The organism is Streptomyces sp. NPDC037421 (genome assembly GCF_055602105.1).
Genome location: NZ_JBVJWV010000016.1, coordinates 56,058 through 111,469, shown reverse-complemented (window position 1 = coordinate 111,469; position 55,412 = coordinate 56,058). Strand labels below are relative to the sequence as shown.

Annotated in this window: 57 protein-coding genes and 1 pseudogene (2 of these 58 cut by a window edge); 41 read left to right on the top strand and 17 right to left on the bottom strand. The window is 72.7% G+C overall.

All coding sequences use genetic code 11. From position 1 onward, the window contains the following. Positions 1–141 carry the 5' portion of a ScbR family autoregulator-binding transcription factor gene (locus ACZ7IF_RS23140; RefSeq protein ID WP_470974257.1) on the bottom strand. The gene continues 468 nt to the left of window position 1, outside the view, so 141 of the gene's 609 nt are visible here — the first part of the coding sequence; its start codon is at positions 139–141; its stop codon lies off the left edge, out of view. A 121-nt stretch (positions 142–262) separates the two neighbouring features. Here ACZ7IF_RS23140 and ACZ7IF_RS23135 point away from each other — a divergent pair, with 121 nt between their 5' ends. The 5 genes from ACZ7IF_RS23135 to ACZ7IF_RS23115 all read left to right on the top strand — a co-directional run bounded on the left by ACZ7IF_RS23135 (position 263) and on the right by ACZ7IF_RS23115 (position 5,055). Then, a complete protein-coding gene (locus tag ACZ7IF_RS23135; RefSeq protein WP_470974254.1) occupies positions 263–1,204 on the top strand; it encodes a ScbA/BarX family gamma-butyrolactone biosynthesis protein in 942 nt (313 codons plus the stop codon). 116 nt (positions 1,205–1,320) lie between these two features. Next, positions 1,321–2,532, top strand: coding sequence for a serine hydrolase domain-containing protein (locus tag ACZ7IF_RS23130; RefSeq protein WP_470974252.1), 1,212 nt, complete (start codon positions 1,321–1,323; stop codon positions 2,530–2,532). Between the two features lie 78 nt (positions 2,533–2,610). Next, entirely contained in the window at positions 2,611–3,129 is a 519-nt protein-coding gene (locus ACZ7IF_RS23125; RefSeq protein ID WP_470974250.1) for a GNAT family N-acetyltransferase, read from the top strand. Positions 3,130–3,211: 82 nt separating this feature from the next. After that, the gene (locus tag ACZ7IF_RS23120) at positions 3,212–3,733 is read left to right on the top strand and encodes a SigE family RNA polymerase sigma factor (protein WP_470974247.1); all 522 of its coding nucleotides are present in this window, start codon (positions 3,212–3,214) and stop codon (positions 3,731–3,733) included. A gap of 77 nt (positions 3,734–3,810) precedes the next feature. Beyond that, positions 3,811–5,055, top strand: a complete 1,245-nt coding sequence (locus ACZ7IF_RS23115; RefSeq protein WP_470974245.1) for a hypothetical protein — start codon at positions 3,811–3,813, stop codon at positions 5,053–5,055. Positions 5,056–5,080: 25 nt separating this feature from the next. Here ACZ7IF_RS23115 and ACZ7IF_RS23110 read toward each other — a convergent pair whose 3' ends face one another. Next, positions 5,081–6,793, bottom strand: coding sequence for a bifunctional 3'-5' exonuclease/DNA polymerase (locus tag ACZ7IF_RS23110; protein WP_470974242.1), 1,713 nt, complete (start codon positions 6,791–6,793; stop codon positions 5,081–5,083). 107 nt (positions 6,794–6,900) lie between these two features. Between ACZ7IF_RS23110 and ACZ7IF_RS23105 the strand changes: the two genes are divergently transcribed. Further along, entirely contained in the window at positions 6,901–8,076 is a 1,176-nt protein-coding gene (locus tag ACZ7IF_RS23105; protein ID WP_470974240.1) for a DUF2786 domain-containing protein, read from the top strand. Here the strand turns inward: ACZ7IF_RS23105 and tatA are convergent. Beyond that, positions 8,073–8,237: a Sec-independent protein translocase subunit TatA gene (gene tatA / locus ACZ7IF_RS23100; protein WP_470974237.1), complete on the bottom strand. Its 165-nt coding sequence runs from the start codon at positions 8,235–8,237 to the stop codon at positions 8,073–8,075. The genes ACZ7IF_RS23105 and tatA overlap by 4 nt on opposite strands. Positions 8,238–8,358: 121 nt before the next feature. Here tatA and ACZ7IF_RS23095 point away from each other — a divergent pair, with 121 nt between their 5' ends. Beyond that, positions 8,359–10,404, top strand: a complete 2,046-nt coding sequence (locus ACZ7IF_RS23095) for an FUSC family protein (RefSeq protein WP_470974235.1) — start codon at positions 8,359–8,361, stop codon at positions 10,402–10,404. Between the two features lie 194 nt (positions 10,405–10,598). After that, the gene (locus ACZ7IF_RS23090; protein ID WP_007264886.1) at positions 10,599–10,844 is read left to right on the top strand and encodes a DUF397 domain-containing protein; all 246 of its coding nucleotides are present in this window, start codon (positions 10,599–10,601) and stop codon (positions 10,842–10,844) included. 108 nt (positions 10,845–10,952) lie between these two features. Here ACZ7IF_RS23090 and ACZ7IF_RS23085 read toward each other — a convergent pair whose 3' ends face one another. Next, complete coding sequence (locus ACZ7IF_RS23085; RefSeq protein WP_470974232.1) at positions 10,953–11,438, bottom strand: ATP-binding protein; 486 nt, start codon at positions 11,436–11,438, stop codon at positions 10,953–10,955. Positions 11,439–11,799: 361 nt separating this feature from the next. Here ACZ7IF_RS23085 and ACZ7IF_RS23080 point away from each other — a divergent pair, with 361 nt between their 5' ends. The 5 genes and pseudogenes from ACZ7IF_RS23080 to ACZ7IF_RS23060 form a co-directional block, all read left to right on the top strand. Next, complete coding sequence (locus ACZ7IF_RS23080) at positions 11,800–12,678, top strand: helix-turn-helix domain-containing protein (protein WP_470974231.1); 879 nt, start codon at positions 11,800–11,802, stop codon at positions 12,676–12,678. A gap of 92 nt (positions 12,679–12,770) precedes the next feature. Continuing rightward, a complete protein-coding gene (locus ACZ7IF_RS23075) occupies positions 12,771–14,228 on the top strand; it encodes an aldehyde dehydrogenase family protein (protein ID WP_470974230.1) in 1,458 nt (485 codons plus the stop codon). 94 nt (positions 14,229–14,322) lie between these two features. After that, the gene (locus tag ACZ7IF_RS23070) at positions 14,323–14,835 is read left to right on the top strand and encodes a DinB family protein (protein ID WP_470974229.1); all 513 of its coding nucleotides are present in this window, start codon (positions 14,323–14,325) and stop codon (positions 14,833–14,835) included. Between the two features lie 87 nt (positions 14,836–14,922). Further along, positions 14,923–15,681 carry a MerR family transcriptional regulator gene (locus ACZ7IF_RS23065; RefSeq protein ID WP_470974226.1) on the top strand — a complete coding sequence of 253 codons (759 nt, stop codon included), beginning with the start codon at positions 14,923–14,925 and terminating at the stop codon, positions 15,679–15,681. A 143-nt stretch (positions 15,682–15,824) separates the two neighbouring features. After that, positions 15,825–16,508: pseudogene (locus ACZ7IF_RS23060) on the top strand (DedA family protein); the annotation flags it as partial. Positions 16,509–16,633: 125 nt separating this feature from the next. Here the strand turns inward: ACZ7IF_RS23060 and ACZ7IF_RS23055 are convergent. Both ACZ7IF_RS23055 and ACZ7IF_RS23050 read right to left on the bottom strand, forming a co-directional pair. Next, complete coding sequence (locus tag ACZ7IF_RS23055) at positions 16,634–18,268, bottom strand: threonine/serine exporter family protein (protein ID WP_470974224.1); 1,635 nt, start codon at positions 18,266–18,268, stop codon at positions 16,634–16,636. 147 nt (positions 18,269–18,415) lie between these two features. Further along, positions 18,416–18,910: an inorganic diphosphatase gene (locus tag ACZ7IF_RS23050; protein WP_361600844.1), complete on the bottom strand. Its 495-nt coding sequence runs from the start codon at positions 18,908–18,910 to the stop codon at positions 18,416–18,418. 183 nt (positions 18,911–19,093) lie between these two features. On the opposite strand from ACZ7IF_RS23050, the gene dacB reads away from it, so the two are divergent. From dacB to ACZ7IF_RS23015, 7 genes are all read left to right on the top strand, one after another. Next, positions 19,094–20,515, top strand: coding sequence for a D-alanyl-D-alanine carboxypeptidase/D-alanyl-D-alanine endopeptidase (gene dacB, locus ACZ7IF_RS23045; RefSeq protein WP_470974221.1), 1,422 nt, complete (start codon positions 19,094–19,096; stop codon positions 20,513–20,515). Between the two features lie 56 nt (positions 20,516–20,571). Further along, on the top strand, positions 20,572–21,717 hold the full coding sequence (locus ACZ7IF_RS23040) for a zinc-dependent metalloprotease (RefSeq protein WP_470974217.1): 1,146 nt from the start codon (positions 20,572–20,574) through the stop codon (positions 21,715–21,717). Positions 21,718–21,914: 197 nt separating this feature from the next. Next, entirely contained in the window at positions 21,915–22,943 is a 1,029-nt protein-coding gene (gene tilS, locus ACZ7IF_RS23035; protein ID WP_470974214.1) for a tRNA lysidine(34) synthetase TilS, read from the top strand. Between the two features lie 65 nt (positions 22,944–23,008). Continuing rightward, positions 23,009–23,569, top strand: coding sequence for a hypoxanthine phosphoribosyltransferase (gene hpt, locus ACZ7IF_RS23030; RefSeq protein ID WP_007264874.1), 561 nt, complete (start codon positions 23,009–23,011; stop codon positions 23,567–23,569). A 207-nt stretch (positions 23,570–23,776) separates the two neighbouring features. Then, positions 23,777–25,810 carry an ATP-dependent zinc metalloprotease FtsH gene (ftsH, locus tag ACZ7IF_RS23025; RefSeq protein WP_470974211.1) on the top strand — a complete coding sequence of 678 codons (2,034 nt, stop codon included), beginning with the start codon at positions 23,777–23,779 and terminating at the stop codon, positions 25,808–25,810. Positions 25,811–25,905: 95 nt separating this feature from the next. After that, positions 25,906–26,514: a GTP cyclohydrolase I FolE gene (gene folE / locus ACZ7IF_RS23020; RefSeq protein ID WP_470974209.1), complete on the top strand. Its 609-nt coding sequence runs from the start codon at positions 25,906–25,908 to the stop codon at positions 26,512–26,514. A 4-nt stretch (positions 26,515–26,518) separates the two neighbouring features. Continuing rightward, positions 26,519–26,905 (top strand): hypothetical protein, encoded by a 387-nt coding sequence (locus ACZ7IF_RS23015; protein ID WP_470974206.1) that lies wholly within the window; start codon positions 26,519–26,521, stop codon positions 26,903–26,905. Positions 26,906–26,917: 12 nt separating this feature from the next. On the opposite strand, the gene ACZ7IF_RS23010 is transcribed toward ACZ7IF_RS23015, so the two are convergent. From ACZ7IF_RS23010 to ACZ7IF_RS22985, 6 genes are all read right to left on the bottom strand, one after another. Then, the gene (locus ACZ7IF_RS23010; protein WP_470974204.1) at positions 26,918–27,403 is read right to left on the bottom strand and encodes a DUF3180 domain-containing protein; all 486 of its coding nucleotides are present in this window, start codon (positions 27,401–27,403) and stop codon (positions 26,918–26,920) included. Between the two features lie 45 nt (positions 27,404–27,448). Beyond that, positions 27,449–28,057 (bottom strand): 2-amino-4-hydroxy-6-hydroxymethyldihydropteridine diphosphokinase, encoded by a 609-nt coding sequence (gene folK, locus ACZ7IF_RS23005; protein WP_470974201.1) that lies wholly within the window; start codon positions 28,055–28,057, stop codon positions 27,449–27,451. Further along, positions 28,054–28,413 carry a dihydroneopterin aldolase gene (gene folB, locus ACZ7IF_RS23000; protein ID WP_030010912.1) on the bottom strand — a complete coding sequence of 120 codons (360 nt, stop codon included), beginning with the start codon at positions 28,411–28,413 and terminating at the stop codon, positions 28,054–28,056. Before folB ends, folK begins: the two co-directional genes overlap by 4 nt. A 131-nt stretch (positions 28,414–28,544) precedes the next feature. Beyond that, on the bottom strand, positions 28,545–28,988 hold the full coding sequence (locus tag ACZ7IF_RS22995; RefSeq protein WP_470974198.1) for a nuclear transport factor 2 family protein: 444 nt from the start codon (positions 28,986–28,988) through the stop codon (positions 28,545–28,547). 43 nt (positions 28,989–29,031) lie between these two features. Beyond that, positions 29,032–29,904, bottom strand: coding sequence for a dihydropteroate synthase (gene folP, locus ACZ7IF_RS22990; protein ID WP_470974195.1), 873 nt, complete (start codon positions 29,902–29,904; stop codon positions 29,032–29,034). 383 nt (positions 29,905–30,287) lie between these two features. Then, positions 30,288–32,141, bottom strand: a complete 1,854-nt coding sequence (locus ACZ7IF_RS22985; protein ID WP_470974190.1) for a phosphatidylglycerol lysyltransferase domain-containing protein — start codon at positions 32,139–32,141, stop codon at positions 30,288–30,290. 152 nt (positions 32,142–32,293) lie between these two features. On the opposite strand from ACZ7IF_RS22985, the gene ACZ7IF_RS22980 reads away from it, so the two are divergent. Beyond that, a complete protein-coding gene (locus tag ACZ7IF_RS22980; protein ID WP_470974187.1) occupies positions 32,294–33,403 on the top strand; it encodes an alpha/beta hydrolase in 1,110 nt (369 codons plus the stop codon). A 71-nt stretch (positions 33,404–33,474) separates the two neighbouring features. Here the strand turns inward: ACZ7IF_RS22980 and ACZ7IF_RS22975 are convergent, their stop codons facing one another. After that, a complete protein-coding gene (locus ACZ7IF_RS22975) occupies positions 33,475–34,431 on the bottom strand; it encodes an ABC transporter ATP-binding protein (RefSeq protein ID WP_470974184.1) in 957 nt (318 codons plus the stop codon). 161 nt (positions 34,432–34,592) lie between these two features. Between ACZ7IF_RS22975 and ACZ7IF_RS22970 the strand changes: the two genes are divergently transcribed. The 5 genes from ACZ7IF_RS22970 to ACZ7IF_RS22950 all read left to right on the top strand — a co-directional run bounded on the left by ACZ7IF_RS22970 (position 34,593) and on the right by ACZ7IF_RS22950 (position 38,453). Then, positions 34,593–35,339 carry an ABC transporter permease gene (locus ACZ7IF_RS22970; RefSeq protein ID WP_470974378.1) on the top strand — a complete coding sequence of 249 codons (747 nt, stop codon included), beginning with the start codon at positions 34,593–34,595 and terminating at the stop codon, positions 35,337–35,339. Positions 35,340–35,343: 4 nt separating this feature from the next. Beyond that, entirely contained in the window at positions 35,344–36,009 is a 666-nt protein-coding gene (locus tag ACZ7IF_RS22965) for an ABC transporter permease (RefSeq protein ID WP_470974181.1), read from the top strand. Positions 36,010–36,056: 47 nt separating this feature from the next. Then, on the top strand, positions 36,057–37,040 hold the full coding sequence (locus ACZ7IF_RS22960) for an ABC transporter substrate-binding protein (protein WP_470974177.1): 984 nt from the start codon (positions 36,057–36,059) through the stop codon (positions 37,038–37,040). Between the two features lie 95 nt (positions 37,041–37,135). Beyond that, the gene (locus tag ACZ7IF_RS22955; RefSeq protein WP_470974174.1) at positions 37,136–38,131 is read left to right on the top strand and encodes a hypothetical protein; all 996 of its coding nucleotides are present in this window, start codon (positions 37,136–37,138) and stop codon (positions 38,129–38,131) included. 10 nt (positions 38,132–38,141) lie between these two features. After that, entirely contained in the window at positions 38,142–38,453 is a 312-nt protein-coding gene (locus tag ACZ7IF_RS22950) for a CPCC family cysteine-rich protein (RefSeq protein WP_470974171.1), read from the top strand. 44 nt (positions 38,454–38,497) lie between these two features. On the opposite strand, the gene ACZ7IF_RS22945 is transcribed toward ACZ7IF_RS22950, so the two are convergent. The 4 genes from ACZ7IF_RS22945 to ACZ7IF_RS22930 form a co-directional block, all read right to left on the bottom strand. Beyond that, positions 38,498–38,833, bottom strand: a complete 336-nt coding sequence (locus tag ACZ7IF_RS22945) for a hypothetical protein (RefSeq protein ID WP_470974167.1) — start codon at positions 38,831–38,833, stop codon at positions 38,498–38,500. A gap of 92 nt (positions 38,834–38,925) precedes the next feature. Continuing rightward, entirely contained in the window at positions 38,926–39,141 is a 216-nt protein-coding gene (locus ACZ7IF_RS22940) for a hypothetical protein (RefSeq protein ID WP_470974164.1), read from the bottom strand. A gap of 37 nt (positions 39,142–39,178) precedes the next feature. Next, positions 39,179–40,054: an arylamine N-acetyltransferase family protein gene (locus ACZ7IF_RS22935; protein ID WP_470974161.1), complete on the bottom strand. Its 876-nt coding sequence runs from the start codon at positions 40,052–40,054 to the stop codon at positions 39,179–39,181. An 84-nt stretch (positions 40,055–40,138) separates the two neighbouring features. Further along, positions 40,139–41,281 carry an NADH-quinone oxidoreductase subunit D gene (locus tag ACZ7IF_RS22930; protein ID WP_470974158.1) on the bottom strand — a complete coding sequence of 381 codons (1,143 nt, stop codon included), beginning with the start codon at positions 41,279–41,281 and terminating at the stop codon, positions 40,139–40,141. 31 nt (positions 41,282–41,312) lie between these two features. Between ACZ7IF_RS22930 and ACZ7IF_RS22925 the strand changes: the two genes are divergently transcribed. From ACZ7IF_RS22925 to eccCa, 15 genes are all read left to right on the top strand, one after another. Continuing rightward, positions 41,313–41,804, top strand: coding sequence for a PH domain-containing protein (locus ACZ7IF_RS22925; protein WP_470974155.1), 492 nt, complete (start codon positions 41,313–41,315; stop codon positions 41,802–41,804). After that, positions 41,801–43,174, top strand: coding sequence for a PH domain-containing protein (locus tag ACZ7IF_RS22920; protein WP_470974152.1), 1,374 nt, complete (start codon positions 41,801–41,803; stop codon positions 43,172–43,174). The genes ACZ7IF_RS22925 and ACZ7IF_RS22920 overlap by 4 nt, the downstream gene beginning before the upstream one ends. 1 nt (position 43,175) lies before the next feature. Then, a complete protein-coding gene (locus ACZ7IF_RS22915; RefSeq protein ID WP_470974150.1) occupies positions 43,176–43,985 on the top strand; it encodes a hypothetical protein in 810 nt (269 codons plus the stop codon). A gap of 80 nt (positions 43,986–44,065) precedes the next feature. Further along, on the top strand, positions 44,066–44,398 hold the full coding sequence (locus tag ACZ7IF_RS22910) for a hypothetical protein (RefSeq protein ID WP_470974147.1): 333 nt from the start codon (positions 44,066–44,068) through the stop codon (positions 44,396–44,398). A 20-nt stretch (positions 44,399–44,418) separates the two neighbouring features. After that, a complete protein-coding gene (locus tag ACZ7IF_RS22905) occupies positions 44,419–44,727 on the top strand; it encodes a pore-forming ESAT-6 family protein (protein ID WP_470974145.1) in 309 nt (102 codons plus the stop codon). 48 nt (positions 44,728–44,775) lie between these two features. After that, complete coding sequence (locus ACZ7IF_RS22900; protein ID WP_470974142.1) at positions 44,776–45,156, top strand: DUF6507 family protein; 381 nt, start codon at positions 44,776–44,778, stop codon at positions 45,154–45,156. After that, the gene (locus ACZ7IF_RS22895; RefSeq protein ID WP_470974139.1) at positions 45,153–47,456 is read left to right on the top strand and encodes a hypothetical protein; all 2,304 of its coding nucleotides are present in this window, start codon (positions 45,153–45,155) and stop codon (positions 47,454–47,456) included. The genes ACZ7IF_RS22900 and ACZ7IF_RS22895 overlap by 4 nt, the downstream gene beginning before the upstream one ends. An 8-nt stretch (positions 47,457–47,464) precedes the next feature. After that, positions 47,465–47,959 (top strand): hypothetical protein, encoded by a 495-nt coding sequence (locus ACZ7IF_RS22890; RefSeq protein WP_470974137.1) that lies wholly within the window; start codon positions 47,465–47,467, stop codon positions 47,957–47,959. A gap of 57 nt (positions 47,960–48,016) precedes the next feature. Beyond that, positions 48,017–48,955 (top strand): hypothetical protein, encoded by a 939-nt coding sequence (locus ACZ7IF_RS22885; protein WP_470974134.1) that lies wholly within the window; start codon positions 48,017–48,019, stop codon positions 48,953–48,955. 2 nt (positions 48,956–48,957) lie between these two features. After that, the gene (locus tag ACZ7IF_RS22880) at positions 48,958–49,695 is read left to right on the top strand and encodes a hypothetical protein (RefSeq protein WP_470974131.1); all 738 of its coding nucleotides are present in this window, start codon (positions 48,958–48,960) and stop codon (positions 49,693–49,695) included. Beyond that, positions 49,692–50,270 carry a hypothetical protein gene (locus ACZ7IF_RS22875; RefSeq protein ID WP_470974128.1) on the top strand — a complete coding sequence of 193 codons (579 nt, stop codon included), beginning with the start codon at positions 49,692–49,694 and terminating at the stop codon, positions 50,268–50,270. Before ACZ7IF_RS22880 ends, ACZ7IF_RS22875 begins: the two co-directional genes overlap by 4 nt. A 49-nt stretch (positions 50,271–50,319) precedes the next feature. Then, on the top strand, positions 50,320–50,502 hold the full coding sequence (locus tag ACZ7IF_RS22870) for a hypothetical protein (RefSeq protein ID WP_267036736.1): 183 nt from the start codon (positions 50,320–50,322) through the stop codon (positions 50,500–50,502). A 22-nt stretch (positions 50,503–50,524) separates the two neighbouring features. Further along, positions 50,525–51,865, top strand: a complete 1,341-nt coding sequence (eccD, locus tag ACZ7IF_RS22865; RefSeq protein WP_470974375.1) for a type VII secretion integral membrane protein EccD — start codon at positions 50,525–50,527, stop codon at positions 51,863–51,865. Positions 51,866–51,881: 16 nt separating this feature from the next. Beyond that, positions 51,882–53,027 (top strand): hypothetical protein, encoded by a 1,146-nt coding sequence (locus ACZ7IF_RS22860; RefSeq protein ID WP_470974125.1) that lies wholly within the window; start codon positions 51,882–51,884, stop codon positions 53,025–53,027. Then, on the top strand, positions 53,024–55,412 hold the 5' portion of the coding sequence (eccCa, locus tag ACZ7IF_RS22855) for a type VII secretion protein EccCa (protein WP_470974122.1). 1,622 nt of this gene lie beyond the right edge of the window; 2,389 of the gene's 4,011 nt are visible here — the first part of the coding sequence; it begins with the start codon at positions 53,024–53,026; its stop codon lies beyond the right edge, outside the window. The genes ACZ7IF_RS22860 and eccCa overlap by 4 nt, the downstream gene beginning before the upstream one ends.

Here is a 55,412-nt window from a genome sequence, read left to right as displayed (position 1 = left end):
GCCGCCCTGGGTGACCCCGGCCCGGCCCATGATCATGCTGATGCTCGCGCCGTGGAACCCGAGCTCGTCGAACGTCTCGGCGGCGGCGCGCAGGATCGCCTCCCGCGTCCTCAGCGCACGGTCCTGCTTCAACCCCGCCATTTTTGGATCACACCACCGGCCACTCGACAAACAAAACGAACATTCTCTATTTTACAGAGGGGCCGCCGTCGACCGTCAGCGCGGGGGCCGCACACGCACGCAAGTGCACGCAAGGGGGAACATGCTCGTCACCGCCCATGGGCCGATATCTGCCGGATTGCCCGGCCTGACCACCACGGTGCCCAGGGAATACGTCCACCGCGCCGCCCTTTCCGAGGTCTTCCTCACCGGCTGGCAGCGCACCGGCGCCCACGACTTCACCATCACCGCCCAGTGGCCGCGCAGCCACAGCTTCTACACCGCCACGGCGGGGCTGCACGATCCGCTGATGCTCTGCGAGACCGTGCGCCAGACCTTTCCGCTGCTGCTGCACACCGCGTACGGAACCCCGCTCGGCCACCAGCTGAGCTGGTCGCGGTTCAGCTACGCCCTCAACCCGCACGCGCTCCACGTCGGCTGGACACCCGCCGAGCTGGAACTGAGGGTCAGGTGCACGGAGTTCAGCCTCCGCCGGGGCATCCCCGCCGCGGTCTCCCTCGACATCGCCGTCTTCCGCGAAGGCACGCAGATCGCCGTCGCCGACACCCGGTTCGGCTGCATCGCGCCCGCCGTCTACCGGCGCGTGCGCGCGGAACGCGCTGACGTCAGGCGGGTGTTCGCCGCCGTACCCGGTCCGATCGCGCCCCTCGCCCCGGCGCTGGTGGGCCGCGACAACGTGCGCGACGTCGTGCTCGGCCGGGAGGACGGCCCGGGCCGCTGGCCCCTGCGGGTGGACACCGCCCACCCCGTCCTCTTCGACCACCCCGTCGACCACGTCCCCGGCATGGTCCTGCTGGAGGCCGCCCGCCAGGCCGCCCACGCCGTGCGTCCTTCGGCGGGACCGGTGCTGCCCACGTCGATGGACGTCACCTTCCACCGCTACGTCGAGTTCGACTCGCCCTGCCGGATCGAGGCCCAGCCCGGTTCCTCCCCCGGACCGGCCCCCGCGACCCTGCGGGTCGACGCCGTCCAGGACGGGGAGGCCGCCTTCACGGCCGAGGTCACCGTCGCCCCGGCCCCCTGACCGGGGTCGCCCCGACCACCTGATCAGGCCGCCTGATCCTCCCTGCCCGCCCCCGGTCGCCCGTGCCCCGGGGGCGGGGCTAGCGTGGAGGGACGTACGGCAGCGGGAGGCCGGGCATGACGAGGCGGTGGCGCAGTGCGGCGGTGGGGGCGGCCGCGATCGGGCTGGTGGTGGTTCCCGTAGGCGTCGGGGCCGGGTACGTCTGGGAGGCCGCGGCGCCCGCGGCCGGGGTCGTCACCGCTCCCGTGGCCGACGAGTTCCCGCAGCTCACGCCCGCCGTGGCGGCCCGGCTGGACGAGGCCGTCGAGAAGGTGCTGAAGGAGGCCGGGGTGCCGGGCGTGGTCGTCGCGCTCTCCGCCCCCGGCAAGGGCGAGTACGTACGGGCCTTCGGGACCGCCGACAGGGCGACCGGGGCGCCGATGCGCACCGACGTGAACCAGCGCATCGGCAGCGTGACGAAGACCTTCACCGTCACCGCCCTGCTCCAGCTGGTCGACGCGGGCAAGGCCGGACTGGACGACCCCGTCGGGAAGTACGTCGCGGGCGTGCCGAACGGCGACCGGATCACCCTGCGCGAACTGGCCGGGATGCGCAGCGGGCTCTACAACTACTCCGAGGACGAAGGGTTCTTCAAGGCGCTCACGGCCGATCCCCGGCGCCCCTTCACCCCGCAGGAGCTGCTGTCGTACTCCTTCAGGCACCCGGTGCTGTTCGAGCCGGGCGCGAAGTTCGACTACTGCAACACCAACCTGATCCTGCTGGGGCTGGTGGTGGAGAAGCTGAGCGGGACACCCCTGAACCGGTACATCGACGAGCGGGTGGCCGGGCTCGCCGGGCTGCACCACACCCTCTTCCCGACCGGCGCGGAGTTCCCGGAGCCGCACGCGCAGGGCTACACCGACCAGACCGCCTCCGGGAAGACCGAGGACGCTGCCGACTGGAACCCCTCCTGGGGCTGGGCGGCCGGTGCGATGATCTCGGACCTCCCCGACCTGCGGAGCTGGGCGAAGACCCTGGCCACCGGCACCCTGCTGACCCCAGCCACCCAGGCGCAGCGGCTGAAGGTGGTGGAGGCGCTGCCGGGCGCCGGCTACGGCCTGGGCGTCTTCGACGTACAGGGGTGGATCGGGCACAACGGATCGCTGCCGGGCTACCAGGACCTGGTGGTCTACCTCCCCGAGTCGCAGGCGACGCTGGTGGTCATGCTGAACACGGACATCGCCCACGAGGGCAGCGAGCCCAGCACGCTGTTCGGCGAGGCGATCACGAAGACCGTCACTCCCCGGCACGTCTTCACGCTGCCCGCCCAGCCCGTCACCGGACACTGACGCGCGTTCTTCCAGCCCCCGTTCCGCCGCGCACGCGCACAATGGACCGCATCGCGCGAGTGGATCAAGGAGAAACGCATGTTCGGTCAGGCGGAAACCCAGGGCGGCGACGGCACGGGCGGCACGGTCACGGACGAGGGCTCCGGCGTCGTGCTCCGCGTGGCGGGGGAGGCGGACCTGGACACGGCCGCGGAACTCTTCCGCGGCTACCTCGACTTCTACGAGGTGACCGTCCAGGACGCGGACGCCCCAAGGCGGTTCCTCGCGGAGCGGATCGCCAAGGGGGAGTCGCTGGTGCTGCTCGCCGATGCGCCCGGCGTCCCCGGCACGGTCGGGTTCGCGCAGGTCTACCAGGCCTTCTCCTCCCTCACGCTGCGCACGGCGTGGATCCTCAACGACCTGTACGTGGCCCCGGCCGGCCGCCGTACCGGCGCGGGCCGGGCGCTGCTGCGCGAGGTGCTGCGCCGGGCGCGGGAGGCCGGGGTGGCGGGGGTCCAGCTGGAGACCGCGTACGACAATCACGTCGCGCAGGGGCTGTACGAGTCCGAGGGCTTCGTGCGCGAGGAGTTCCACGTGTACTTCCACGACCTCGGCTGAGCCGGAGGGGCCGGGAACGCGGGTGAAACATTTCCCGGGGGCCGTCGCGTCGATGGGGTGAGACGGACGCGAGGGGGAGTGCATGCGGCAGGGTCGCAGAGACGGGTTCCGCGAGTTCGCGGCGGGCCGGTCGGGTCATCTGTACCGGTCGGCCTGTCTGCTGGCCAGCGGGGACACCCACCTCGCCGAGGACCTCGTACAGGAGACCCTGGGGCGGATGTACCTGCTCTGGGGCCGGATCTCGCGCATCGAGAATCCGGCCGCGTACGCGCAGACGGTGCTGGTCCGGGTCTTCCTGACGCACCAGCGCCGCCGCTCGGCGGGGGAGCGCCCGTTCGGGGAGTTCCCCGGGTCCGACGGCGCGCAGCCGGCGGCCGGCGGTGCCGATCCGGCGCTTCGGCTGACGCTGCTGGAGGCGCTGGGGCGGCTGGCGCCCAAGGACCGGGCGGTGCTGGTGCTGCGGTACTGGGAGGACCGCAGCGTCGAGGAGACCGCCGAGGCGATGAAGGTCACCTCGGCGGCCGTACGGACCCGCACCTCCCGGGCGCTGTCCCGGCTGCGGGGGCAGCTGGGCGGCAGCCTCGCCGAGTTCGCGGGCCACTGAGGCCCGGCGCAGTCCTCCCCTCCGCCCTGTCCCTCTCTCCGCCAACCAAGTGGAAGGTCTGGTTCCGCATGCCCCCCATGCCCCTTGAAGACGAGCTCGGCGAAGCCCTCCGGAGCGCGGGTGCCGCCTTCACGCCGGACCCCCAGGCCCTGGTGGAAGCGGGCGAGCGGCGCGGACGCCGGCTGGTGGCCCGCCGCCGGGCCGCCGTGGCCGGGGGCTCCGTGCTGGCCCTGGCCCTGGTCGGGACGGCCGGAGCCTGGACCGGCGGCCTGATCGGGGGTGACGGCAGGGGCGAGGCCGCCTCGGCGCCCGCCCTGCCCAGCCGGGGGCCGGCCAGGCCGCAGGCGGGCGACCTGCCGGACCGGGCCGGCACCGGGGCGGTCACCGCGCAGCAGATGACCGACATCCTGAAGTCGTTCGTGCCGTCCGGCCAGTTCACCCCCGCCGAGAGCCGCGGCACCGATGACCAGGGCCCCATGGCGACGGGACTCGTCGACGACGGCAAGGGGCAGGGGCGCGTGGGCATCCTGCTCACCCGGATCGACCCGGCCGGCGGGATGGCCAAGGAGATGACCACCTGCCCCGACCGCAAGAACGTGGCCTTCGACTCCTGCAAGGAGGAGGTGCTCCCCGACGGCTCCCGGCTGCTGCTGATCCAGAGCTACGACTACGACGACTCCCGCAGGTCGGTGAAGGAGTGGCGGGCCACCCTCGCCACCCCGCAGGGCTACCTCCTCGACGCCTCGGAGTACAACGCGCCCCAGGGCAAGAAGGTCCGCGCCACCCGCGCCGAACCCCCGCTGACCATGGACCGCATGAAGGCCCTGGTGCTGTCGGACAAGTGGCACCCGGCCCTGCGGGACCTGCCGCCCGCACCGTCGGAGAGCGGCTCCCGCAAGGGTCCCGAGGAGGACGCCGAGAGCTTCCTGGCGGCCCTGCTGCGCGGGTACGAGATCCCGGTCGCCGACAAGGGCGGCGACGGGGGCTACGGCTACGTGGTCCTCGACGACGGCAAGGGGCGCTCCCTGGTCGAACTCCGCGTCCGGCGGCTCACGGACAGCGGCGACTTCCCCGCGGACGCCACCGCCCAGCCCGGCGGTGTCCACGCGAAGGTCACCCAGGGCCCCGCCGGCGAGAACGCCCCGGGCGTGGTCCGCTGGTCGGTGGACACCCAGCGGCCCAACGGGGAACGGATCACGGTCTCCGCGTACAACGCCCCCAAGCAGACGGGTCCGGCGAGCCGTACGGCGCCCGCGCTGACCCTGGAGCAGCTGAAGGAGGTCGCGCTGAACCGGCACTGGAAGGACGTGTACGGGCGCTGACGCGGCCGCTGGGGGCGGGCGCGGGTCACTTGGCGTCGGCGTAGCACTCCACCACCGCCGTGGTGAACGGGAAGCGCACCGGGGTGTCCCCGAAGGTGATCCGGCCCGCCCGGTCGCCCGCGGCGCGGATCGCCTCGACGACGGCCTCCGCCTCCTCGGCGGGACAGTGCACGATCACCTCGTCGTGCTGGAAGAACACCAGCTCCGCGCGCATCCCGGCGGTGGCCTGCCGCAGCGCCGCCAGCATCAGCAGGGCCCAGTCGGCGGCGCTGCCCTGTACGACGAAGTTGCGGGTGAACCGGCCGCGGGCGCGGGTGTCGGCGGAGGCGTGGCCCGGGGTCCACCCCGTGTCCTCGGAGCCGGCGCGCTCCTGCTCCTGGGGGATGCCCGCCTCGTCGGCCTCGGCGGCGCCGACGGGCGGCGGGCAGGTGCGGCCCAGCCAGGTCCGTACGAGCCGCCCCTCCTCACCCGCGCGGGCCGCGTCGTCCACGTACGCGACGGCGCGGGGGAAGCGGCGGCGCAGCGCGGCCAGGTTCTTCAGGCCGTCCCCGGAGGTCTGCCCGTAGACCGCGCCGAGCACGGCGATCTTGGCCTTGTCCCGGTCGCCGGAGAAGCCCTGGCGGGAGACGGCCGTGTAGAGGTCCTCGGGACGCCCGGCCACCTCCATGAAGGCCGGGTCGCGGGAGATCGCGGCGAGGACGCGGGGCTCCATCTGGTCGGCGTCGGCCACGACGAGCCGCCATCCCGGGTCGGCGACGACCGCCCGGCGGATCACCTTGGGGATCTGCAGGGCCCCGCCGCCGTTGGTGACCCAGCGGCCGGTGAGGGTGCCGCCGGGGATGAACTCGGGGCGGAACCGGCCCTCGCGGACCCAGTCCGCGAGCCAGGACCAGCCGTGGGCGGTGTAGATCCGGTACAGCTTCTTGTATTCGAGGAGCGGCGCGACGGCGGGGTGGTCGATCTCCTGGATCGCCCAGCGGCGGGTGGACCCGAGCCGGACACCGGCCTGCGCGAAGGCCTTGATGACGTCGGCGGGCAGGTCGGGGCGCACCCGGCGGCCGAAGGCGGCGGAGATCCGGTCGGTGAGCTCGGCGAGGCGGCGGGGCTCGCCGCCGCCGGCGTACCGCTCGCCGAGCAGCTCGGTCAGCAGGGCGCGGTGCACGTCGGCCCGCCAGGGCAGGCCCGCGTGGTGCATCTCGGCGGCGACGAGGAACGCGGCCGACTCGGAGGCGGTGAGCAGGCGCAGCCGGTCGGGGTGCGCGGTGGCGGCGATCCGGCGGGCCTGCTCGGCGTGGACGGCGAGCAGCGCGTCGAGGGGGAGCGGCGCGGTGGCCCCGGGGTCGACGTCGAAGAGGGAGTCCTGCGCGGCCGCCCGCGCGGGCTCGGCGGCGCGCTGCGGGGGGTCCGGGGGGACGGGCGCGTTGTTGAGCCGCGCCCAGGCCGCCGCGGCCGAGCGGGGTTCGCCGGAGCGGCCCTCGTGGGCGAGGAGCAGCAGCTCGGCGTCCTCGATGTCGTAGCACCGCTCGACGCGGGTGCCGGCGGCGAGGATGCGGGGGTAGACGGCGGCGGTGGACCGCCAGATCCAGCGGGTGCCGGGGGGAGCGGAGCGGATCGCTTCCGCGGGGGTGGCGGTGGTGACGGGGGCGGGGCGGGCCCCGGCCGGGTGCAGGGGGGTGGCGTGCCACTGGCCGCCGGCGGTTTCGGCGAGGGCCCAGGGGGTGGTGGGGTGGTCGCTCACGGGTGCGAGTCTCCCACCGGGGTCTGACAGTCCCCGGCCCCTGCCCCCGCCGGGCGTGTGCGGGACCCCCCTGGCCGGGGCGCGGACGAGTGCGCAAAGCTGAGGGGGTGAGTACGTGTGCCGAGATCGTCGACCGGGCCTTCGCGGCCGCCCTCTACGCCCAGGACGACGCCGGGCTCGACATCGGCGCGTCCGTGCTCGCCGCCGACGCCGCGGCGTGGGGCGGGGTCGGGCGGGAGCTGCTCGCGCGCGGGGAGGCGTACGTACGGCAGGCGTGGGAGCGGGGGTGGCAGCCCGCCGACGTGCTGCGGCTGGTGCGGCGGGACCTGGACGCCGTGCACCTCGCCGTCGCCGGTGACGTGATCGCCGCCGAGGCCCGCCGGTACGCCCGGCTCCCCGAGCGGTGGGGCGCGGCGGAGGTGTGGTGGGCGGCGGACGAGGAGTACGCCGACCGGCTCGCGCGCCGCGAGCGGGCGGACCGGTTCACCCTGGCCACCGCCGTCCTGGAACTGTTCCGGCTGCTGGTCCGGCTGCCGTCCATCGAGCCCGTGGGGCCGGTTCCGGGGGACCCGGCCGGTGACGCCCTGGCGCACGCGCACATCGAGCCGCGCATGCTCGGCCGGATCCGGGCGCTGCTGGCGAAGGCCGAGGCGACGACCTACCCCGAGGAGGCGGAGGCGCTCAGCGCGAAGGCGCAGGAGCTGATGGCCCGGCACACCGTGGACGAGGCGCTGCTCGCGGTGCGCGGCGGCGGTCCGGCGCAGGTGCCCGGGGCCTGCCGCATCGGGGTCGAGCCCCCGTACGAGGAGGCCAAGGCGGTGCTGCTCGACGCGGTGGCCACCGCCAACCGCTGCCGGGCGGTGTGGAACAGCGGGTTCGAGTTCTCGACGGTGGTCGGCTTCGAGAGCGATCTGGAGGCCGTCGAGCTGCTGTACACCTCGCTGCTCGTGCAGGGCACGGCGGCGATGACCCGGGCCGAGGCCGCCCAGCGGGCCGGCGGGCGCAAGCGGACCAAGACCTTCCGGCAGTCCTTCCTGCTCGCCTACGCCAGCCGGCTCGGGCGGCGGCTCGCCGAGACCGCCGAGCACACGGCCACCGAGGCCCCCGACAACCTGCCCGCCCTGGTGGCCCGGGACGTGGCGGTCGGCGCACGGGCCGACGAGATGTTCCCCCGGACCACGACCACCCGGCTGCGCGGCGCCACCGACCACGCGGGCTGGGAGGACGGCACGGCGGCCGCCGACGCCGCCCACGTCGGCGGGCGGCGCCCCTCCCTGCCCTAGGCCGTCTCTTCCGTGCGCAGGGCCCGGGCCTCCGACTTGAGGATGCGGGCCGACCTGCCCAGCGAACGGGCCATGTCCGGCAGCCTCTTCGAGCCGAAGACCAGCAGGGCGACCGCCAGGACGATGATCACGTGCCAGGGTTCCAGGCCGTTGCGGAGCATGCGGTGCCCACCTTTCGGACGACGGTCGATCGACGGTGCGACCCATCGAACAGGGCCGCACGGGTGGTGCACAACTCTGAAGAAAAGCTGAAAAGAGTTACGAACCGATACGCTCGACGCCATGAGCTGGCTCCGCGCGCTGAAGGACACCGCGCGCGCGGGCATGACGGTCGAACGGGCCCGCCTGGAGCCCCTCGTCGCCCTCCGGGCCGCCGTCGGGCTCGCCGTCGTCATCGGCGCCGGGCTGGCCCTCCTCGGGCCGGGCGCGGCGGCCAGTTCCGCGTTCGGCGCCTTCATGGCCGCCATCGCCACCTTCCAGCAGAGCTGGCGCCCGCGCCCCGTGCTCGCCCTCGCCTCCGGGCTGACCCTGGCCGTCTCCACCTTCACCGGGTACCTCGTCGGGTCGGCCCACGTCGGGCTGTTCCTGCCGATGCTCGCCCTGTGGGCCTTCGCGGCGGGGCTGATGTGGGCGGCCGGGCCCACCGCGGGGATCATCGCCTCCGGCAACGTCGCGATCATGCTGGTCACCGTCACCCTGCCGGCCTCCGTCCCGCAGGCGGCCGGGCACGCCGCGGTGATCGCCGCCGGCGGGGTGGTGCAGGCGCTGCTCATCGTGCTGTTCCCGGTCCGCCGCTGGGGCGCCCAGCGCGACGCCCTGGCCGACGCGCTCGCCGCCGAGGCCGACTACGCCCGCCGGCTGCGGCACGACCCCGTCGCCTCCTTCGACCCCGGGCCGCTGATGAAGGCCCGGGACGCCGCCGCCGTCACCGTCCGGCAGGCCCGGCGGCGGCCCGCCGAGCTGCACGGGGCGCGGGGGCTCGCGGAGCGGGTCCGGCCCGTGCTGGCCTCGCTCGCCGATCCGGCCGTCGGGGCCCCCGCCGAGGGGCCGGCCCGCGAGCGGGTGCGGGAGCTGCTGGACGCCGCCGGGGCGGTGCTGGACGCCGCCGCGCACGCCATCCGCCACGGGGAGCCCGTACGCCCGCCCGCGCCGGCGCTGGCCGTGCTGAAGGCGCCCGACCTGCCGGACGTCTTCACCGGCGCGCCGCTGCGGGCCGCGCGCAGGCTCGCCGCCCTGCTGGACGACGTACTGGAGACGGCCGAGCCGGGCTCCGGGCGCGCCGCGGACCCCGCCGAGGCCATGCTGAGGCCCTCCGTGCCCGCCCTGGTGCCGCTGGTGCTGAAGTCCGTACGGGCCGAGCTGCGGCCCGGCTCGCCCGTGCTGCGGCACGCCGTCCGGGTCACTGCGGCGGCGTGCGCGGGCTACCTCATCGGGCACGCGCTGCCGTTCGGGCACGCCTACTGGGCGCCGATGGCCTCGGTGATGGTGATGCGGCCCGACTTCACCCAGACCTGGTCCCGCGCCGTCGCCCGCTTCGGCGGCACCCTGGTCGGGGTGGGCGCGGCCACCGCGGTCGTGCGGCTGGCGCAGCCGGGGATGTACCTGTCGGGGCTGCTGGCCGTGGTCAGCGCGGGCCTGATGTACGTGCTGATGCGCACCGGGTACGCCGTCACGCAGGTCTTCGTCTCCGCCTACGTGGTCTTCCTGCTCGGCATGGGCGGCGTCCGGTGGGACCAGACGGTGCCCGACCGGATCGCCCTCACCCTGGTCGGCGGGGTCCTCGCGATGCTCGCCTACGCCGTCTACCCGGCCTGGGAGACGCCCCGGCTGCGCACCCGCCTCGCCGACTGGCTCGCCGCCGACGGGCGGTACGCGGCCGCCGTGCTCGGGCAGTACGCCGATCCGGCCGGGGCCCGGCGCGCGGACGTGCGGGAGGAGCTGCTGGCGGCCCGCGACGCCCGGATCGCCTGGCAGGAGGCCCTCTCCCGGGCGGAGGGGGAGCCGGTGCGGCACCGGGGGCTGTCCCGGGCGGCCGCCGAGGGCGCGGGGGACGCGCTGGCGGCGCTGGGGCGGGGCGTGATGCTGCTGGAGGCCCACCTCCCCGACCGCGACCGTGACCCCGTGCCGGGGGCCGCGGAGCTGGCGCGGGCGCTGCGGGAGGCGACCGGGGCGGGCGCGAAGGCGGTCCGGGAGCGGAAGGTCCCGCGGTGGGACGGGGTCCGGGAGCTGCTGGCGGGCTGGCAGGCCCCCGAACCGGGCGTCCTGCGCGGGGCGGCGGAGCAGCTGCTGGACTCGCTGGACGAGGTGTCGGAGGCGCTGCGGCCCTGAACGGAGGCACTGCGGCCGCCGAACCGGAGCGCTCGCCGCCGCCGAACCGGAGCGCCGGGGTCCTGAACCGCCATCAATGGTGATCAACAGTGACGGGCGGAACACCGCGCGTGCACGTGCATCTGCCCATGCATGCGGTGGTGAACACAGCTATGATCCGGTGCAGTTGACATCTGCACTATCGGGGGCTTCCTGTGGACCACGCGTACAACGGGATGGCAGCTGCAGAACTCACTTCCCTGTACGAGCTGACCTGGCAGAAGAGCAGACACAGCAACTCGCAGGGATCCTGCGTGGAGTTCGCCAGACTGCCCGGGGGCGACGTCGCCATGCGCAACTCGCGCTTTCCCGACGGGCCGGCGCTCGTCTACACGCCGGCCGAGATAGAGGCGCTGCTGGCGGGCGTCAAGGACGGCGAGTTCGACCACCTGGTCGGCTGACGGAACGGCGCAAAGATCACGCCATGCACGTGCACCGGCCGGGACCGATCGCAGTGATCGGGCCCGGCCGGTCGTCCGAGTACGTGGTGCGCGTGCGGCGGCGGCCGCTCAGCCCTGGAGCATGAACAGCGCCCAGACCACCTTGCCGGTGAGCCGCCCCGCGAGCGGGTGCCAGCCCCAGCTGTCGCTGTAGGCGTCCACCAGGAACAGCCCCCGCCCGGACTCCAGGTCGCAGTTCTCGTCCGTGCGCTCCGGTGCGAAGGATCCGCCCGGCCGGTCCTCGCTGGGGTCCCGCACCGCGCACACCAGCCGCGTGCTCCACCGCATCAGGTGCAGCCGCACCGCCGCCTCCGGCTCGCCGGACGGCCGCGCCTCGTCCGGCAGGGCGTGGCGCAGGGCGTTGGTGACGAGCTCGGACACGACCAGCGAGACGTCGTCGAAGCGGTCGTCCAGGCCCCACTGGGAAAGGGTCGACCTGGTGAAGGAGCGGGCGCCGCGCACCGCCTCGAACCGGGCGGGCAGGGCGCAGGAGGCGGAACCGGAGACGGCCGTGGGGTCGACCGGGGGCAGCCCCTGCCGTAACGGCTCGAGCATGGTCGATCCATTCGTCCCCATGCGAGGCACTCCCGGGATTCGCGGACGAAGCGGGCGGCTCCGTCCAAAGAGAACTGCGGGGTGGGTCCCGCGCCGGCGCGAAGAGCACGCAGGTGCGCGGCACCATCGTTCCGAATGCCGAAGCCGGATGCAAGGGCAGATGCACGTGCACGCGCCCGACCCGTCCACTCCCGTGACGGTTCTTGCTCATTTCTTCCTACGCATACTTACGGACTTCTTTTCCGGGACGCCGGATTCCGTTACAGAACGAGTACGGGCCGATGCGTTTTGGTGGCAGACTGCGGCACCGGGGTACGGGGGCCCCGCCGAGGCACGCGCACACCACGCGCACACCATTGCGATGGGGAGGGCAGGACTAGTGACCGCAGAAGCCAGCGGTTCTGTGGTGCGCCGCATCCTCCTGGGCTCACAGCTCAGGCGACTCCGAGAATCCCGCGGCATCACCCGTGAGGCGGCCGGCTACTCGATCCGCGCATCCGAATCGAAGATCAGCCGCTTGGAGTTGGGAAGGGTGAGCTTCAAGGCCAGGGACGTGGAGGACCTCCTCACGCTCTACGGGGTCACCGACGGCGCCGAGCGGGAGTCCCTGCTCGGCCTGGTCCGCGAAGCCAACGCGGCCGGCTGGTGGCACAGCTACGGCGACGTGCTGCCCGGGTGGTTCCAGACGTACGTCGGGCTGGAGGGAGCGGCCTCCCTCATCCGGATCTACGAGGTGCAGTTCGTCCACGGCCTGCTCCAGACCGAGGCGTACGCCCAGGCCGTCGTGCGCCGCGGCATGCCCGGCGCGACCGCCGCCGAGATCGACCGCCGCGTCGCGCTGCGCCTGGAGCGCCAGAAGGTCCTGGTCTCCGAGAACGCGCCCGTCTTCCACGCCGTCCTCGACGAGGCCGCGCTGCGCCGCCCGTACGGCGACAGGGACGTGATGCGCGGCCAGCTCGAACACCTCATCGAGATCAGTCAGCGGCCCAACGTGCGGCTCCAGGTGATGCCCTTCTCCTTCGGCGGCCACGCGGGCGAGAGCGGAGCCTTCACCCTGCTGCGCTTCCCCGAGTCCGACCTCCAGGACATCGTCTATCTGGAACAGCTGACCAGCGCGCTCTACCTGGACAAAGAAGAAGAAGTGGCCCAGTACGCGCGGGCGATGGAGCGGCTCCAGGCCGACTGCCCCGATCCCGGCCAGACCCGCGATCTCCTGCGCGGACTCCTCCAACTGTCTTGAACCGCACGTACTATGACGTCTGATCAGTGCATGAAGATGACCGATCGGTCTCCGGTGCAGCGCAAGGGTGCGCGCTCGCAGTAAGGGATGGCATGTCCATATTCACCGACCTGGCTCACCAGTACATCGACGGCGAATGGCTGGCCGGCACCGGTTCGTGGGACATCATCGACGTCAACCCGTACAACGGGGAGAAGCTCGCGGCCGTCACCGTGGCCACCGTCGAGCAGGTCGACCGGGCCTACCGTGCCGCCGAGCGGGCCCAGCGCGACTGGGCGGCCACCGGCCCCTACGCGAGACGCACCGTCCTGGAGCGCGCCCTGCGGATCACGGAGGAACGCCAGAAGGAGATCGTCGAGGCGATGATCGACGAGCTCGGCGGGACCCGTCCCAAGGCCGAGTACGAGGTCCACCTCGCGATGGAGTTCCTGCGCGAGGCGGTCCAGCTGGCCGTCCGCCCCGAGGGCCGCATCCTGCCCTCGCCCGTCGCGGGCAAGGAGAACCGGGTCCAGCGCCTCCCGGTCGGCGTGGTGGCGGTGATCAGCCCCTTCAACTTCCCCTTCCTGGTGACCCTGAAGTCGGTCGCCCCGGCGCTGGCGCTCGGCAACGCGGTCGTGATCAAGCCGAACCAGAACGCCCCGGTGGCCGGCGGCGGGATCATCGCCAAGATCTTCGAGGACGCGGGCCTGCCGGCCGGACTGCTGAACGTGCTGGTCACGGACATCGCGGAGATAGGCGACGCGATCCTGACCCACCCCGTCCCCAAGGTCATCTCCTTCGCCGGCTCCGACCGCACCGGCCGCCACGTCGGCTCGGTCGCCGCCCGCCACTTCAAGCGGACCGTCCTCGAACTGAGCGGCAACAGCGCCCTGGTCGTCCTCGACGACGCCGACGTCGACTACGCGGTGGACGCGGCCGTCTTCAGCCGCTTCGTCTTCCAGGGCCAGGTCTGCATGGCCGCCAACCGGATCCTCGTCGACGTGAGCGTGGCCGAGGAGTTCACCGAGAAGTTCACCGCCCGCGTGCGCGCCCTGAAGACCGGGGACCCCCGCGAGGCCGACACCCACATCGGCCCGCTCATCAACTCCTTCCAGGCGGACGCGCTGACCGCGCTCGTGGACCGCGCCGTGGAGTCCGGGGCGCGGGCCCTCGTACGGGGATCTACGCGCGGCAACCTGGTCGAGCCGACCGTCCTGGCCGACCTCCCCGAGGACTCCCCGCTGCTGGGCCAGGAGATCTTCGGGCCGGTCGCCCTGCTGGTGGTCTTCGACGGGGAGGAGGAGGCCGTACGCCTGGCCAACGCGACCCCGTACGGGCTCAGCGGCGCGGTGCACACCCGCGACGTGGAGCGCGGCGTCCGCTTCGCCCGGCGCATCGAGACCGGCATGATCCACGTCAACGACTCCACCATCGGCGACGAGCCCCTGGCGGCCTTCGGCGGCGAGAAGGCCTCCGGGCTGGGGCGCCTGGGCGGCGAGGCCACCGTGGAGGCCTTCACCACCCAGAAATGGATCTCGGTCCAGCACGGCCGGACGACTTTCCCGTTCTAGAGGGGTTCAGGACAGAACCTGACCGCAATCGCCCGTAGCGTGGTCGGTGTCAGGGGGAAAGGCCCCCACACCACCACGGCAAAGGCGGTCGGTCATGGCACACCCCACTCAGGAAGTCGCCGGCGACGAGCGCGGCACGCTCCTGCTGTTCGTCGAGGACCAGCGCGAGGCCCTGCGCAGGGCGGCGTCCGGGCTCACGGAGGAGCAGACCTCCAGCCGCCCGACCGCGAGCGAGCTGTCCCTGGGCGGGCTGGTCAAGCACGTCGCGGAGGTCGAGCTCACCTGGCTGCGCCTGGCCCAGCAGAAGCCGAACGAGCACGGGCGCGCGCCCGCGGACTGGCACGAAGGCTTCCGGCTGACCGAGGGGGAGAGCCTCGCCTCCGCCCTCGCCTTCTGGGACACGGTCAAGGAGCAGACGGCCGACTTCGTCAAGACGGTCCCCAGCCTGGACGAGACCTTCCCGCTGCCGCCGGCCCCCTGGTTCCCCAAGGACGCCACGGTCTCGATGCGCTGGATGCTCCTGCACCTGGTCCGCGAGTTCGCCCGGCACGCGGGCCACGCGGACATCATCCGCGAGACCCTGGACGGCACGAAGGCGATGGGCTGACACCCCGCCCGGAAAACCGGACTTGCACCTCACGTGGCGTGAGGAAGCACAGTGGGGGGCGTACCCAACCGTAAGGAGCGGAAAGCGATGGGCTACTCCGTGGGCCAGGTCGCCGGTTTCGCCGGAGTCACGGTGCGCACCCTGCACCACTACGACGAGATCGGGCTGCTCTCCCCGAGCGGCCGCAGCGGCGCGGGACACCGGCGGTACGACGACGCCGACCTGGACCGGCTGCACCGGATCCTGTTCTACCGGGAGCTCGGCTTCCCGCTCGACGAGGTCGCGGTCCTGCTGGACGATCCGCACTCGGACCCGAGGGAGCACCTGCGCCGGCAGCACGCCCTCCTGTCCGATCGGATCGCCCGGCTCCAGCAGATGGCCAAGGCCGTCGAGCACGCCATGGAGGCGAAGAAGATGGGCATCAACCTCACGCCCGAGGAGCGGTTCGAGGTCTTCGGGGACAAGGACCCCGAGCAGTACGCGGAGGAGGCCGAGCAGCGCTGGGGCGGCACGGAGGCCTACGCGGAGTCGCAGCGCAGGGCCGCCGGCTACACGAAGGACGACTGGAAGCGCATCCAGGACGAGTCCGCCGACTGGGGCGCCCGGTACGCGGCGCTGGTGGCGGCGGGCGAGCCGGCGGAGGGCGGGGCGGCCATGGACATGGCCGAGGAGCACCGCCTGCACATCGGCCAGTGGTACTACGACTGCCCGTACGAGATGCACACCTGCCTCGGTGACATGTACGTCGAGGACGAGCGCTTCAAGGCCTACTACGACTCGATGGGTCCCGGCGTCGCCGAGCACCTGCGGGACGCGATCACGGCGAACGCCGTGCGCAAGGCGTAGCCCGGCGTAGCGGAACCTTCACCCATCCCGCCCCCTCCGGTCCCTGGAACCCGGTGGGGGCGGTGTGCGTTCATAATTGAGACCGCCTGCCATGTCGCGTCCCCCACCGCAGACGTCCCCCTGATCCAGGAGAGCCCGGAAACGTGGAACCCCTCTACACGCTTGCCCTCGGCCCCGAGTGGCTGTCCCCGGAGTACCTGATCGGGCACTTCGGCCTGATCGGCATCCTGGTCATCGTCTTCGCGGAATCGGGCTTCTTCGCGTTCCTGCCCGGCGACTCCCTGCTGTTCACGGCGGGCCTCTTCGTCGCCAGCGGCGACATCAGCCAGCCGCTGTGGCTGGTCTGCACGATGATCGCGGCCTCCGCGATCCTCGGCGACCAGGTCGGCTACCTGCTCGGCAAGTTCTTCGGCCCCAAGCTGTTCAACCGGCCGAACAGCAAGGTCTTCAAGAAGGAGAACCTGGACGCCGCGCACGACTTCATGGAGAAGCACGGCCCCAAGGCGATCGTGCTGGCCCGCTTCGTCCCGATCATCCGCACGTTCGCGCCCATGGTGGCCGGCGCCAGCGCGATGAAGTACCGGACCTTCCTGACCTTCAACGTCATCGGCGGCATCCTCTGGGGCGCGGGCGTCACCGTCCTCGGCTACCAGCTGGGCCAGTTCGAGGTCATCAAGAAGAACGTCGAGCCGATCTTCATCGGCATCGTGCTGATCTCGGTGATCCCGGTGATCTTCGAGGTGCTGAAGGCCCGCAAGACGAAGAAGGCCGAGGCGGCCGCCGCCCCTGCGCAGCCCGGCTACCCGCAGCAGGAGCAGCCGCCGGCCCCCGGCCAGCGCGGCCGCCACGCCAAGCGCTGACACCCGGCCAAGCCCCTGGAATCCCCCCGTACGCCCCGGAGACCGCCCGTCTCCGGGGCGTACGCGTACCCGGGGCCGTGGGCCCCAGGGCCTCAGAAGCCGCGGGTCCGCTTCGCCGCGGCCCGGCGCTTGGCCGCGCTGCGCGCCCCGGGGATCCGCATGAAGAGCCGTGAGGTCTCGGAACCGAGGTTCACTCCGATCGCGATCGCGAGCGCGATGGCGGCGGCGTTGGTGAGCGAGGCGAGCCCCGCGTCGAGCCGGTTCTCGGCGATCGAGAGGAGCCCGAAGTACGTGGCCGAACCCGGCAGCAGCGGCCCGATCGCGGCCGTCACGTACGGGAGGGCGGAGGCGAACCGGTAGCGCGAGAAGAGCTGCCCGAACAGGCCGACCAGGCCGGCCGCGATGGCCGTGGACGGCACCGGCGGCAGCTCGGCGGCGCGCAGCGCGCCGAAGGTCACCCAGGCGACCCCGCCGTTGAGGGTCACGATCCACACCGTGGAGCGCTCCTGCTGGAGCAGGATCGCGAACGTGAACACCAGGACCATCGAGGCGAGGATCTGGAGCACCGGGCGGTGCGGGATCTGGAGCACCTCGTCCGGGTTCGGCGAGGCGCCGAACTGGAGACCGACGTAGATCACCACCAGCACGCCGACGATGATCCCGATGAAGAGGTACATGACCTCCAGCAGGCGGGCGGAGGCGGTGATGTAGAAGCCGGTCAGTCCGTCCTGCACGGCCGCGACCAGGGCCCGTCCGGGCAGCAGGGCGAACAGGCCGCCGGTGATCACGGCGGAGGAGCGGACGTCGATCTCGGCGATCTTCAGGGCCACCCCGATGGCGGCCGGCGGCATCGCGGCGACGACGAACTGGTAGAACTCGGGCAGCCCGCGGTCGGCGAAGTACCAGGCGAGGCGGTCGCCGAGGACGGCCCCGAGGGCGGCGCAGAAGAAGACGGTCACCCCGCCGCCGACCAGGATGGAGGCGGCCCCGGCGAGCAGCCCGGCGGCGGCGGTGAGCACCCAGGTGGGGTACGGGTGGCGGTTGCGCCGGATCACGGCGAGGCGGCGGTAGGCCTCCTCCAGGGAGACCTCGACCTCGGGCGCGCTGATGTCGTCGACCAGCCGGAAGACGGCGGCGAGGCGGGTGTAGTCGGTGCCGCGGCGGCGCACGGTGCGCTGCACGGAGACGGGGTCGCCGACCAGGGAGGGCTGGTGGGTGATCGACAGCAGGGTGAAGGTGACGGTGGGCTCGCAGCGGTCGAGCCCGTAGGAGCGGGCCACCGCGAACATCGCGGCCTCCACGTCCTCGGCGCCCTCGCCGCCCGCGAGCAGCAGCTCGCCGATGCGCAGGGTGAGGTCGAGCACGCGGCCGACGGCGGGGCCGGACTCGCTCTGCCGCTGGACCGTCTCGGGGACCGGCCGGACGTCCACCGGCATGCGCAGCATCGTGCGCATCCGGTCCTGCCAGGGGGAGGAGGCGGGGAAGCCGTGGGCCGGGAGGGGGGTGTGGGCGGGCGGGGACTGGCTGGCGCTGTAGGTGGCCGGGGCGGCGAACGCGGAGCCCTCGGCTTCGGCGGGGGGAGTGGTGGTGCCCTCAGGCAGGGCGAACTCGGAAGTGGGCTGGTCCTCGACCGGAACCTCAGGCTCCATCCCGGGCGGCGGGGTGAAGGCGCTGCGCGCCTCGTCGGACGCGGGTTTCTTGTCCGCTGCCCCTTCGGCCTCCGCCACGCATCCTCCCACCCTTGATCACCTGGCGGTATCAGTATGCGGAATCGTTTCGTCCATGGCGAAGCGGGGCGGCCGGGAACGCCGCAGCGGGCGGCGCCCCCGTGGGGGTGCCGCCCGCTGCGGTCAGGCGTTGCCGAGCGGCGGAGCTCAGTGGTGGCCGCCCTGCGCCTCCAGGCGCTTGTACGAGGCCTCGATCTCGGCCTCGGCCTCGGTGCGGCCGACCCAGTTCGCGCCCTCGACGGACTTGCCCGGCTCCAGGTCCTTGTAGACCTCGAAGAAGTGCTGGATCTCCAGGCGGTCGAACTCGGAGATGTGGTGGATGTCGCGCAGGTGCTCGACACGCGGGTCGGAGGCCGGCACGCACAGCAGCTTGTCGTCGCCGCCCGCCTCGTCCGTCATGCGGAACATGCCGATCGCGCGGCACTTGATCAGGCAGCCCGGGAAGGTCGGCTCGTCAAGGATGACCAGCGCGTCCAGCGGGTCGCCGTCCTCGCCGAGGGTGTTCTCGACGAAGCCGTAGTCCGTCGGGTAGCTGGTCGAGGTGAAGAGGCGACGGTCCAGGCGGATCCGGCCGGTCTCGTGGTCCACCTCGTACTTGTTCCGCGAACCCTTGGGGATCTCGATGGTGACGTCGAACTCCACGTCCTGCTCCTCCATGATCAGCTCCGGCCCAGTGCCGAAGCTTGACTGCTTCGAGACGGCATTTTGATTCAAATGCGTGCGCGTCCGGCCCAGCCCTGCGGGTGGGGTGCCATGCTCGCGGCAAGACGCAGTGATTAAGTGTCCCTCACGCATATGTGTGATCGCGAAAGGGGCTGGTCCGAGGTGCCATTGGTCAAGACGTGGCAGCTCATCGCGGGGTCGGCCGTCGCCGGCCTCGCCCTGTCGGCCGCGGCGGTCGCCACCGCCGGTCCTTGGGACTCCGGCCAGCGTAAGGCCGAGCGGGACAGGGCCGCCTCCTGGAGCCGGACGGGTGGCGCAGATCACGCCGCCGGGGGCCTCCCGCAGGCCGCGCCCAGTGCTCCCGGGGTGCTGCCCCGGCTCGCCCCGCGCCCGAACGCCGGCGGAGCCGCGCTCGCCGGGGCCCTCGCGCCCCTGCTCGCGGACCCCGCGCTGGGCACCGCACGCGGGGCCTCGGTGGTCGACGTCGCGACGGGACAGGTGCTCTACGAAGCCGGGGCGGGCGACGCCATGACCCCGGCCTCCACCGTCAAGATCGCCACCGCGAGCGCCGCCCTGGCCGCGCTCGGGCCCGAACACCGGATCCGGACCACCGTGGCCCCCGGAGCCGGCCCCGGGGAGATCGTCCTGGTCGGCGGCGGCGACCCGTCCCTCACCGCCAAGAAGAAGAGCCCCGCCGGCTCCGGCGGCAGCCTGGTGGCCCTCGCCGCCGACACCGCCCAGGCCCTCAAGGCCGCCGGCACCGACACCGTGACCCTCGGTTACGACGACTCCCTCTACACCGGAGCCGTCCTCCACCCCATTCGCGTCACCGCCAACGACAACGCCAACATCGCCCCCGTCACCGCCCTCACCGCCGACGAGGGCCGCCCCGACGACTCCACCTCCGGGCCCGTCGCGCGCACCGACGACCCCTCAAGGGACACCGCCCGCGCCTTCGCCGCCCTGCTGCGGGACCGCGGCATCAAGGTGGGCGGCGAACCGGCCAGGGCGAAGGCCCCCGCCGGGACCCAGCCGCTGGCCACCACCCTCTCCACCCCCCTCGCCGGGCTCGTCGAGCGGATGCTGACCAACAGCGACAACGACATCGCCGAGGCCCTCGCCCGCCAGACCGCCCTCGCCGCCGGCCAGCCCGCCAGCTTCGAGGGCGCCGAGAAGGCCGTCTCCGACAAGCTGGCCTCCCTCGGCGTCGACCTCACCGGCTCCCGCTTCGCCGACGGCAGCGGCCTCAACCGCGCCGACAAGGTGAGCACCCGCCTCCTGACGGGCCTGCTCGTCAAGGCCGCCGACCCCCGCCGCCCCGAGCTGCGGCCGGTCCTCACCGGACTGCCCGTCGCGGGCTTCACCGGCACCCTGCGCACCCGCAACGCCGGCGACTCCCCGGCAGCGGGCCTGGTCCGGGCCAAGACGGGCACCCTGACCGGCGTGTACTCCCTGGCCGGGACCGCCGTCGACCCGTCCGGGCGCCTGCTCGCCTTCGCCTTCCTGACCGCGAACGCCCCCGACAAACCCGCCGCCGAGAAGGGCCTCGACAAACTGGCCGCCGCCGTCGCCGCCACTTCGTAGCTCATCGGGCCGCAGAGGGGGATCCGCCGCGGCGCGGGTCCACGTACGGTTGACGCATGACGAGCATCGGTGGTGCGGAGATGGTCGACTGGAACCTCGCGGTGGCGACCGCGACCCGGCTGGTGAGGCCGGGTCCGGAGGTCAGCCGCGACGAGGCCCGGGCCGTGGTGGCGGAGCTCCGCCGGCACGCCAGGACCTCCGAGGAGCACGTGCGCGCGTTCACCCGGATGATCCCCGAGGGCTCCCCCCTCCCCGACACCCCCGTCCTCGTCGTCGACCGGGCCGGCTGGGTCAGGGCCAACGTCGCGGGCTTCCGCGAACTGCTCGGCCCGCTCCTCGGCAAGATGCAGGACCGCCGCTCCGCCACCCCCGGCGGCGCCGTCATCGGCGCGGTCGGCGGCAAGGTCACCGGCGTCGAGCTGGGCATGCTGCTCAGCTTCCTGTCCTCCCGCGTGCTCGGCCAGTACGAGACCTTCGCGCCCGGCGGCCCCGACCTGCCGGGCGGCGCCGCCACCGGCGGCAGGCTGCTGCTCGTCGCGCCGAACATCGTGCACGTCGAGCGCGAGCTGGACGTGGACCCGCACGACTTCCGGCTCTGGGTCTGCCTGCACGAGGAGACGCACCGCACCCAGTTCACCGCCGTCCCCTGGCTGCGCGCCCACCTGGAGGGCGAGATCCAGACCTTCCTCGGCGCCACCGAGCTGGAGCCCGGAGCCGTCCTGGAGCGGCTGCGCGAAGCCGTCCAGTCCTTCGCCGGAGCCCGCGCCGAGGGCGAACGCGGCGACGAGGGCCCCTCGCTGGTCGAACTCGTCCAGACCCCCGAACAGCGCGAGGTGCTCGCCCGGCTCACCGCCGTCATGTCCCTGCTGGAGGGCCACGCCGACTTCGTCATGGACGGCGTCGGACCCGAGGTCGTGCCCTCCGTCGCCGAGATCCGGGAGAAGTTCCAGCAGCGCCGGGCCAGCGGCGCGGGCCGCCTCGACGCCGCCCTGCGCAAGCTCCTGGGCCTCGACGCCAAGCTGCGCCAGTACCGCGACGGCGAGCGCTTCGTACGGGCCGTCGTCGGCCAGGTCGGCATGGACGGCTTCAACCGGGTGTGGACCTCGCCCAACACCCTGCCGACCAAGACCGAGATCGCCCGCCCCGCGGACTGGGTGGCCCGGGTCCACCGCAAGGGGGGCACGCAGAGCGAAGAAAGGTGAAGCAGGAGGCGTAAACATGTCTCACTGGGGGAAGCAGCATCACCCTTCCGAGGGACCGTGAGCCGTGGAAGGGCGTGCGATGCTCGGGGAACGGCTCGGTTCTGTCACCATCGACGCACTCTGAGTGACATTCCGCATCTCCCCCCGCGCAACACCCGAAGCCTCCGAGCATCCGAACTCCACGAAGGGCACCGGACATGGGTCCCCATCCTGCGGTCGCGGCGATACGCCTGGCGGTCCGCCGCGTACTCCACGACGTCCTCACCGACCTCACCGACATCCCCCGCCCCCGCGCGGCGGGCGCCCAGCCCCTCGTCCTCGTCGCCTGCTCCGGCGGCGCGGACTCCATGGCGCTCGCCTCCGCCCTCGCCTTCGAGGCCCCCAAGCTCGGAATCCGGGCGGGCGGCATCACCGTCGACCACGGCCTCCAGGTCGGCTCCGACCTGCGCGCCGCGGAGGTCGTGACCCGGATGACCGCGCTCCGCCTCGACCCGGTGGAGTCCGTCGCCGTGCGCGTCGGCCGCGAGGGCGGACCCGAGGCCGCCGCGCGCGACGCCCGCTACGCCGCCCTGGACGAGGCCGCGGACCGGCTCGGAGCCTGCGCCGTGCTGCTCGGACACACCCGTGACGACCAGGCTGAAACCGTCCTGCTGGGCCTCGCCCGCGGTTCCGGCATCCGCTCGCTCTCCGGCATGGCCGAGGTCTCCGGCGGCCCCGGCCGCACCAACCGCTACCGGCGGCCCTTCCTCCAGGTCGACCGGCAGACCGCCCGCAAGGCCTGCATGGTCCAGTCCCTGCCCGTCTGGGACGACCCGCACAACCTCGACCCCGCCTACACCCGCTCCCGGCTGCGCCACGAGGGACTGCCCGCCCTGGAGAAGGCGCTCGGCAAGGGAGTCGTGGAAGCGCTCGCCCGCACCGCCCAGCTCTCCCGGGACGACGCCGACGCCCTCGACGCCTGGGCCGCCGACGCCGAGGCGGGCGTGCGCGACGAGGACGGCCGCCTGGAGTGCGCCAAGCTGTACGCGCTGCCCCCGGCCGTCCGCCGCCGGGTGCTGCGCCGGGCCGTGGTCGCGGCGGGCTCCCCCGCCGGCTCGCTCTTCGCCCGCCACATCGAGGAAGTCGACCGCCTCATCACCGGATGGCGGGGCCAGGGCGCCATCAACCTGCCCGGCCGCGTCGAGGCCCAGCGGCAGGGTGGCAGACTTGTCATCCGGCAGGGCTGATTGGTGCTGAAACACGGCTGAGTCCTCCGGGGGCACCCCCGGAGCCCCGGCCGACAACGAAAGTGATGCGGGTGGACGAGAAGGACATGGGCAACGACCTCCAGTCGGTGCTCATCACCAAGGAAGAGATCGACGCGAAGCTGGCCGAGCTGGCCGCGAAGATCGACGCGGAGTACGCGGGCAAGGACCTGCTCATCGTCGGTGTGCTCAAGGGCGCCGTGATGGTGATGGCGGACCTGGCGCGCGCCTTGTCCACCCCGCTCACCATGGACTGGATGGCGGTGTCCTCGTACGGCGCCGGGACCCAGTCCTCGGGCGTGGTGCGGATCCTCAAGGACCTCGACACCGACATCAAGGACAAGCACGTCCTGATCGTCGAGGACATCATCGACTCGGGCCTGACCCTGTCCTGGCTGCTGTCGAACCTCGGCTCCCGCCAGCCGGCCTCCCTCAAGGTCGTCACGCTGCTGCGCAAGCCCGAGGCCGCGAAGGTCGCCATCGACGTCGAGTGGGTCGGCTTCGACATCCCGAACGAGTTCGTCGTCGGCTACGGCCTCGACTACGCGGAGAAGTACCGCAACCTGCCGTTCGTCGGCACGCTCGCCCCGCACGTCTACGGCGGCTGACCCCGGCCGTCAAGGACGCCGTCACCGGCGGCGCCCCCGGGGGAACCCGGGGGCGGTTCCCGACGTTGGAGCTTGGGAAGGCGGGTCTGTCAGCCGTCCCACGAGGCCGCGGGTGACAATACAGAGGTACATTCCGAAGAACAGTCTTTACTCACAGCAGCATTTACCTACGGGCAGGAGGGACGGGGTGCCCGGCACCCCGTATGGATGGACGTGAAGCGATACTTCCGTGGGCCGGTCATGTGGATCGTGCTGGCCGTCCTCGCCGTGGTCGTGTTGATGAACGTCGTCGGCTCCGGCGGCGGCTACAAGTCGGTGGAGACCAGCGAGGTCATCAAGGCGATCAACAGTGGCCAGGTGGACAGCGCCAAGCTGACCACCGGTGACAGCCAGATGATCAAGATCGAGCTGAAGAAGGGCCAGAAGCTCGGCAACAACAGCGGCACCAAGTTCCAGGCCAACTACATCGGGGACCAGGGCGTCCAGCTCGCCCAGAACCTCCAGAACAAGTACGAAGCCGGTCAGATCCCGGACGGCTACTCCGTCACGCCGGACAAGACCAGCCCGTTCCTGAGCGTGCTGCTCTCGCTCCTGCCCTTCGTCCTCATCGTCGTCGTCTTCCTGTTCCTGATGAACCAGATGCAGGGCGGCGGCTCCCGGGTCATGAACTTCGGCAAGTCCAAGGCGAAGCTCATCACCAAGGACACCCCGAAGACGACGTTCGCCGACGTCGCGGGCTCGGACGAGGCCGTCGAGGAGCTCCACGAGATCAAGGAGTTCCTCCAGGAGCCGGCGAAGTTCCAGGCCGTCGGCGCCAAGATCCCCAAGGGCGTGCTGCTCTACGGCCCGCCCGGCACCGGCAAGACCCTGCTCGCGCGTGCCGTCGCGGGCGAGGCCGGCGTTCCCTTCTACTCGATCTCCGGTTCCGACTTCGTCGAGATGTTCGTCGGTGTCGGTGCCTCGCGCGTCCGTGACCTGTTCGAGCAGGCCAAGGCCAACGCGCCGGCGATCGTCTTCGTCGACGAGATCGACGCCGTCGGCCGGCACCGCGGTGCGGGTCTCGGCGGCGGCCACGACGAGCGCGAGCAGACCCTCAACCAGCTCCTGGTCGAGATGGACGGCTTCGACGTGAAGGGCGGCGTCATCCTGATCGCCGCCACGAACCGCCCCGACATCCTCGACCCGGCACTGCTGCGCCCGGGCCGCTTCGACCGCCAGATCGCGGTCGACCGGCCGGACATGCAGGGCCGTCTGGAGATCCTCAAGGTCCACCAGAAGGGCAAGCCGGTCGCCCCGGACGTCGACCTCTCGGCCGTCGCCCGCCGCACCCCCGGCTTCACCGGTGCCGATCTGTCCAACGTCCTGAACGAGGCCGCGCTCCTCACGGCCCGCTCGGACAAGAAGCTGATCGACAACCACATGCTGGACGAGGCGATCGACCGCGTCGTGGCGGGCCCGCAGAAGCGGACCCGGATCATGTCGGACAGGGAAAAGAAGATCACCGCGTACCACGAGGGCGGACACGCCCTGGTCGCGGCGGCCTCCCCGAACTCCGACCCGGTCCACAAGATCACGATCCTGTCCCGCGGCCGGGCCCTGGGCTACACCATGGTCCTGCCCGACGAGGACAAGTACTCGACCACGCGCAACGAGATGCTCGACCAGCTCGCCTACATGCTGGGCGGGCGCGCGGCGGAGGAACTGGTCTTCCACGACCCGACCACCGGCGCCGCGAACGACATCGAGAAGGCCACGGCGACGGCCCGCGCGATGGTCACCCAGTACGGCATGACCGAGCGCCTCGGCGCGATCAAGTTCGGCGGGGACAACACCGAGCCGTTCCTGGGCCGCGAGATGTCGCACCCGCGGGACTACTCGGAAGAGGTCGCGGCGCTGGTCGACGAAGAGGTCAAGAAGCTCATCGAGACCGCGCACAACGAGGCCTGGGAGATCCTGGTCGAGAACCGGGACGTCCTGGACAACCTCGTCCTCGCGCTCCTGGAGAAGGAGACGCTGGGCAAGGAGGAGATCGCCGAGATCTTCTCCACGATCGTGAAGCGTCCGGCCCGTCCGGCGTGGACCGGTTCCTCCCGCCGTACCCCCTCCACCCGTCCGCCGGTGCTCTCTCCCAAGGAGCTCCAGCTGACGAACTCCGCGAACGGCACCTCGGCGGCAGCCGCGGCGCCGGTCTCCACGGAGAAGGGCATCGAGGTGGCCCCGGAGGACCGCCCCGAAGCCTGACCCACCCGGAATGGAAGCCGCGCCCCCCAGGTTCTAGCCTGGGGGGCGCGGCACATTTGTACGAAGCCGCGCGTGCGCACAGGAACGAGGATGAGATGACCGACCCAGTGACCCTGACCGGTGGCGAGGGCACGATCGGCGAGTTCGACGAGAAGCGCGCCGAGGCGGCCGTCCGCGAGCTCCTGATCGCGGTCGGCGAGGACCCGGAGCGCGAAGGCCTCCTGGAGACCCCGGCGCGCGTGGCGCGGGCGTACAGGGAGATATTCGCCGGCCTCTACCAGAAGCCCGAAGAGGTACTGACCACGACGTTCGACCTCGGCCACGACGAGATGGTCCTGGTGAAGGACATCGAGGTCATGAGCTCGTGCGAACACCATCTGGTCCCGTTCCACGGCGTGGCCCACGTCGGCTACATCCCGTCCACGGACGGCAAGATCACCGGCCTGTCCAAGCTGGCCCGCCTGGTGGACGTCTTCGCCCGCCGCCCCCAGGTCCAGGAGCGGCTGACCACGCAGATCGCCGACTCCCTGATGGAGATCCTGGACCCGCGCGGCTGCATCGTGGTCATCGAGTGCGAGCACATGTGCATGACCATGCGCGGCGTCCGCAAGCCCGGCGCCAAGACCATCACCTCGGCGGTCCGCGGCCAGCTCCGCGACCCCGCGACCCGCAACGAGGCCATGAGCCTGATCATGGCGCGCTGAGCCCGTGACGGAGCGGGCGGCCGGGGAGGCCGTCTGGGAGCCGCTGAGCGAGGACGTCCGGCGCACCCTGGAGCTGCTGCTCGACGGCGCGTCCGACGTCCACCGGGGCCTGCGGGCGCAGATCCCGTACGCCGAGATGCGCGACAGCGGCTGCTCCTGCCCCTGCGCGTACCTGCGGGTGGACGCGGACGCCGTGCCGGCCGCGCCGACGGGCCGGCGCTTCGGCCCCGTGGCGGGGGCCTCCCTGATCGGCCCGGACGGCGGCTACGACGGCGAGGCGACCCTGTTCGCCTTCGAGGGCGCCCTGGCGGACCTCCAGTTCTGCGACTGGGAGGACCGCGGGCCCGGGCCGCGCCCGCTCTGGGAGTGGCTGGGGCACCGCTACGAGTAGCCCCCGGCGGGCTCAGGCCGTGGCGCGGGCCTTGCCCGGGTCGTCGTCCTCGGGGAGCTTCAGCACGTGCTCCAGGAACAGCGCGGCGGCGACCACGGCGGCTCCGGCGATGACCGAGCCGCCCGCGTACCAGGCCTGGTCGCGGCGGGCGGGGACGTCCAGGGCGTCGGTGAGCAGGAAGACGCCCACACCGCCGTACATGCCCGCGACCAGGGCCGCGACCAGGGCGCTCGCCTGGCCGAAGACCACCGCCCGGGCCGCCATCAGCGGCTCCACGCCCTTCGCCCCCGGGCGGCGCTCCCGCTGGGCCTTGAGGCGGGCGCGCATCGACAAGGCCGTCGCCAGCAGGACGGCGGCGATCACCGCCAGCACGATCGGCGCGGCCAGCGGGACGCCCGGCAGGGTGCCGTACGCGTTCCACAGGCGGGCGCCCGCCCAGGACAGCACCCCGGCGATCGCGAAGATGCCCGCCAGGACCGCCGGCCTCAGTTGCTTCACTTGCCCGTCCCCTGTTCAGTGGCTGCTACCTGAACACGCTAACGGCTATTCCGGCAGGCGGAGTTCCAGGTCGGGGCGCGCCGTGACACCGGTGAGGCCGATCGTGGCCAGCAGCTCCGCGACGGGGCCGCGGCCGGGCAGCTGGGCCCCGGGGTCGATGTCGTGCCAGGGGGCCAGCACGAAGGACCTCAGGTGCGCCCGGGGGTGCGGCAGGGTGAGGACGGGGTCGTCGGAGACCACGTCGGCGTACGTCACGATGTCGACGTCGATCGTGCGCGGCCCCCAGCGCTCCTCGCGGACGCGGTCGAAGGCCTCCTCGATCGCGTGGGCCCGCTCCAGCAGGGAGGAGGGCGGCAGGGTCGTCTTCAGGGCGACGACGGCGTTCAGGTACGAGGGCTGCGAGCCGGGCTCGACGCCCCACGGCTCCGTCTCGTAGACCGGGGAGACGGCCTTGACCCGCAGTCCCGGGGTGTCGCCGAGGGCGTCGATGGCCCCCTGGAGGGTGTCCAGGCGGTTGCCGAGGTTCGCGCCGAGCGCGACGACGGCCCATTTGGGGTTGGACAGGGTGGTGTCCGCCGCGTCGACCGCCTCGACGACGGAGGCGGGTACCGGCTGGACGGTGGGGTCGCTCTGGGCGCTCAGTCCGTTGTTCATGCGCGGCTCCGGGTGATCGTGATGGTCACGTCGTCGAAGGGGACGGTGATCGGCGCGTCCGGCTTGTGGACGACGACCTCCACCTGTGCCACAGCCTCGTGCTTGAGGCACTGCTGGGCGATCCGCTCGGCGAGGGTCTCGATCAGGTCCACGGGCTCGCCCTGGACCACGTCCACGACCTCCTCGGCCACGACCCCGTAGTGCACGGTCTTGGCCAGGTCGTCACCGGCCGCGGCCGGGCGGGTGTCCAGGTGCAGCACGAGGTCGACGATGAAGGTCTGGCCCTCTTCGCGTTCCCGGGGGAAGACGCCGTGGTGCCCGCGAGCCTTGAGGCCGCGCAGCGCGACACGATCCACGCGAATCACTCCTGCTTTCGTAGGTGCTTCCGGTCCCGGGACTCCCCGGGGCCATGGGCCTACGCCGAGTGCGGTCGGCGTCGTCCACCTTCGAATTTACCTGCGATAAACCTCGGGCCCCGCCCTAGGGGTCAGCCGGAGCCCTCTTCTTCCTCGTCATCGGAGTCCGTGAGGACCGGAGAACCGTGGTGGGACCAGAGGCGCCAGCCCTCCGGTGTGCGTCGGAACACATTCGTGGCGACGACCAGCTGACCGACCAGCGGGCCCAGTTCCCCGGCCTCCTGCGAGGGGCCCCCGCTGAGGATGTTCTCGGTGCAGGTGACCAGGGCGGTGTCACCTATGAGGGCCACCTTGGTGTCGGTCAGGAAGAACTGGATGTACTCGGTGTGGGACATGATCAGCGCGTACGAGCGCAGCACCTCGCCCCGCCCCGAGAGCACCGGCCATCCGGGGTGGACGCAGGAGATCTCGTCCTCCAGCCAGAGCGCCGACAGCGTGTCGAAGTCCCCCTGCTCCATGGCCGCGTAGAAGGCCGTGTTGGCCTCTTCGACGGCTTCGATGTCGGTACGGCTCACCGTGCCCCTTCCCTGTACGTCCGGCGGGTGTGCGTCGGGCGGGTCACAGAGCCCCTTCCACTGCGCGGGCCACCCGAACCGCGTCCGCGGTCGCCCGTACCTCGTGCACCCGTACGGCCCAGGCGCCCTGGTGCGCGGCGATGGCCGAGACGGCGGCCGTGGCGGCGTCCCGCTCGCGGGCGGGCGGCGGGGCGGTGTCGGCGGCGCCGGCCAGGACCCGGCCGAGGAAGCGCTTGCGGGAGGCGGCGACGAGGAGCGGGAAGCCGAGGGCGCGCAGCTCGGGGAGGCGGGCGACGAGGGCGAGGTCGTGCTCGGCGTTCTTGGCGAAGCCGAGGCCGGGGTCGACGACGATCCGCTCGGGGGCGATGCCGCCGGAGACGACGGCGTCGATGCGGGTGCGGAGTTCGGCGGTGACCTCCGCGAGGACGTCGTCGTAGACGGCGAGGCTGTTCATGTTGTCGCTGAAGCCGCGCCAGTGCATGACCACGAAGGGGACCTCGGCGGCGGCGACGGCCGGGATCATCCCGGGGTCGGCGAGGCCGCCGGAGACGTCGTTGACGAGCGTGGCGCCGGCGGCCACCGCCTGGGCGGCGACGGCCGCGCGCATGGTGTCCACGGAGACGGTGACGCCCTCGGAGGCCAGGCCCCGGACGACGGGCACGACCCGGCGGAGCTCTTCCTCGGCGTCGACGCGGGTGGCTCCGGGGCGGGTGGACTCGCCGCCGACGTCGACGAGGTCGGCGCCCTGGGCGACGAGTTCGAGGCCGCGCTTGACCGCCGCGGTGGTGTCGAACCACCGGCCGCCGTCGGAGAAGGAGTCCGGGGTGACGTTGACGACGCCCATGACCGCGCAGCGGTCCCAGTCGGGCAGCCCTGTGACGTTGCCCCTGGGGGCCGGCCCGAGGTTGCTGTTCATGGGCTCCAGGGTAGAGCCCTTGCCCTGGCCGGGCGGTTGCGCGGTGTGCCGCGGCGCGGGCTGCTCCCCGCCCCACCCTTCGCCCGTTCCCCGGGGCGTTGCCCCGGACCCCTTTCTGGGGGCTCCGCCCCCAGACCCTGCCCCAGCTACCGCTGGGAGGTGCCCCCAGCGCCTCAAACGCCGGCGATTGGGGCGAGAACGGGTGAAGGGCGGGGAGGGGCCGGCCCCGCGCAGCGGCACGGCACCCGCACACGCCCACCGGCCCCGGATGCGCGAACCGGCCCCGCCCCGGCCACGCCGGACGGAGTCCGGCGCAGCGGCGCGAAGCCGGTGAGGCGCCCCAGGCGCCGAGCCGCGCGAGCGGCGCGTCGAAAAGGCGGGGGCTAGGCGGCCTGGACCTCGCGGTCCTGCTGGACGGGGACCTTGGCCGGGTGGACCGTGTGGGTGCAGGTGCGGACCGGCTTGGGACGGCGGCGGCTGGCGAAGAGGCGGGGGAGGGCCAGGGTGACGAAGCCCTCCGCCTGCATCACGGCGAAGCCGATGCGCGGCAGGTCGCGGTGGTGCCGGTAGACCATGAAGCGCGGCTCCCAGCGGGGGCGGAACTTCTCGTTGAACTTGTACAGCGACTCGATCTGGAACCAGCGCGACAGGAAGACGAGCAGGCCGCGCCAGGCCCGCAGCACCGGGCCGGCGCCGATCTTCTCGCCGCGGGCCAGGGCCGCGCGGAACATCGCGAAGTTCAGGGAGACCTTCTCGATGTTCAGCTCGGGGGCCTGCTGGAGGGAGGCGACGATCAGCAGCTCGTTCATGCCGGGGTCGGCTCCACGGTCGCGGCGCATCATCTCCAGCGACATGCCGTCCTTGCCCCACGGCACGAAGTGCTGGATGGCCTTGAGGTCGCCGAAGGGGCTGGTGTCGCCCTCCTCCACGCGGTGCGCGGTGGCGATGATGCAGTCGCCGTCCCCCGGGTCGCCGACGCGGCCCAGGGCCATGGAGAAGCCGCGCTCGGTGTCGGTGCCGCGCCAGGCCTCGGCGGCGCCGCGTACGGCGGTCAGCTCTTCTTCGGTGAGCTCGCTGACCCGGCGGACCTTGGTGGTGTAGCCGTTGCGCTCGATGCGCTTGACCATCTGGCGGACGTTGCGCATCGGGCGGCCCGACAGGGAGAAGTCTTTGACGTCGACGATGGCCTCGTCGCCGAGTTCCAGGGCGTCCAGGCCGGTCTCGCGGGTCCAGACCTCGCCGCCGGTCTCGCTGCAGCCGACGACGGCGGGGGTCCAGGAGTGGGCCTTGGCCTCCTCCATGAACCGCTCGATGGCGCCGGGCCAGGCCTCGACGTCGCCGACCGGGTCGCCGGAGGCGAGCATCACGCCGGAGACCACGCGGTAGGTGACGGCGGCCTTGCCGCTGGGGGAGAAGACGACGGCCTTGTCGCGGCGGAGCGCGAAGTGGCCGAGGGAGTCGCGGCCGCCGTGCTTGGTGAGCAGCTCGCGCAGCTTCTCCTCGTCGTCGGAGGTGAGCCGGGCGGCCGGGTGCTCGGGGCGGAAGGCCAGGTAGATCGTGGTGACGGCGGTCAGCATGCCGAGGGCGCCGAGGGAGTAGCCGACGGTCCAGGAGACCCGGCCGGCGTAGTCGACGGGGCCCTCGAAGCCGAAGAGGCCGTAGACGACGTGGGTGATCTGCTCGTACAGGCTGGGGCGGCCGACGACCTTGCCCGGGTGCACGTTGACGATGACCAGGCCGAGGCCGATGGAGCCGGCGCTCATCAGGACGAAGTTGGCCAGGGCCTTCCAGCGGCTGCGCGGGTCCGGCAGGGCCTTGAATTCACCCTGGTGGCGCACCAGCAGCGCGAGGAGCACCGCCGAGATGACCACGCCGATGACGGAGTGGCGGTACGCGAACTGCGCGACGGCACCGGCGGGCAGCAGGATGACGGCGGCCCGCCAGGCACGGCGCTTGTGGCGCTTGAGACCGTGCGCGAGCAGCAGGAGGAGCACGCCCGCGCTGATGGAGAGGGCCGCGGCGAAGGGGCCCAGGGATCCGGGCAGCACCTCGGTGACGGCGTGGATCCGGCTGTGGCGGAATCGCGGGAACACGCCCGCCGCGATGTCCAGAAGGCCGACGATCATGACGGCCGTACCTACGAGACCGGGCACCGACTCCGGTCGTGGTCCGCGGAAGATTCGCCGGACCGTACTCGGAACCTGTCCCGACTTATCGCCATCTATCCTGCTAGACATCGCTTCCCGTTGCTCCGCGAGAGATCATGTGGCCGAAGGCCGTGACAGCCTCCGGAGTGTGGTGCGTCCACTAGGACGACATCGGCGGGGCGCGGGTTCACTCTTCCGTCGGAAAAATCCAGTCCTGCCATCAGAAAGTCGACTGACTGCTCATGGGTCTCACCAGTAATACGGTTCTGGTCCTGGCCATCATCGCGGGCGTGGCCCTGTTCGCGGTCACGGTCTGGGCCTGGCCGAAGCTCTCGGGGCGCGGCGTGCGCGCGGTTCTCGGCCGGATCGGCCTGCTGCTCGCGACCCAGCTGGCGCTGTTCTCGGCAGTCGGTCTCGCGGCGAACAAGTCGTTCCTCTTCTACGGCTCGTGGGCCGACCTGTTCGGCCAGGAGACGGCCATCGGCAAGGTCGTCGACCACTCGATGAGCAGCAAGGACATCAAGGTCCTCGACAAGCAGAAGCTGGACGTGCCCGGCGGTGGCAAGCCGCAGGTCGGCGGGCAGATCCTGAAAGTGGCCATAACCGGCCAGAAGTCGAAGATAACGAGCCCCGGCTACGTGTGGCTGCCGCCGGAGTACTTCCAGCCGCAGCACAAGGACCAGAACTTTCCGGCTTCGATCGTCCTGACGGGCTACCCGGGCACCGCCGAGAACCTGATCAAAGGGCTGAACTACCCGATGACGGCCTTCAAGCAGGCCAAGGCGGGCAAGATGAAGCCGATGATCCTGGTCATGCTGCGGCCGACCATCGCGCCGCCGCGCGACACCGAGTGCGTGGACATACCCGGTGGCCCGCAGACCGAGACCTTCTTCGCGCAGGACCTGCCGCAGGCCATCCAGTCCACCTTCCGGGTGGGCAAGAAGCCGCAGAACATGGGCTTCATCGGCAACTCCACGGGCGGCTACTGCGCCCTGAAGATCGCCGCGCACCACCCGCAGACCTTCGGCGCGGCCGTGGGCCTGTCCGCGTACTACAAGGCGGCGGACGACGCGACGACCGGTGACCTGTTCCACGGCGACGGCAAGCTGAAGGCCCGCGCGGACGTGCTGGAGAGCCTCAAGGACAAGAAGCCGACGGGTACGTCCTTCCTGGTCACGACCAGTGAGAAGGGCGAGGACAACCTGAACGACACCAAGAAGTTCATCAAGCTGGTCAAGGGCCCGGACCGGGTCTCCTCGATCATCCTCGACAGCGGCGGCCACAACTTCAACACCTGGCGCCGGGAGATCCCGCCGATGCTGGTGTGGCTGAGCGGCCGCATGCAGGCCTGAGCCCCGTGCTCGCAGGCCGTACGTGAAGGGCCCGGCTCCGGCCGGGCCCTTCACGCGTGTCCGGGGGAGCGTCAGGCGTCGGCCCGGCGCAGCGCCCGGTGCACGCCTCCGGGGGTCAGTACGCCGGCCAGCGCGCCGGAGTCCGGGTCCGTGACCCCGATCCGGCCGGAGTCGTCCTGGAGCAGGGCGGCGAGGGCCTCGCGCAGCGACGCCCCCAGGGGCACCGTCACGGCGGGGTCCGGGCCGCCGTCGGGGGCCGTCAGGTCGGCCGCCCCGACGGGGGTGACCGCGAGCCGCTTGAGCCCGCGGTCGGCGCCGACGAACGAGGCGACGTACTCGGTGGCGGGCGCGGCGAGCACGGCGGCCGGGCGGGCGAACTGCTCGATGGTGCCGTGTCCGTAGACCGCGATCCGGTCGCCGAGCCGGACGGCCTCCTCCAGGTCGTGCGTGACGAGCAGGATCGTCTTGCGGACGGTCTTCTGGAGCGCCAGGAACTCGTTCTGGAGCCGCTCGCGCACCACCGGGTCCACCGCGCCGAACGGCTCGTCCATCAGCAGGACCGGCGGGTCGGCGGCGAGCGCGCGGGCCACGCCGACGCGCTGGCGCTGCCCGCCCGACAGCTGCTGCGGGTACCGGCTCCCGTAGACGGCCGGATCCAGCCCTACGAGTTCGAGCAGTTCGGCCGCCCTGGCGCGGGCCTTGGCCTTCGGGGTGCCGATCAGCTGGGGCACGGTCGCCGTGTTCTCCAGGACCGTCTTGTGCGGGAACAGTCCGACCTGCTGGATGACGTACCCGATGCGGCGGCGGAGTTCGACCGGGTCGGCGGCGGCGATGTCCTCGCCGTTCAGCAGGATCCGGCCGGAGGTCGGCTCGATCAGCCGGTTGACCATCTTCATCGTGGTCGTCTTGCCGCAGCCGGACGGGCCCACCAGCGTGACCAGCTCGCCCTCCGCGACCTCGAAGGACAGCTCCTCGACGGCCGTCGTCCCGTCGGGGTAGCGCTTGGTCACTCGCTCGAATCGGATCACCCCGCCATCCTCCACCAACACGCCGCCCGGATGGGCGAAGGGTTTGTCAGGGGAGTGTTGCGGCTGTGCGAATGATTCCGGCCAACACGGGCACCGGGGGTTATGGTCGCTCGGAGGCCGGTCTGCGGCACACGCGTGCGAGGGGGGAAGGGGTGAGCGGCATGGCCGGGCAGGGCTGCCTGGTGGCGAACGACTGGATCTGCTGGGAGTACGTCACCTCCCGCTCCGGGGAACTCACCGACGCCACCGTCGAACACGTCTGGATCACCGCCGTGTCGGTGCTCGTCGGCGTCGCCGTGGCCGTGCCGCTCGCCCTGCTGGCCCGTCGCGGCCGCCGCTGGGCCGCGCCCGTGCTGGGCCTGACCACCCTGCTCTACACGATCCCCTCGCTCGCCATGTTCTCCCTGCTGCTGCCCTTCTTCGGGCTCTCGGCGGCGCTCGTGGTGACCGGTCTGGTGCTGTACTCGCTGACCATCCTGGTCCGCAACGTGCTGGCCGGTCTGGAGGCCGTCCCCGAGGACGTACGGGAGGCCGCGCGCGGCATGGGCTACGGCCCGGCCCGGCTGCTGTGGCAGGTCGAGCTCCCGCTGGCGCTGCCCGCGCTGCTCGCCGGGGTGCGGATCGCCACCGTGTCGACCGTGGCGCTGACCACCGTCGGCTCCATCGTCGGCAAGGGCGGGCTGGGCAACCTGATCGCCCCCGCCGTGAACAGCTCCTTCAAGGCCCAGGTGCTCACCGCCTCCGTGCTGTGCGTGCTGCTCGCGCTCGGCGCCGACCTGCTGCTGCTCGGCGTGCAGCGGCTGCTGACCCCGTGGACGCGGCCCGGGCGCCGCTCCGCGAAGGCGACGGCCAAGGCCAAGGCGACGGCGACAGCGACGGCGGCGGCGGCCAAGGCGAAGGGGGCGTGAGGGCATGGGCGTGATGGCACGGGCCTGGGACTGGCTGGCCGACGGGGCCAACTGGTCCGGCGAGGCGGGGGTGTGGCACCGGCTCGGCGAGCACGTCTACGTCAGCGGGATCGCCCTGGCCATCGCCTGCGCGGTGGCCCTGCCGGCCGGGCTGTGGCTCGGCCACCTCGGCAAGGGCGGCACCCTCGCGGTGAACGTCTCCAACGCCGGCCGGGCCGTGCCGGTGTTCGCGGTACTGGCCCTGTTCATGGTCTCGCCGCTGCGCAGCGCGGGCTACGTGCCCACCATCGCCGCGCTCGTGCTGTTCGCCGTGCCGCCGCTGCTGACCAACGCGTACGTCGGCATGCGCGAGGTGGACCGCTCGGTGGTCGAGGCGGCCCGGGGCATGGGCATGTCCGGGCGCCAGCTGTTCCTGCGCGTGGAACTGCCCCTCGCGCGCCCCCTGGTGATGACCGGGCTGCGCTCGGCCGCGGTGCAGGTCGTCGCCACCGCCACGATCGCGGCGATGGTCGGCCAGGGCGGCCTGGGCCGGATCATCACCGCCGGCTTCAACACGTACAACACCCCGCAGGTGGTGGCGGGCGCCGTGCTGGTGGCGCTGCTGGCCCTGGTGGTGGAGGGCGCGCTGGTGGCTGCGGACCGGCTGCTGCCGGGGGCCCCGTGGCGCTGAGGCGCGCGGCCGTCCGTCCTCCTTCTTACCGATCCCTAAGGAGCATGATGAGCAAGTCCACGCGCGTCCTCGGCGCGACCCTGGGCGCGGTGGCCCTGACCGTTTCGCTCGCCGCGTGCGGCGGCGAGAGCCTGGAGAAGGCCAAGGACGGCGGTTCCGCCTCGGCCCCCGCCGGGGGCGGGAAGGGCAAGCTGGTGGTCGGCGCGGCGGGCTTCACCGAGTCCAACGTGCTGGCGGAGCTGTACGCGCAGCTCCTGCGCGGCGCCGGCTACGACACCTCGGTCACCACCGTCAACAACCGCGAGCTGTACGAGCCGTCGCTGGAGAAGGGCGAGATCGACGTCGTCCCGGAGTACGCGGCCACGCTCGCGGAGTTCCTGAACGCCAAGGTGAACGGCCCGAACGCGCCCAAGGAGAAGCCGGTCGCCTCCAGCGACGCGGCGGCGACCGTCGCGGCGCTGGAGAAGCTCGCGGCGCCGCTCGGGCTGAAGGCCCTCCCGTCCGGCTCGGCGGTCGACCAGAACGCCTTCGCGGTGAGCCGGGAATTCGCGCAGAAGAACAACCTCAAGTCCCTTTCCGATCTTGGAAAGTCGGGGCTGAAGGTGAAGATCGCGGCGGGTGACGAATGCGCCGTCCGCCCCTTCTGCGCACCCGGACTGGAGAAGACGTACGGAATCTCCGTTTCCGGTATTGACCCCAAGGGCGTCGGCACCCCGCAGGCCAAGCAGGCCGTCAAGGACGGGGTGGACCAGCTGGTGCTGACCACCACCACCGACGCCACCCTCGACGGCTACGGCCTGGTCCTGCTGGAGGACGACAAGAAGCTCCAGAACGCCGACAACGTGCTGCCGGTCGTCAACGCCAAGGACGCCGGGGCACCGGAGGTCGCCACCGCCCTCGACGCGCTCACCAAGGTGCTGACGACCGCCGACCTCGTCGAGCTGAACCGCAAGGTGGACGCGGAGCGCGCGAAGCCGGCCGACGTCGCGAAGGCCTATCTGGACTCGAAGGGCCTTCTGAAGAAGCAGTAGTTACGTGTTTGATGGCCAATTGTGGGGTAACTGCCAGGGAACGGTTTGCCGGGCGGGTACCCCACACGCCGTCCACGCCCTGTAAATTTCAGGCCATGCCCCGTGGACGCCACCGCAATCCCGAGCCCCTGCACCGACTTCTCACGCCGACGGCCGTCGCCGGGGTTTCCGTGGCCAGCGCCGGTGCGGCCTGGCTCCTCGCGGAACCCCTCGCGCTGCGCCTGCTCGTGGCCCTCACGGCGGCCGCGGGCGTGGGCGGTGCCGTCCTCATGCGCTCCTGGGACCGGGCGGCCGGCCGCCGGGTCGCGGAGCTGGCCCGCGAGCGCGTCAAGGACGAGTGGAAGACGGACGAGCGGATAGCCGAGCTCGAATCCGACATAGAGGAAGCGCGCCTGCTGCGCGCCCGCCTCGACGCCAAGCTGCGCGCCAAGCGCGTCGAACTGGCGGGCCTGCGCGGGGAGCACGCCGCGCTGCTGCGCCGGTACGCGACCGCCGAGACCGAGCGCGCCAGCGCCCTGGAGAAGCGCCGGCTGCTGGCCATCGAGGCCGCCTCGGCCCCGGCGGCCGGCCCCAAGGAGCTCCCGGCGGTCTCCGAGGAGCGCACCGGCGCCGGAGCGCCCACCCCGGTCGGCTACGCCCGGGCCCACGCCGCGATGTCGGCCCTGGCGCGCAAGGCGGAGGAGCAGTCCGCCGCCGCTCCCGCCGCGGCGGCCACGCACACCCGTCCGGCCGCCCCCGCCCCCGCCCAGGCGGCGGCGGTCCCGGCCCGCCGGCCGGCGGCGGCGGTGTCCCCGTACGCGGCCCAGCGCCGCACCGCCTCCCGCGTCGAGGGCGGCTTCGACTTCTTCGGCACCAAGAACGCCGCGCAGGCCCGCGCCGTGATCGAGTCCGTGCAGAACGAGGACCTGGCCGACGTGGTCGGCGCCGAGGCCCTCGCCGTCCACAAGGCGGAGACCGCGGGCGGCGGAGCCGAGCCGGAGTTCAAGGCCCCCACCCCCGAACAGGAGGCGGTGGGCCAGGTCATCGACCTGACGGCGCACGACGAGACCGAGCCCATCGACGTCGTCCGGCTCCGCACGGCGATCTCGTAGGCGCGGCGCGGTGCGCGAGCGCCGCCAGGGAGAGCCCGGCGAGGTCTTCGACTGCCCCTGCTGCTTCCAGCCCACCCTGGAGTCGAGCGCCTGCTTCGAGATCTGCGGCGAGTGCGGCTGGGAGGACGACGGCCAGGACGACGAGGACGCCGACCGTGTCCTGGGCGGCCCCAACGGGGACCAGAGCCTCACCGACGCCCGGCGCGAGTACCGGGAGTGGGCGGCCGAGGGCCTGGACGAATCCTCGGTGACCCGGGGCGGGGACGGGGCGTGGTGGACGGCCGCCCGCGAGGCCCTCGGGCAGGAGCCGGAGCACCCCTGAGGGCGCGTCTTCCACAGCCTGTGCACAAGACGCGCGGAACGGGCTCAGGGGAAGACGAGCACCAGCCCCACCGCCAGCAGCTCCAGCACCAGTTGGGCGCCCAGTGCCCGGCCGCGCAGCCTTTCCGGCGCGGCCAGGGCCAGCACCATCGCCACCGCCGCCGCACCGCACAGCACCAGGAAGAAGACCCCGGGGAAGGGCGCGCACCCGCCGCGCACCAGGCAGCGGGAGCCCGTCTCGGTGCTCAGGACCAGGATCTTCGCCACCACCAGCGCCGGCACGAACAGCGCGGCGGCGATCAGCGCGCGCACGGGGGTCCGGGAGACTGCGGCGGCGGACTGCGGCGCGGCGACGGTCGGGGGCTGCGGGTTCCAGGTCATGCGGCCATCCTGTCCCGGCGGGCCGGCCCGGGGATCCGTACGCGTACTCAGTCCGCACGGCCCCGTACCCAGACGCCGACGGCCGGGGCGACTCAGAACAGCGGCAGCTGACCCGGATGCGGCCCGAGGACGAAGCCGTCCAGGGCCGGGGCGGAGGCGCCGAGCACCACCCGGGCCCGGGAGCCCGGGCAGGACACCATGTCGCCCCGGCCGCGCCCGGAGGGAGGGTCGTGGCGGGCGATCCGGCCGGCCGTCACCGCGCAGTCACGGCCGCAGGCGGGGCAGGCCCGTCGGGGGGAGTGGGACATGCCCCCAGTCTGCCCTGCCGCACCGACAGCGAAGCCGTCAGGAGGCCTTCGAAGGCTCCGTCGCGGCCCTGGAGGCGAGCCAGGCCCTGTGGGCCTCGTCCACCCGGGCCCACAGGGCCTCCCGGTCCGCCTCCGTCAGGTCGTCGAGCCGCCGCAGGAAGACGCCCTCCAGCACCTCGAAGAACTCCCGCTCCCCGGCCAGTTCCCGCTCGGCCGTCACCTTCCCGCCCCCCGACAGCCGGGTCAGGACCCGGCCGCGCAGGATGTCCACGCCGTCCGCGTCCCGCCGGAACAGCGCGGAGGTCCGTACGAAGGAGGAGTCGGGGGAGGTCGACAGCCAGGTGTGCGCCTCCTCGAAGTCGGCCGTCGTCGCGGGGGCGTCGCGGAAGTTCACCCGGGGCATGTGGCTGTCGGGCGTGAGGTAGCTCCAGCCGGGGCCCTCGCCCTCCAGCGGGTCCAGCCGCCGCAGCGCGTAGCGGAAGCCGCCCTGCTCGTACGAGCCCTCGCGCAGCGGCAGCGGCTCGTACGGGCCGTCCCCGAGCCCGGCGTCCACCCAGTACGCCGCCCCGTCGACGCGCACGGTCAGCGTCAGGTGCCGGCCGTTGACCACGCGCGACCCGGCGTCGGCCTCGACCCCGCCGAGGTGGCGGGTCACGTCGTAGCCCAGGACCTCCAGGAGCGCCGCGAAGGCGCCGTTGAGGTGGAAGCAGTAGCCGCCGCGCCCGTCGGCGAACCGGCGCGCCGACAGCCCGGGGTCGATGCCGGGCGGCCGGCCGAGCTGGATGTCGATGTTGTCGTAGGCGATGCGCTCCAGGTGGGCGCGCTGGAGCGCGAACAGCCCCTCGGCGGAGGGGACGCCGGGCTCGGTCAGGCCGAGTCGGCGCAGGTAGTCCGGGTACGGGCCAGTGGTCATGGGGGCACCCTAGGGGGCGGCACCGACACGGCACGGGCGGATTTCCGCCCGACTGTCAGGTCGCGGTCCCGGCGGACGGACGCCCTACTTGTCGATGTCGCCGACCACGAAGAAGAGCGACCCGAGGATCGACACCATGTCCGCGACCAGCTGCCCGGGCAGCAGCACGGCCAGCGCCTGGATGTTGTTGAAGGAGGCGCTGCGCAGCTTCAGCCGGTACGGGGTCTTCTCGCCCTTCGAGACCAGGTAGTAGCCGTTGATGCCGAGCGGGTTCTCCGTCCAGGCGTACGTGCTGCCCTCGGGCGCCTTCAGCACCTTCGGCAGCCGCTGGTTGACCGGCCCCGGCGGCAGCTCCGCCATCCGGTCCAGGCAGGCCACGGCCAGGTCGAGGGCGTTGTGCGTCTGGCCGAGCAGCACCTCGAAGCGGGCCAGGCAGTCGCCCTCGGTGCGGGTGACGACCTTCAGCACGTCGGCCAGCTCGCCGTACGCCAGGTACGGCTCGTCGCGGCGCAGGTCGAAGTCCACGCCGGAGGCGCGGGCGATCGGGCCGGACACCCCGTACGCGTGCACCGCCTCGGCGGACAGGACGCCCACGCCGCGGGTGCGGGCCCGGAAGATCTCGTTGCCGTGGACCAGCTTGTCGTAGACGTCCATGCGGGTGCGGACGTCGGCGATGGCGGCGCGGGCCCGGCCGAGCCAGCCGGCCGGGAGGTCCTCCTTGAGGCCGCCGACGCGGTTGAACATGTAGTGCATGCGGCCGCCGGAGATCTCCTCCATCACGGCCTGGAGCTCCTCGCGCTCACGGAACGCGTGGAAGATCGGGGTGATACCGCCCAGTTCGAGGGGGTAGGAACCCAGGAACATCAGGTGGTTCAGGACCCGGTTCAGCTCGGCGAGGAGCGTACGCATCCACACCGCGCGCTCGGGGACCTCCATGCCGAGCATCCGCTCGACGGCCATGACCACGCCGAGCTCGTTGGAGAACGCGGACAGCCAGTCGTGGCGGTTCGCGAGCATCACGATCTGGCGGTAGTCGCGCGCCTCGAAGAGCTTCTCGGCGCCCCGGTGCATGTAGCCGACCACCGGCTCGGCGCTGGCGATGCGCTCGCCGTCCAGGACGAGCCGCAGGCGCAGCACGCCGTGGGTGGAAGGGTGCTGGGGTCCGATGTTGAGCACCATGTCGGTGCTCTCCGCCGCACCGCCGATGCCGACCGTGGTCTCCGTCATGGGCGCATTGTCTCAGCCCTAGGGTGGGCGCATGGATACGGGGACGAAGGGTGAGACGGGCCGCCCGGAGTGGGTGGGCCTGCCGGGCGGGCTGCGCGGGGTCCGGCGGCTGCTGCTGGTGATCTGGACGGTGCCGCTCACGGTGGCGACCGGCGTGTCGCTGGGGCTGGCGTTCGGGCCGGGCTGGGCGGCCTTCGCGGCGTTCTGGCCGGCCGTGCTGGCCTGGGGGTGGGTGCTGATCGGGCGGAACTGGCGGTCCTGGCGGTACGCGGAGCGGGCGGACGACCTGCTGATCAGCCGGGGGGTGCTGTGGCGGGAGGAGACGGTGGTCCCGTACGGGCGGATGCAGCTGGTGGAGGTGACCTCGGGCCCGCTGGAGCGCCGCTTCGGCCTGGCCTCGGTCCAGCTCCACACGGCGGCCGCGGCGACGGACGCCAAGATCCCGGGCCTGGCCCCCGCGGAGGCCGAACGCCTCCGCGACCGCCTGACCGCCCTGGGCGAAGCAAGGTCGGCGGGACTGTGACGGGCCGCTCCGCGAGCGAACCGGACCGGGCCGCCCCCGTCCGGCCGGGGGCTCCGGCCGAGACCCCCGCCCCGCAGGGGACCGGCGAGCGGCGGCTGCACGTGCTGACCCCGCTGCGCCGCGCGTGGGTGCCCATCACCGCCACCGCCGGTGTCGTCATCCAGCAGGGCGAGCGCGCCCAGGAGTGGGTGGGCGGCCTCACCCCCGCCGTGCGGCTGCTCATGGTGGCCGGGCTGGTCCTCTTCTTCGGCTCGTACGGCTTCCTCAGCTGGTGGTTCACCCACTACGCCGTCACCGACACCGAGCTCCGCATCCGCACCGGCCTGCTCTTCCGCCGCACCGCCCACATCCGCCTCGACCGCATCCAGGCCGTGGACGTCACCCGCCCGATGCTGGCCCGGATCGCCGGGGTCGCCAAACTCCGCCTCGACGTCGTCGGCACCGAGGCGAAGGACGAGCTGGCCTTCCTCGACGAACGCGACGCCGTCGCCCTGCGCGCCGAGCTGCTGGCCCGCGCGGCCGGTTTCGCGCCCGCCGAGGCCGTCGCCGTCGGCCAGGCCCCCGCGCGGGAGCTGCTGCGCGTGTCCGTACGGGACCTGGTGGTCTCCCTGCTGCTCGGCCTCGACGTGTGGGCGGCGCTCGCCGGAGGGCTCGTCGCCCCGCTGGTCGTGTGGCGGGTCAGCGACAGCCTCTGGGCGGCCGCGGCCGTCCTGGTCCCGCTGCTCGGCGCGGCGTGGGGCGGCACCGCGGGCCGGTTCCTCACCGGGTACGACTGGACCGTCGCCGAGTCCCCCGACGGGCTGCGCCTGGACCACGGGCTGCTGGACCGGGCCCACGAGACGGTCCCCCCGGGGCGCGTGCAGGCCGTACGGATCGTGGAGCCGCTGCTGTGGCGGCGGCGCGGCTGGGTCCGGGTGGAGCTGGCCGTGGCCGGCTCCAAGAACGGGGTGCTGGTCCCGGTGGCCACCCGGGCCGCCGCCCACGCCCTGATCGCCCGCGTGCTGCCGGGCGCGGACCCCGCGGGCCTGGAGTTCAGCCCTTCCCCGCGCACCGGCTCGCGCTGGGTGGTTCCGGTGTGGTGGAAGGGGTACGGCCTGGCCGTCTCGGAGCACGTCTTCGCGGCCAGGCGGGGCCGGCTGTGCCGGCGCACGGAGATCGTTCCGCATGCGAAGGTACAGAGCGTGCGCCTCTCCCAGGGCCCCTGGGAGCGCGCCCGGGGAGTGGCCGACGTGCATGTGGACACCGGCGCCAACACCACCGTCACGGCCCGGCTGCGCGCCGCCGCCGAGGCCGGCGGCCTGCTGCACGACCAGGCGGTCCGCTCCCGCACCTCCCGTGCGGCGGCCCGCCCCGACCGATGGATGACCTGACATGACGACGGCCTACGAGCGGCTGCTCGGTACCGATTTCGACGGCACCCCCACCGACGACCCCTACGACGTGATCTGGGAGGGCGAGGACCATCCCGCCCACCGCGACCGCGTACCCGGCCTCACCGCCCTCCTCGACGACCCCGCCGCGAGCGACGGCGAACGCCTCATGGCCCTCATCGCCCTGGTCCACTGGGCCGAGCCCGCCGGCTTCGAGGCCGTCCTCCGGGCCGCCACCACCGACCCCCGCGCCGCCTTCTGGTACGGCTGGTCCACCGACCGCTGGTTCTCCCAGGACCGCAGCTACGGGCTCTTCTGTGAAGCCGCCGTCCACAGCGAGGAGTTGGCCGAGGAGAAGGGCACCTCGGAGCTGCGCGCCGCGACCCTGCGCGCCCTGGTCGACCTCGCCGACCGGGAGGGCTTCGACAACCGGCTCGGCGACTGCCTGGACACGGCTTCCGTACGGGACTGCCTGCCCGGGATCCGCGCGGCGGTCGAGCGGGGGCTCGCCCGGATGCGGGCCGGCGAGCGCTTCTCCTTCGACGTGGAGACCCAACTGGTCGGCCTGGCGGGCGCCGTGACCCTGGTCGACGAGGAACTCGCCGTGGAACTGCTCCGGCTGCTGTTCGACAACGCCCCTTCCGGCCGCGCCCTCCGGCACGCCGCCGGCCCCGTCTCCCGCTGCCAGGGCCCGGCCGGGAAGGCGCTGGCGGCCTGGCTGTGGGACGCGGGGGACGACTACGTACGCGAGGTACTGGGGGACCGGGAACCCATGGGGGGCGATTTTCGGACAGACGTTCAGGCCGGATGAAACCGTGTTTGTGTTCGCAACGTCCCTTCGGTAGACAGGTACGCACGCAAGTGACGGAACAACACGTCAGGGGTGGGTGAATGAAGTTCGACATGGGCAGCACCACGCTGTCCGAGCTGGGCAAGGCCACGAGCGGCTCCAGCGACGACCTCGGCACGCTGATCAAGCTGCTGATCGCCGCGGCGGACCCGCTGGAGGGCAAGTTCAACGGCGTCGGCCGGCAGGCGTTCGACTCCTTCAAGCGGCGCTCGGACGCGATCACCGCCGAGCTCAACGCCTCGCTGCGCGCCATCATCGGCGGTCAGTCCGGGATGGACACCTCGTTCACCACCGGTGACCAGGAGCAGGGCGACAACGCCCACCAGAACATGGGCTCCGCGAACTTCGACGCCGCTCGCTTCGGCGCGCGCTGACACCCGGGGGACTGACAGACATGGCGAACCAGGACCGCACCTCGTACGACATCGCCGCCTCCGTGGAGGTCCAGGGCGGCCTCGGCGGGATCATCGGCCAGCTGGAGCGGGTGCTCGGCGAACGTGACAACGCGGTGAAGGCGGCGATGGCCGAGTTCCAGGCCGACGGCGTCTCCGACGAGTACCACGGCAAGGAAGTCCGCTGGAACAAGGCGGCGAACGAGGTCCGCGACATCATCCGCCTCGTCCGCACCACGCTGGAGCAGAACGACGCGACCGCGCAGGCCACGCTGCAGAAGGCCAAGGCGGCGGTCGACAACATCGGCTGACGCCGGTACGCACGCCGGACGAGGGACGCGAGGACACGGGGGTAGGGCATGGACTGGGACATCAAGCCGTCCGGCGTGCAGGGGGTCGTCAACAAGACGATCACCGCCGCCGAGGGCTTCGAGAAGGCGGGCAAGTCGCTCCAGACGGAGCTGCCGGAGGCCGCGAAGCACGCGGGCACCATCACTCCGGGCGGCGGCACCGGCGGCGAGGGCGGCGGCATGGGCCCGATCGCCGGCGCGCTGGGTGAGCTCATGAAGGCCCACGAGTACCGTCTCGCGTTCATCGGCGCCCGCACGGAGGCCTCGCTGAACGGCGCCATCAAGGCGACGACGGAGTACGTGAACGGCAACATCGAGCAGGCCCAGAACGCGCAGAACGAGGCCCTGAAGGAGCCGAAGGTCGACCTTCCCGGGGCGGGTCAGAAGTGACCGACCACGTACCGATCAATCCGTGCACGATCCCGCAGTTCACGGGTGACCTGGACTTGCTGGCGCAGGACCATGCGGCGATCACGGCGGCGGCGGGGACGTTCCGTGATGCGGGGTCGAACGTGGACTCCGAGTTCCAGGGCCTCTCGGCCTTCTACGCCGCTCCCGAGGCGGCGCAGTTGTTCGCCACGACGAAGCCGGTGAAGACGGACAGCGACTTCTTCGCGGACCAGCTGGAGTCGGCCGCCAAGGCGCTGGGTGAGTACGTCACCGAGGCCCGCCCGATCGTCGCGCGCCTGAAGGAGCTCCAGGCGAAGGCGACGACGTTCACCAGCAAGATCGCCGGGGATGAGCACTGGAAGGACGACGGGGACAAGATCGATGAGAACAACGATCTGATCCACGACGTCAACGCGGCGTGTGAGGCTTTCTGGGCTGCGGAGCGTACCTGCACGAACAAGATCCGTGCCCTGTACTGCGCGCCGCCGCTGACCGTCAACGACGGTTCCAACGGCGCGAACATGTACGGCTACAAGGCCGACGACCTGAACAAGGTCCAGGACCTGCCCTGGGGCTCCCAGCTGGAGGAGACCCACCGGGCGTGGGAGATCGGCTACTGGGCCAAGTCCTTCGTATGGGACGGCATCATCGTCGACGGGATCTGGGGCACCATCCGCGGCCTCGGCACCCTGGTCGGCGTGGACGGCTGGGACGCGGCCGGCCAGGCCTGGACGGGCCTGGCGAAACTCGCCACGGGCCTGGCGATCACCTCCATCCCCGGTGTCGGCACGGCGTTCTGGATGGCGGACGACAAGCAGCTCCCGGGCTGGCTGAAGGACTCGCGTACGGCGATGAAGGAGACCGGCAAGGCGCTGGTCGCGTGGGACGAGTGGGGCAAGAACCCCGCCCGCGCGGCGGGTGCGGTCACCTTCAACGTCCTCACGACCGTTTTCACCGGCGGTGCGGGCGCGGCGGCGAAGACGGGCGGGATCGCGAAGGTCCTGTCGGTGGCGGGCAAGGCCGGCAGGATCATCGACCCGATCACCTACATCGGCAAGGCCGGCTCCCTCGCGAAGCTGAAGATCGGCGACCTGTTCGCCAACCTCGGCAAGGTCGACGGCGCGTTCCCGAAGATCGACGACGTGGTGTGGAAGGACCTCCCGAAGGCCGACGCCCCGGGCATCAAGTTCCCGCACCCGGACGACACGGTCCGCCTCCCCGACGACGCGCTCGGGCGGCCCCAGTACTTCGACAAGACCACGAACCAGCTCCTGGACCACAAGGGCCTGCCCAAGCAGGACCTCACCTCGGTCCCCAAGGGCCCCGACCACCCCCTGGCCGAAGTCCCGAAGAAGCAGGAAGTCACGGTCGGCGGCCCCGCCCACCAGGTCGACGCCACCACCCGCACCCCGGGCGGCACCGCCTCCCACACCCCGGGCGGCACCGCGGACAACATGCCGCGCAACAGCCACACCGAACCCGGCGGCAACGGCGGCACGGGCGGCCACGGCAACACCGACACCACCCCCACCACCGGCGGCGGCCACACGGACACCCCCTCCACGGGCGGCCACGGCGACGGCCCGGGCACGGGCGGCCACGGTGACGGTCCTGGCGATGGTCCGGGTGACGGTCCCGGCGATGGTCCGGGTGACGGGCCCGGTGACGGTCCTGGCGATGGTCCGGGTGACGGTCCTGGCGATGGTCCGGGTGACGGGCCCGGTGACGGTCCTGGCGATGGTCCGGGTGACGGGCCCGGTGACGGTCCTGGCGATGGACCGGGTGACGGTCCCGACGGTCCCGACGGCGGTGACGGCCCCGGAAACGGCGACGGGCCTGACAACCCGGTCAACGAGCATCCTCTGGGAAGCCCCGAGAATCCGCACCCGATCGACGCTGCCCAGCAGGCCGACTTCATGAAGAGCCAGGCCGAACTGGATGCGCTCAGCAGGAAGAAGCAAATCGACCTGGTCAGCCGTGGCATTGAGTTCAACGGTCAGAAATTCAAGCCGGAAGCGCCTCTTCTCAAGGGTGCCAAGCACGGAATCGACTGGACCGAGGGGCCGGCGCGCGCGAGTAAGGAAATGAAGCCGCAAGGAAAGTTCGGAACACCCGCGGACGTCCACTACGCTACGGTGCGCGCCGCTGAGCTGGGCCCCGGAAAGACAGGCTTCTTCAAGCTTCCCGAGGGTCACGGCTGCATCGAGTACATGCCCGACGGCAAGACGCGCACGCCGAACACCCTCTTTGTCAAGGTGTACCCGAACGGCAAGGTGCACGCTTACCCGACCACACGATAGGAACGGCGATGAGTTTCTCGATCCAGGCAGGTTGCCCGGTTGTTCGGAGGTGTGAGTCCGCAGCCGACATGGCCGACGCGGTCGGTGAGATGTACTCCTCCGAGGCGGAGGACGCCATCCTGGTGTGGAATCTGGTTCCGGTCAGGGTGCCTTACGGATACGACCTCGCCGCTCTCGTCGACGACCTGGTTCCCCTCCTCGAGGAAGTCCAGCGCCCGGAATTCTCGGAGACCGAGGTCTTCTGGGGGTCTGACACGTTCTCGGCCGAATGGCGAATCGTCCGCGAGGGCGAATCCCTCAGGATCGGGGCGCGGTGGCACAGCACGCTCGGGAACTACGAGTCGCTGCTTGCCGAGCGCGGCGATTCGGTGGTTCCTGTGCCGGTGTTCGTCAGCGAGTGGGCGAAGGTGCTGCGGCGGATCGTGACCGATATGGAGGAGCAGTCCGTGGACTTGGAAGACGATGACATCTTCCTCCGTGCCAAGACGCTGCTGGCGGCCTGAGTCACACCAGTGATCACGACCGAGCCGGTGGGGGAATGGTTCTGGGAGCCTTCCCCCGTGCTCGATGCCCCCGTGAGCGGGGTTTCGAGGGCCCTCGCGCTGGTGGGGGAGGTCAGGGGCGTCCTGGCTTCCCTCGGGCTGGTCGCCGGCGGCGGAACGGGCTCGGTCGAGCTCTGTGACCTGTCGGCCATGGCGCGTCCGCTGTTCGAGCGGCGCGGCGTGCCCGGCGAAGCCCTGGCCGAGGCGGCCGGTGCCGTGCGACTGCTGCCCGGCCGGCTGCTGACGGTGCACCTCGCGCTGCCCGGTGAGTGGGCGGAGGCCGGGGTCCGGCGGCGGGCCGAGAAGCTGTTCGGCGTACGGGTCCACGTGTGGGGCGAGGGCGCGGTGGTGCTCGTACTGTCCACGTACGCCGATCCCTGGCTGGCCCAGGACCTCCGGGAGCGGCCGCAGCCCGCGGTGGCCGCCGCGAACGCTCCCCGGCTCGCCGCCGCGCTGGAGCGGATCTCCGGGCTGACGGGTGCGGAGGTCGACCCGGGCGACCCGACCCGGCACGCCTGCCCCACGGCGGACGGGTTCGCGGAGGGGCCGGAGTACCCGGAGTACTACGACTCCTGGGGCAACTTCGAGGTGCCCGCGCGCTGGCAGCGGCTCGTGAACCTCCTCCCCGGCGGATACGGGGAAGAGGACTACGAGAGCAGCACCGAGGAGCCCGTCCGGTACGCCGAAGTGCGGGGCGGGGAGCGGCTCCTCGGGTTCCTCTGGGCCTCGGCCGGCGGCGCGGCCGGCTACGAGCCCCGCAGTGCGGCGGGGGAAGCGGCCTTCGGGGCGGGCGTGCCCTGGCTGCTGCGGTTCCGGGCCGCACGGCGTGACGGGGCCGGGGCGCCGGAGGCCCTGGACGGCTGCCTCGGCCGGACCGGGGCGGGAGCCACGGTCGGAGCGGCCGTCCACCGGGCGCCGTCGCTGGACGCGCTCCAAGAGCTTTCGGGGAGGGGATGAGGGTGACGGCGTCGCGGATGCTGGAGCGGCTGCGGGCCGTGGACTGGGACATGCGGTGGGACCTCGCGTTCGAGCGCTGCGGGTCCCGGCAGGTGCTGATGTGGGAGTACCTGCGCCGCGCCGCCGTGTGGGCGAAGGCCTGCGGGGCCGAGGGGGCGTGGCCGTTCTACGACGTCACGGCGTACGTGGATCCCGAGTTCGGGCTGCCGCCCGCGCAGGCGGCCGAGCTGGAGGAGCTGCAGCGCACGGTCTTCTGGGAGGAGCTCCGCAAGACCTGTGCCGGGGCCGTGCGGCTGGCGGGGCTCGGGGAGCGGACGCCGGACGCGGTGGCCGGGCTGCCGGACCTGTACGAGCCGCTCGTGCTGTTCTACGAGCGCGGCGGGTCCTTCAGCCGTGACTGCTCGGGCGCCTTCATCGACCTCGTCGGTGTGATGGTGCGCCCCGGCAAGCCGGAGGGCTACCTAGCCAGCCGGCCCGTGGCCGTGCTCGACGACGCCGTGCTCGACGCGCTGGAGGGCGAGGGGTGCATCACGTACCACGGCGCGGAGGACGGCCGGGAGACGGTTCAGCGGCGGCGGGAAGCCGGGGACGTGGACGCACCCGCGGACGAGGTGTTCGGGTGGGACCTGCGGTGGCAGCCGGCGGACCGGCCGGCCGAGCGGGCGGGGCTGGTCGCGATCGACCGCCTGGAGGCTGCCCGGCGGCTCGGGCGGATCGTGTCCGCCGTCAAACCCGCATGACCGGTGCCCACGAGCTGGTCGCGCGGGTCACCGCCGTCGACTGGTGGGCGAAGGAGCACGAGTTCGGGCACGGGGCCGAATGCGCGCGGCTGCTGCGGGAGTACCTGCGGCGGGCAGCGCTCTGGGTGCGGGTGTTGCAGGAGGGGCGGGAGGGGGACTTCTTCGGCGCCTGGCAGCCGGACCGGTGGCCCTTCTTCGACCTCGCCCGCCGGGTCGACCCCTCCGTGCGGGCGGACCCGGAACTCCTCGCCCGGCTCGACGCGTTCCTCGCCGCGCACGCGGGCAACCCGCTCACCGGCCGGATCTGCCGGGCCGCGCTGAGCTGGGCCTGTCTGCCGGAGCGGGCACGAGAGCCCTTCGCCGGGCTGCCCGATCCCTTCGAGCCGCTGGTCGGGGTGTTGGAGCTCGGCGGGGGGTTCTGGATCGAGAACGGGTTCGTGGACTTCGTCGAGTGCCGGGTGCGGCTGGGAACGTGGCAGGAGCATGGCGGAACCGCCGCCACCGGTTTCGGCGTCGTGAGGGGGCGTACTAGCGTGCGGGGCGACAGGGAGAAGGGAGGCCGGGGTGGCGGCTGAGGATTACGACAGCCAGTTGCTGGAGTCCGTCGCGGTGCGGCGGCGCAGGATGCGCGACGCCGTGCTGTTCGGCGCGCAGCGCGGGCGGCGGGTTGCCGACGAGCGGATCGGGAAGGCCGTCGCCGGGCTGGTCATCGCGGCGGTGCTGTGCGCCGGATGCGTCGGCTGGTCCTTCATCTCCCACCGCCTCATCGGCAAGACGGGGACGCCCGGTCAGGTCAGTACTCGGTGATAGGTTCGAACGCGTGGTGAGCATGGGCGCAGTGAGCGGTACGGCATTGAGCCGGGTCACCCTGGTCGGTGAGCGGCGGCGGATGGATCTCGTACTGCCCTCCCAGGAGCCGGTCGGGCGACTGCTGCCCGACGTCATACGGATGCTGGACGACCGGGTGGCCGCGCAGCCGATGCTGCGTCATCTGGTCACGGCCGACGGGTCCGTGATCGAGCACGGGCTCTCGCTGGAGGACGCGGGCGTCGCCGACGGGGCCGTGCTGCGGCTCGTGCGGGTGCAGGACGTGCCGTCCGCGCCCGTGGTGCACGACGTCACCGACGAGGCGGCCGAGGACCTGGACGTACGCGCCTGGCGCTGGCGGCCCTTCGCGCGGCGGGTCACCGCCGGGGCGGGGATGGTGCTGTGGGCGCTGGTCGCCGGCTGGTTCGCCCGGCGGGAGTTCGCGCCGGGTGCCGTGGCCGGGGTGCTGCTCGGCGCGGCCGCCGTGTGCGGGGTCGTCGGGGCGCTGGCGGGCCGGCTGAAGCGGTCGGGGCTGGCGGCGGCGCTGCTGGCGTGTGCCGCCGCGGTCGGGGTGCTCGGGGCGTGGACCCTGGGCGACGCGCAGCACTGGGGCGGCATGGGCCGGCTCGCCGCCGTCGCCGGTGCGCTGGCCGTCGGGCTCGCGCTGCTGGGGTGGTTCACGCCGCTCGGGCGGGGCGGGTTCGTGGGCGCCGCCGCAGTGGTGGGCCTGACGGTGGTGTGGGAGGCGACCGCGCTGGCGCAGGGCCAGGCGGGTGCCCGTACCGGGGCCGTGCTCGCCGTGTTCTCGGTGGTCCTGCTCGGGCTGCTGCCGCGTCTCGCGCTGGCGGCGGCCGGGCTGACCGGCCTGGACGACCAGCGGGCGCGCGGGGCTTCGGTCAGCCGGTACAAGGTCGCCACCGCCCTCGGCGCCACCCACCGGGGCATGGCGCTGGCCACCCTCGCCACCGCCGTCTCGGCGGGCGCGGCCGGGGTGCTCGCGCTGCGGGAACCCGACGTCTGGACGGTGTCCCTCGCCTCGGCGGTCGCCGTCGTGCTGTGGCTGCGCGCGCGGGCGTTCCCGCTCGTCGCGGAGGTGGTCGCGCTGCTGCTGGCCGGGGCCGCCGTCACCGTGGCGGCGCTGCTGGTGTGGGCCGGCCGGGCCGGTGCCGCCGGGCCGCTGGCGGTGCTGCTGGTACTGGCGCTGGCGGCGCTCGGCGTCCTCGCCGTCCAGCCGCCCGAGCACGTGCGGGTCCGGCTGCGGCGGGTCGGGGACACCGCCGAGTCGATCGGCGTCATCGTGCTGTTCCCGCTGCTCATCGGGGTGTTCGGCGTGTACGGGCGGCTGCTCGGCACCTTCGCGTAAGGGTTGCTACTCAGACATGTCAGACATGAGCATGAACCAGCGGCGTGACGACTGGCAGGCGGGCGTACTCGGCGACCTGACCGGCGCCCCCCAAGCCCCCCAGGCCCCGCAAACCGCCCAGGGCCCCCTGCCGGTGCAGCCGCACGCCCCCGTCCCGCAGCAGGCGGCCCCCGCGCCGCAGCAGGCGTACGCCCGGCAGCAGTACCCCCCGCAAGCGCCGCAGGCCCGGGCACCCGAGACCGTCCCGGTCCCCGGCTCCGACGCCCCCGCCGGCCGCCCCCGCCACGGCGACCCGCTGATGCGCCGCACCCTGCGCACCCTGCGCGGAGCGCTCGGCTCCTCCGTCGCCAAGGCCGTCGCCGCCGAGACGGAACTCGCCACGCAGGTGCAGCAGCCCGTCACCACCGGCCGCCAGATCGTCGTCACCAGCATCCGCGGCGGCTCGGGCAAGACCACCGTCACCGCCCTGCTCAGCCGCACCTACAACCACCTCCGCCACGACCCGGTGCTCACCCTGGAGGCCGACGCCGCCCTCGGCACCCTCCCGGTCCGGCTCGGCGTGCAGTCCCTGCGGTGGACCTGCGCGGACCTCGCGCAGATCGTCCGCCCCTCCATGCAGCTCACCGACATCACCGGCTACCTCGTCCCGCTCGCCGACGGCGGCTGGCTGCTGCCCGGCAGCCAGGGCCGCATCGGCGCACAGGTCGACGTCGCCACCTACCGGACGGTGATGGTCGCGCTGCGCCGCTACTTCGGGGTGACCGTCGTCGACTGCGAGACCCTCCCGGGCGAGGTGGCCCGTACCGCCCTCGACACCGCGCACGCCCGCGTGCTCACCGTGCCCGCCACCGCCGAGGGCCTGGTCTCCACCCACGCCGTCCTCGACTGGCTGTCCTCCCTGCCGGTGCCCGTGCTGCCGCGCACCGTGGTCGTGCTCACCGTCCAGTCCCCGCACCCCGCCGTCGACCTCGGCAAGGCCGTCGAGAAGCTGCGCGCCACGGGCGCGGGGGTCGTCGTACTGCCCTACGACCGCCACCTCGCCTCCGGCGGCGCCGTCAAGTCCGAACTCCTCGGCGCGCAGACCCGGGAGGCGGCCGTGCGGCTCGCCGCCGAGGTGCTCCAGCGGGCCGTGGCCCTCCCGGCTTCCGGTGCCGCCCGGTGACCCAGCAGCTGATCCACCGCCCGGCCCGGGGCACCCTGCCCCCCGCCCCCGCACAGCCCCACGCCGTCGAGGCCCCGCCCAACCTGCCCGAGGGCAAGATCGGCAGCCCGGCCACCGCGCTGCTGCCGATGGCCGGCGTGATGGGCTCGGTCGTGATGATGACCGTCATCCGCAACAGCCAGTTCGCCGCCGTCGGCGCGATCGTGCTGGTCTTCGCGCTGATCGGCGCCATCGCCCTGTTCTGGTCCCAGCGCGGCAAGGCGCAGCGCACCCGCCGCGCCCAGCGCGAGCGCTACCTGGAGTACCTGGAGGAGCAGCGCGAGGAGTTCGGCGCCCGCGAGAAGGCGCTGCGCGACGAGGCCCGCCGCCTCAACCCGCCGCCGGAGGCCCTGTACGACCTCGTGCGCGACCCCGCGCGGCTGTGGGAGCGGCGCCGCACCGACCCCGACTTCCTGCGCCCGCGCCTGGGCACCGGAGCCGTCGCCGTGCAGGAGCTCTCCCTCGCGGCGGGCGCCGGCGGCGTGCTCACCCCGCCCGACCGGTTCATGCTCAACGAAGCGGGCGCCCTCATGGCCCGCTTCGGCCGGGCCAGCGACTTCCCGCTGACCGTCCCCCTCGACCGGGCCGGCAACGTCAGCATCGTCGGCGACCGCGAGGGCGTCCTGCGCGTCGCCCGCGCCCTGCTCACGCACACCGCCGTCCTGCACGCCCCCGACGACGTGGCCGTCGCCCTCGGCGTGCCCGGGGACCGGCTCGCGGACTGGGAGTGGGCCAAGTGGCTGCCCCACGTCCTCGACCAGCAGGAACAGGACGGCCCGGTCGCCGCCCGGCGGATCGCGCCCAGCCTGCCCCAGCTCGCCGCCGGGGTCCTCGCGCCCGACCTGCGCCGCAGGGCCTCGTACGCGGCGGAGGTGCGCCGCGGCCTGTCCGACAAGCGGGCCCTGCGCCTCGCCGGCCGGCTCCTCGTCGTCAGCGACGAGTACGGCGAGAACGCCGTCGAGCTGCCCCGCCCCGACACCGCCGTGGGCCTGGCCGACATGAACACCACCGTGCTGCACCTGCTCGCCGAGCAGGTCCACGAGCCCGACGAGGTGACCATACGGATCACCGTGGACGGCAGCCACGTCACCGTCCGGGACCTGCGCACCCCGCAGGCCCCCGCCGCCGAGGGCATCAGCGACGCCCTCGGTCCGGCCACCGCCGAAGGCCTGGCCCGCATGCTGGCCCCGCTGCGGCTGTCCGCCGAGTCCGTGGCCGAGGGCACCCCGGTCTCCGGGCCGGTCGACTTCATGGGCCTGCTCGGCATCGAGGACCCGGCCGCCCTCGACGTGTCCCGGATGTGGGCGCCGCGCGGGGAGCGGGACTTCCTGCGCGTCCCGATCGGCATCGACGACCGGCACGGCCCGGTGCTGCTCGACCTCAAGGAGTCCTCGCAGCTCGGCATGGGCCCGCACGGGCTGTGCGTCGGCGCGACCGGCTCCGGCAAGAGCGAGCTGCTCCGTACGCTCGTCCTCGCACTGGTCGCCACCCACTCGCCCGAGGACCTCGCGATGGTCCTCGTCGACTACAAGGGCGGCGCGACCTTCGCCCCCTTCGAGAAGCTCCCGCACGTCGCCGGCGTCATCACCAACCTGGAGAACCAGGCCGGGCTCGTCGAACGCGTCCACACCAGCCTCGCCGGCGAGGTCAAGCGCCGCCAGCAGGTCCTCAAGGACGCCGGGAACGTCGCCGACATCGGCCACTACGCGGTGCTGCGCGCCGAGAAGCCCGAACTGGAACCGCTGCCGCACCTGTTCGTCGTCATCGACGAGTTCGGCGAACTCCTCACCGCCAAGCCCGACTTCATCGACCTGTTCCTGTCCATCGGCCGCATCGGCCGCTCCATCGGCGTGCACCTGCTGCTCTCCAGCCAGCGCATCGAGGGCGGCAAGCTCAAGGGCCTGGACACCTACCTGTCGTACCGGCTGGGCCTGCGCACGTTCTCCGCCGACGAATCGCGGACCGTCCTCGACACCACCGACGCCTTCCAGCTGCCGCCGCTGCCCGGCTTCGGCTACCTCAAGGTGGACACCTCCACCTACACCCGCTTCAAGGCCGGGTACGTCTCCGGCCGCTACCGGGGTCCGGCCGCCGCCCTCGACGACACCGAGCGCGGCCCGCTGGCCCTGCCGTACCCCGTCTTCAACACCCTCCAGGACAGCACCGGTCCGGCCGAGGCCGCCGAGGAGAAGCCCACCGCCACCGCCCGCGAGACCGGGCCCAGCGTGCTCTCCGTCATCGTCGACCAGCTCGCCGACGCCGCTCCGCCCGTACGCCGCATCTGGCTGCCGCCGCTGCCCGACGCGACCCCCCTCGACGCCGCCGCCGGGCCGCTGTCCGTCACCG

Coding starts and splice junctions, on each gene's coding strand:
- ACZ7IF_RS23135 (WP_470974254.1), top strand. CDS start 263: ATGCTCGTCACCGCCCATGGGCCGATATCTGCCGGATTGCCCGGCCTG.
- ACZ7IF_RS23130 (WP_470974252.1), top strand. CDS start 1,321: ATGACGAGGCGGTGGCGCAGTGCGGCGGTGGGGGCGGCCGCGATCGGG.
- ACZ7IF_RS23125 (WP_470974250.1), top strand. CDS start 2,611: ATGTTCGGTCAGGCGGAAACCCAGGGCGGCGACGGCACGGGCGGCACG.
- ACZ7IF_RS23120 (WP_470974247.1), top strand. CDS start 3,212: ATGCGGCAGGGTCGCAGAGACGGGTTCCGCGAGTTCGCGGCGGGCCGG.
- ACZ7IF_RS23115 (WP_470974245.1), top strand. CDS start 3,811: ATGCCCCTTGAAGACGAGCTCGGCGAAGCCCTCCGGAGCGCGGGTGCC.
- tatA (WP_470974237.1), bottom strand. CDS start 8,237: ATGCTCCGCAACGGCCTGGAACCCTGGCACGTGATCATCGTCCTGGCG.
- ACZ7IF_RS23095 (WP_470974235.1), top strand. CDS start 8,359: ATGAGCTGGCTCCGCGCGCTGAAGGACACCGCGCGCGCGGGCATGACG.
- ACZ7IF_RS23085 (WP_470974232.1), bottom strand. CDS start 11,438: ATGCTCGAGCCGTTACGGCAGGGGCTGCCCCCGGTCGACCCCACGGCC.
- ACZ7IF_RS23080 (WP_470974231.1), top strand. CDS start 11,800: ATGGGGAGGGCAGGACTAGTGACCGCAGAAGCCAGCGGTTCTGTGGTG.
- ACZ7IF_RS23075 (WP_470974230.1), top strand. CDS start 12,771: ATGTCCATATTCACCGACCTGGCTCACCAGTACATCGACGGCGAATGG.
- ACZ7IF_RS23070 (WP_470974229.1), top strand. CDS start 14,323: ATGGCACACCCCACTCAGGAAGTCGCCGGCGACGAGCGCGGCACGCTC.
- ACZ7IF_RS23065 (WP_470974226.1), top strand. CDS start 14,923: ATGGGCTACTCCGTGGGCCAGGTCGCCGGTTTCGCCGGAGTCACGGTG.
- ACZ7IF_RS23040 (WP_470974217.1), top strand. CDS start 20,572: ATGACGAGCATCGGTGGTGCGGAGATGGTCGACTGGAACCTCGCGGTG.
- tilS (WP_470974214.1), top strand. CDS start 21,915: ATGGGTCCCCATCCTGCGGTCGCGGCGATACGCCTGGCGGTCCGCCGC.
- hpt (WP_007264874.1), top strand. CDS start 23,009: ATGCGGGTGGACGAGAAGGACATGGGCAACGACCTCCAGTCGGTGCTC.
- ftsH (WP_470974211.1), top strand. CDS start 23,777: ATGGACGTGAAGCGATACTTCCGTGGGCCGGTCATGTGGATCGTGCTG.
- folE (WP_470974209.1), top strand. CDS start 25,906: ATGACCGACCCAGTGACCCTGACCGGTGGCGAGGGCACGATCGGCGAG.
- folK (WP_470974201.1), bottom strand. CDS start 28,057: ATGAACAACGGACTGAGCGCCCAGAGCGACCCCACCGTCCAGCCGGTA.
- folP (WP_470974195.1), bottom strand. CDS start 29,904: ATGAACAGCAACCTCGGGCCGGCCCCCAGGGGCAACGTCACAGGGCTG.
- ACZ7IF_RS22985 (WP_470974190.1), bottom strand. CDS start 32,141: ATGTCTAGCAGGATAGATGGCGATAAGTCGGGACAGGTTCCGAGTACG.
- ACZ7IF_RS22980 (WP_470974187.1), top strand. CDS start 32,294: ATGGGTCTCACCAGTAATACGGTTCTGGTCCTGGCCATCATCGCGGGC.
- ACZ7IF_RS22970 (WP_470974378.1), top strand. CDS start 34,593: ATGGCCGGGCAGGGCTGCCTGGTGGCGAACGACTGGATCTGCTGGGAG.
- ACZ7IF_RS22965 (WP_470974181.1), top strand. CDS start 35,344: ATGGGCGTGATGGCACGGGCCTGGGACTGGCTGGCCGACGGGGCCAAC.
- ACZ7IF_RS22960 (WP_470974177.1), top strand. CDS start 36,057: ATGAGCAAGTCCACGCGCGTCCTCGGCGCGACCCTGGGCGCGGTGGCC.
- ACZ7IF_RS22955 (WP_470974174.1), top strand. CDS start 37,136: ATGCCCCGTGGACGCCACCGCAATCCCGAGCCCCTGCACCGACTTCTC.
- ACZ7IF_RS22945 (WP_470974167.1), bottom strand. CDS start 38,833: ATGACCTGGAACCCGCAGCCCCCGACCGTCGCCGCGCCGCAGTCCGCC.
- ACZ7IF_RS22940 (WP_470974164.1), bottom strand. CDS start 39,141: ATGTCCCACTCCCCCCGACGGGCCTGCCCCGCCTGCGGCCGTGACTGC.
- ACZ7IF_RS22935 (WP_470974161.1), bottom strand. CDS start 40,054: ATGACCACTGGCCCGTACCCGGACTACCTGCGCCGACTCGGCCTGACC.
- ACZ7IF_RS22930 (WP_470974158.1), bottom strand. CDS start 41,281: ATGACGGAGACCACGGTCGGCATCGGCGGTGCGGCGGAGAGCACCGAC.
- ACZ7IF_RS22925 (WP_470974155.1), top strand. CDS start 41,313: ATGGATACGGGGACGAAGGGTGAGACGGGCCGCCCGGAGTGGGTGGGC.
- ACZ7IF_RS22915 (WP_470974150.1), top strand. CDS start 43,176: ATGACGACGGCCTACGAGCGGCTGCTCGGTACCGATTTCGACGGCACC.
- ACZ7IF_RS22910 (WP_470974147.1), top strand. CDS start 44,066: ATGAAGTTCGACATGGGCAGCACCACGCTGTCCGAGCTGGGCAAGGCC.
- ACZ7IF_RS22905 (WP_470974145.1), top strand. CDS start 44,419: ATGGCGAACCAGGACCGCACCTCGTACGACATCGCCGCCTCCGTGGAG.
- ACZ7IF_RS22900 (WP_470974142.1), top strand. CDS start 44,776: ATGGACTGGGACATCAAGCCGTCCGGCGTGCAGGGGGTCGTCAACAAG.
- ACZ7IF_RS22890 (WP_470974137.1), top strand. CDS start 47,465: ATGAGTTTCTCGATCCAGGCAGGTTGCCCGGTTGTTCGGAGGTGTGAG.
- ACZ7IF_RS22875 (WP_470974128.1), top strand. CDS start 49,692: ATGACCGGTGCCCACGAGCTGGTCGCGCGGGTCACCGCCGTCGACTGG.
- ACZ7IF_RS22870 (WP_267036736.1), top strand. CDS start 50,320: ATGCGCGACGCCGTGCTGTTCGGCGCGCAGCGCGGGCGGCGGGTTGCC.
- eccD (WP_470974375.1), top strand. CDS start 50,525: ATGGGCGCAGTGAGCGGTACGGCATTGAGCCGGGTCACCCTGGTCGGT.
- ACZ7IF_RS22860 (WP_470974125.1), top strand. CDS start 51,882: ATGTCAGACATGAGCATGAACCAGCGGCGTGACGACTGGCAGGCGGGC.